General features: G+C 43.5%; 43 protein-coding genes and 1 riboswitch (2 of these 44 running past the window's edge). Of the genes, 9 read left to right on the top strand and 34 right to left on the bottom strand.

Going from position 1 to position 57,671, the window contains the following annotated elements; genetic code table 11:
* On the bottom strand, positions 1–2,974 hold the 5' portion of the coding sequence (locus tag NYE35_RS04160) for an S-layer homology domain-containing protein (protein ID WP_341120222.1). It extends 2,636 nt beyond the left edge of the window; only the first 2,974 of its 5,610 coding nucleotides appear in the window; the start codon lies at positions 2,972–2,974; the stop codon falls past the left edge of the window.
* A 164-nt stretch (positions 2,975–3,138) separates the two neighbouring features.
* Positions 3,139–3,339, bottom strand: a riboswitch (cobalamin riboswitch).
* Positions 3,340–3,681: 342 nt separating this feature from the next.
* Here NYE35_RS04160 and NYE35_RS04155 point away from each other — a divergent pair.
* Positions 3,682–5,403 carry a cellulase family glycosylhydrolase gene (locus NYE35_RS04155; protein WP_076272156.1) on the top strand — a complete coding sequence of 574 codons (1,722 nt, stop codon included), beginning with the start codon at positions 3,682–3,684 and terminating at the stop codon, positions 5,401–5,403.
* A 70-nt stretch (positions 5,404–5,473) separates the two neighbouring features.
* Here NYE35_RS04155 and NYE35_RS04150 read toward each other — a convergent pair whose 3' ends face one another.
* The 8 genes from NYE35_RS04150 to NYE35_RS04115 form a co-directional block, all read right to left on the bottom strand.
* Positions 5,474–5,767, bottom strand: a complete 294-nt coding sequence (locus NYE35_RS04150) for a hypothetical protein (RefSeq protein WP_038568774.1) — start codon at positions 5,765–5,767, stop codon at positions 5,474–5,476.
* A 19-nt stretch (positions 5,768–5,786) separates the two neighbouring features.
* Positions 5,787–6,368, bottom strand: a complete 582-nt coding sequence (locus NYE35_RS04145) for a hypothetical protein (protein WP_038568773.1) — start codon at positions 6,366–6,368, stop codon at positions 5,787–5,789.
* Between the two features lie 192 nt (positions 6,369–6,560).
* Positions 6,561–7,511 carry a carbamate kinase gene (gene arcC / locus NYE35_RS04140; protein ID WP_076105343.1) on the bottom strand — a complete coding sequence of 317 codons (951 nt, stop codon included), beginning with the start codon at positions 7,509–7,511 and terminating at the stop codon, positions 6,561–6,563.
* Positions 7,512–7,547: 36 nt separating this feature from the next.
* A complete protein-coding gene (locus tag NYE35_RS04135; RefSeq protein ID WP_076272155.1) occupies positions 7,548–8,813 on the bottom strand; it encodes a tetratricopeptide repeat protein in 1,266 nt (421 codons plus the stop codon).
* A gap of 33 nt (positions 8,814–8,846) precedes the next feature.
* Positions 8,847–10,388, bottom strand: coding sequence for a hypothetical protein (locus NYE35_RS04130; protein ID WP_036684876.1), 1,542 nt, complete (start codon positions 10,386–10,388; stop codon positions 8,847–8,849).
* A gap of 89 nt (positions 10,389–10,477) precedes the next feature.
* On the bottom strand, positions 10,478–11,908 hold the full coding sequence (locus tag NYE35_RS04125) for a YlbE family protein (RefSeq protein WP_094903001.1): 1,431 nt from the start codon (positions 11,906–11,908) through the stop codon (positions 10,478–10,480).
* Position 11,909: 1 nt separating this feature from the next.
* A complete protein-coding gene (fdrA, locus tag NYE35_RS04120; protein ID WP_094903003.1) occupies positions 11,910–13,454 on the bottom strand; it encodes an acyl-CoA synthetase FdrA in 1,545 nt (514 codons plus the stop codon).
* A 3-nt stretch (positions 13,455–13,457) separates the two neighbouring features.
* Positions 13,458–14,168, bottom strand: a complete 711-nt coding sequence (locus tag NYE35_RS04115; RefSeq protein WP_081393414.1) for a DUF2877 domain-containing protein — start codon at positions 14,166–14,168, stop codon at positions 13,458–13,460.
* Between the two features lie 541 nt (positions 14,169–14,709).
* Between NYE35_RS04115 and NYE35_RS04110 the strand changes: the two genes are divergently transcribed.
* Positions 14,710–16,407, top strand: coding sequence for a PucR family transcriptional regulator (locus NYE35_RS04110; RefSeq protein WP_094903007.1), 1,698 nt, complete (start codon positions 14,710–14,712; stop codon positions 16,405–16,407).
* Between the two features lie 58 nt (positions 16,408–16,465).
* On the opposite strand, the gene NYE35_RS04105 is transcribed toward NYE35_RS04110, so the two are convergent.
* From NYE35_RS04105 to NYE35_RS04045, 13 genes are all read right to left on the bottom strand, one after another.
* On the bottom strand, positions 16,466–17,122 hold the full coding sequence (locus NYE35_RS04105) for a M48 family metallopeptidase (RefSeq protein WP_038574107.1): 657 nt from the start codon (positions 17,120–17,122) through the stop codon (positions 16,466–16,468).
* An 80-nt stretch (positions 17,123–17,202) separates the two neighbouring features.
* Positions 17,203–18,576: a hypothetical protein gene (locus NYE35_RS04100; protein WP_076272151.1), complete on the bottom strand. Its 1,374-nt coding sequence runs from the start codon at positions 18,574–18,576 to the stop codon at positions 17,203–17,205.
* 164 nt (positions 18,577–18,740) lie between these two features.
* On the bottom strand, positions 18,741–20,648 hold the full coding sequence (locus NYE35_RS04095; RefSeq protein ID WP_076272150.1) for a flagellin N-terminal helical domain-containing protein: 1,908 nt from the start codon (positions 20,646–20,648) through the stop codon (positions 18,741–18,743).
* Between the two features lie 203 nt (positions 20,649–20,851).
* Complete coding sequence (gene bshB2 / locus NYE35_RS04090) at positions 20,852–21,505, bottom strand: bacillithiol biosynthesis deacetylase BshB2 (protein WP_038574105.1); 654 nt, start codon at positions 21,503–21,505, stop codon at positions 20,852–20,854.
* 23 nt (positions 21,506–21,528) lie between these two features.
* Positions 21,529–21,873, bottom strand: a complete 345-nt coding sequence (locus NYE35_RS04085; protein ID WP_036684865.1) for a YojF family protein — start codon at positions 21,871–21,873, stop codon at positions 21,529–21,531.
* 233 nt (positions 21,874–22,106) lie between these two features.
* Positions 22,107–23,987 carry a PAS domain S-box protein gene (locus tag NYE35_RS04080; protein WP_076098697.1) on the bottom strand — a complete coding sequence of 627 codons (1,881 nt, stop codon included), beginning with the start codon at positions 23,985–23,987 and terminating at the stop codon, positions 22,107–22,109.
* 112 nt (positions 23,988–24,099) lie between these two features.
* Positions 24,100–25,797 carry a hypothetical protein gene (locus NYE35_RS04075; RefSeq protein WP_094903011.1) on the bottom strand — a complete coding sequence of 566 codons (1,698 nt, stop codon included), beginning with the start codon at positions 25,795–25,797 and terminating at the stop codon, positions 24,100–24,102.
* Between the two features lie 54 nt (positions 25,798–25,851).
* Positions 25,852–26,703, bottom strand: coding sequence for a TolB family protein (locus NYE35_RS04070; RefSeq protein ID WP_254924621.1), 852 nt, complete (start codon positions 26,701–26,703; stop codon positions 25,852–25,854).
* Between the two features lie 143 nt (positions 26,704–26,846).
* Positions 26,847–28,427, bottom strand: coding sequence for a hydantoinase/oxoprolinase N-terminal domain-containing protein (locus tag NYE35_RS04065; RefSeq protein WP_217904445.1), 1,581 nt, complete (start codon positions 28,425–28,427; stop codon positions 26,847–26,849).
* Positions 28,427–29,539, bottom strand: a complete 1,113-nt coding sequence (locus NYE35_RS04060) for a DUF917 domain-containing protein (protein WP_076296205.1) — start codon at positions 29,537–29,539, stop codon at positions 28,427–28,429. Before NYE35_RS04060 ends, NYE35_RS04065 begins: the two co-directional genes overlap by 1 nt.
* A gap of 4 nt (positions 29,540–29,543) precedes the next feature.
* Positions 29,544–30,854, bottom strand: coding sequence for a cytosine permease (locus NYE35_RS04055; protein ID WP_042184919.1), 1,311 nt, complete (start codon positions 30,852–30,854; stop codon positions 29,544–29,546).
* 37 nt (positions 30,855–30,891) lie between these two features.
* Complete coding sequence (locus NYE35_RS04050; RefSeq protein WP_094903013.1) at positions 30,892–31,473, bottom strand: TetR/AcrR family transcriptional regulator; 582 nt, start codon at positions 31,471–31,473, stop codon at positions 30,892–30,894.
* A 193-nt stretch (positions 31,474–31,666) separates the two neighbouring features.
* The gene (locus NYE35_RS04045; RefSeq protein ID WP_076105333.1) at positions 31,667–32,116 is read right to left on the bottom strand and encodes a VOC family protein; all 450 of its coding nucleotides are present in this window, start codon (positions 32,114–32,116) and stop codon (positions 31,667–31,669) included.
* A 96-nt stretch (positions 32,117–32,212) separates the two neighbouring features.
* On the opposite strand from NYE35_RS04045, the gene NYE35_RS04040 reads away from it, so the two are divergent.
* Positions 32,213–33,151 (top strand): helix-turn-helix transcriptional regulator, encoded by a 939-nt coding sequence (locus NYE35_RS04040; protein WP_076105332.1) that lies wholly within the window; start codon positions 32,213–32,215, stop codon positions 33,149–33,151.
* A 2-nt stretch (positions 33,152–33,153) separates the two neighbouring features.
* On the opposite strand, the gene NYE35_RS04035 is transcribed toward NYE35_RS04040, so the two are convergent.
* Positions 33,154–33,828: a winged helix DNA-binding protein gene (locus NYE35_RS04035; RefSeq protein ID WP_254924622.1), complete on the bottom strand. Its 675-nt coding sequence runs from the start codon at positions 33,826–33,828 to the stop codon at positions 33,154–33,156.
* Positions 33,829–33,996: 168 nt separating this feature from the next.
* Between NYE35_RS04035 and NYE35_RS04030 the strand changes: the two genes are divergently transcribed.
* The gene (locus NYE35_RS04030; RefSeq protein WP_094903015.1) at positions 33,997–34,620 is read left to right on the top strand and encodes an NAD(P)H-dependent oxidoreductase; all 624 of its coding nucleotides are present in this window, start codon (positions 33,997–33,999) and stop codon (positions 34,618–34,620) included.
* A 96-nt stretch (positions 34,621–34,716) separates the two neighbouring features.
* On the opposite strand, the gene NYE35_RS04025 is transcribed toward NYE35_RS04030, so the two are convergent.
* Complete coding sequence (locus NYE35_RS04025) at positions 34,717–35,559, bottom strand: aldo/keto reductase (RefSeq protein WP_036684855.1); 843 nt, start codon at positions 35,557–35,559, stop codon at positions 34,717–34,719.
* Positions 35,560–35,782: 223 nt separating this feature from the next.
* Between NYE35_RS04025 and NYE35_RS04020 the strand changes: the two genes are divergently transcribed.
* Both NYE35_RS04020 and NYE35_RS04015 read left to right on the top strand, forming a co-directional pair.
* Positions 35,783–36,676: a DUF4003 family protein gene (locus tag NYE35_RS04020; RefSeq protein ID WP_341120216.1), complete on the top strand. Its 894-nt coding sequence runs from the start codon at positions 35,783–35,785 to the stop codon at positions 36,674–36,676.
* 21 nt (positions 36,677–36,697) lie between these two features.
* Positions 36,698–37,144 carry a GNAT family N-acetyltransferase gene (locus tag NYE35_RS04015; protein WP_076274722.1) on the top strand — a complete coding sequence of 149 codons (447 nt, stop codon included), beginning with the start codon at positions 36,698–36,700 and terminating at the stop codon, positions 37,142–37,144.
* A gap of 173 nt (positions 37,145–37,317) precedes the next feature.
* On the opposite strand, the gene NYE35_RS04010 is transcribed toward NYE35_RS04015, so the two are convergent.
* The 3 genes from NYE35_RS04010 to NYE35_RS04000 form a co-directional block, all read right to left on the bottom strand.
* Positions 37,318–37,755, bottom strand: coding sequence for a hypothetical protein (locus NYE35_RS04010; protein WP_341120213.1), 438 nt, complete (start codon positions 37,753–37,755; stop codon positions 37,318–37,320).
* Positions 37,756–38,464: 709 nt separating this feature from the next.
* Positions 38,465–41,110 (bottom strand): FtsX-like permease family protein, encoded by a 2,646-nt coding sequence (locus NYE35_RS04005; RefSeq protein WP_341120211.1) that lies wholly within the window; start codon positions 41,108–41,110, stop codon positions 38,465–38,467.
* 13 nt (positions 41,111–41,123) lie between these two features.
* The gene (locus tag NYE35_RS04000; protein WP_036684849.1) at positions 41,124–41,825 is read right to left on the bottom strand and encodes an ABC transporter ATP-binding protein; all 702 of its coding nucleotides are present in this window, start codon (positions 41,823–41,825) and stop codon (positions 41,124–41,126) included.
* A gap of 274 nt (positions 41,826–42,099) precedes the next feature.
* Between NYE35_RS04000 and NYE35_RS03995 the strand changes: the two genes are divergently transcribed.
* The gene (locus tag NYE35_RS03995) at positions 42,100–43,875 is read left to right on the top strand and encodes an ABC transporter ATP-binding protein (RefSeq protein ID WP_076098706.1); all 1,776 of its coding nucleotides are present in this window, start codon (positions 42,100–42,102) and stop codon (positions 43,873–43,875) included.
* The gene (locus tag NYE35_RS03990; protein ID WP_076098707.1) at positions 43,862–45,637 is read left to right on the top strand and encodes an ABC transporter ATP-binding protein; all 1,776 of its coding nucleotides are present in this window, start codon (positions 43,862–43,864) and stop codon (positions 45,635–45,637) included. The genes NYE35_RS03995 and NYE35_RS03990 overlap by 14 nt, the downstream gene beginning before the upstream one ends.
* 81 nt (positions 45,638–45,718) lie before the next feature.
* On the opposite strand, the gene NYE35_RS03985 is transcribed toward NYE35_RS03990, so the two are convergent.
* From NYE35_RS03985 to NYE35_RS03960, 6 genes are all read right to left on the bottom strand, one after another.
* A complete protein-coding gene (locus NYE35_RS03985; RefSeq protein ID WP_341120210.1) occupies positions 45,719–49,084 on the bottom strand; it encodes a HEAT repeat domain-containing protein in 3,366 nt (1,121 codons plus the stop codon).
* A gap of 174 nt (positions 49,085–49,258) precedes the next feature.
* Positions 49,259–50,011, bottom strand: a complete 753-nt coding sequence (gene yaaA / locus NYE35_RS03980) for a peroxide stress protein YaaA (RefSeq protein ID WP_076272138.1) — start codon at positions 50,009–50,011, stop codon at positions 49,259–49,261.
* Positions 50,012–50,107: 96 nt separating this feature from the next.
* Entirely contained in the window at positions 50,108–50,356 is a 249-nt protein-coding gene (locus NYE35_RS03975; protein WP_076272137.1) for a hypothetical protein, read from the bottom strand.
* 31 nt (positions 50,357–50,387) lie between these two features.
* The gene (locus NYE35_RS03970; RefSeq protein WP_341120208.1) at positions 50,388–51,944 is read right to left on the bottom strand and encodes a glycosyltransferase family 39 protein; all 1,557 of its coding nucleotides are present in this window, start codon (positions 51,942–51,944) and stop codon (positions 50,388–50,390) included.
* 293 nt (positions 51,945–52,237) lie between these two features.
* Entirely contained in the window at positions 52,238–53,107 is an 870-nt protein-coding gene (locus NYE35_RS03965) for an aminoglycoside phosphotransferase family protein (RefSeq protein ID WP_254924576.1), read from the bottom strand.
* 51 nt (positions 53,108–53,158) lie between these two features.
* A complete protein-coding gene (locus NYE35_RS03960; protein WP_254924577.1) occupies positions 53,159–54,046 on the bottom strand; it encodes a spermine/spermidine synthase domain-containing protein in 888 nt (295 codons plus the stop codon).
* A 495-nt stretch (positions 54,047–54,541) separates the two neighbouring features.
* On the opposite strand from NYE35_RS03960, the gene NYE35_RS03955 reads away from it, so the two are divergent.
* Positions 54,542–56,065: a flavocytochrome c gene (locus NYE35_RS03955; protein ID WP_094902186.1), complete on the top strand. Its 1,524-nt coding sequence runs from the start codon at positions 54,542–54,544 to the stop codon at positions 56,063–56,065.
* Between the two features lie 83 nt (positions 56,066–56,148).
* Here NYE35_RS03955 and gnpA read toward each other — a convergent pair whose 3' ends face one another.
* Positions 56,149–57,671, bottom strand: partial view of a 1,3-beta-galactosyl-N-acetylhexosamine phosphorylase gene (gene gnpA, locus NYE35_RS03950; RefSeq protein WP_094902188.1) — the 3' portion only. The gene runs 640 nt beyond the window's last position; the window shows 1,523 of its 2,163 coding nt (coding positions 641–2,163); the start codon falls outside the window, past its right edge; its stop codon occupies positions 56,149–56,151.

Raw genomic sequence — 57,671 nt, 5'->3', positions numbered from 1 at the left:
TAGCGTCATTTGGGATTTCAACTTTCGGGTTCTCCCCAGAAGGTAACGGAAGTTCTTTCGGACCCTCTGGTTGCCCAGGCCCCGGTTCTTCTGGTTGTTCCACTTTCACATCATTCATATCAAAGAGACGGTTGCTATGATTGATCAGACGATCATAAGACACAAGTGCATACGTACCTTGGTCCGTTGCCATATTGTCCACTTTGCCTGTGAGGATATGCTTAAATCCACCCTCAGGTGCAGCAAAGCTAAGTAATGCATCAATAAGCGAATTTCCACTTTTAACAAATCTAGCGTCCGTGTGCGGATCTACACCTACACCAGTTAAGGCTACAATTACCTGCGAGATACTCTCGCTGCTAGTGCTTCCCCAGCTTGTAAATCCGCCTTGATTGTTTTGGTTATCGGACAGCCATTGGATGGCCCGATCCACGGCAGCTTTTACATCATCACGGGATGCATAATAAGGTGCAAGAGCTTGCATCGCCATCGCAGTCATATCGACATCGGCTTTGGTTACGCCTAATGCCCAGCCACCTGCTTCTGCTGTACCTTTTTTAACCTCTTTATCTAAAATGTACTGAACTAGTTTTTCTCTTGTGGTCTGTTCTGTAACTGCATCAACTACAGGAATCTCATAGTTATGGCTATCTAGCGCAATCAGAGCAAAAATCGGACCATTATTGCCTTGCTTTTGGATATATTGATAATCAGCCAGTGCTTTTCTCAGATCATATCCCGCAACATTTGTGATATCTTTTCCGATAGAGGTAAGTCCTAATATTGCTCTGGAATTCTCTGTGCTTTTATTGGCGTCAAGTTTTCCATCCTCTTTAATGATCGATGCTATTTTTGTAGCTACATTATTGTAATAAAGATCGTAATAACCGTTAGGTACTGTATAGTTCGCCCGTGCCAGAGAAAGGATCGACCATTCTCCACTACCTGTACCAAACGACGGATTCTTTACAGTGTTTAGAATATAGGCAAGGCTTTTATTTAATTGTTGTTTGGCTACAACAGTAGTAGGTTGTTCTAATTGCACATCATTCATATCAAAGAGACGGCTGCTATGATTGATCAGACGATCATAAGACACAAGTGCATACGTACCTTGGTCCGTTGCCATATTGTCCACTTTGCCTGTGAGGATATGCTTAAATCCACCCTCAGGTGCAGCAAAGCTAAGTAATGCATCAATAAGCGAATTTCCACTTTTAACAAATCTAGCGTCCGTGTGCGGATCTACACCTACACCAGTTAAGGCTACAATTACCTGCGAGATACTCTCGCTGCTAGTGCTTCCCCAGCTTGTAAATCCGCCTTGATTGTTTTGGTTATCGGACAGCCATTGGATGGCCCGATCCACGGCAGTTTTTACATCATCACGGGATGCATAATAAGGTGCAAGAGCTTGCATCGCCATCGCAGTCATATCGACATCTGCTTTGGTTACGCCTAATGCCCAGCCACCAGCTTCTGCTGTACCTTTTTTAACCTCTTTATCTAAAATGTACTGAACTAGTTTTTCTCTTGTGGTCTGTTCTGTAATTCCTTCAACTACAGGGATCTCATAGTTATGGCTATCTAGCGCAATCAGAGCAAAAATCGGACCATTATTGCCTTGCTTTTGGATATATTGATAATCAGCGAGTGCTTTTCTCAGATCATATCCCGCAACATTTGTGATATCTTTTCCGATAGAGGTAAGCCCTAGAATCGCTCTGGAATTCTCTGTGCTTTTATTGGCGTCGAGTTTTCCATCCTCTTTAATGATCGATGCTATTTTCGTCGCTACATTGTTGTAATAAAGATCGTAATAACCGTTAGGTACTGTATAGTTCGCCCGTGCCAGAGAAAGGATCGACCATTCTCCACTACCTGTACCAAACGACGGATTCTTTACAGTGTTTAGAATATAGGCAAGGCTTTTATCTAACTGTTGTTTGACGGCAACTGTAGTTTCCAGTTTGTAAGTAACTTGATAAGTTACATTTGTTTTGTTTCCAGCTCCGTCAAGAGCCGTTACAGTAATTGCATTACTGCCTGAATTCAGAGAAGCTTTGTACTCCCCATTCGCAGGTGATAAAGTAACACCATTCAGCTTCACTTCTGGAATGATGTCACTATATACATTGTCTGTGACAGCTACTTTGAAGCTTATTTCTTTATTGGATACTTCCTGTTTATCTTGTATGCCACTTACTGTAATAACAGGGGGTTCTATGTCTAATGCATGGTTAAGCCCTACAAGTGCATGATCTACACTTATTTGAGAGCTTGCCATATTTTCGAGCACGGAATAGGCTTGATAAACTGCCGATTGTACTACTGGTCTGTCCAAAATAGTTTCTTTATTAGGGTCACTGTTAATCTCGGCGATTTCCGCAGTTAAAGCATCCTTATTGGCAAGTTGAACTGGGATTTCTCCCCAGCCACCAAGATCAGAACCATAGCCATAAGTGGTGAACTGAGTTCGAATGATATCACCGTCTTGAGGCTTATAATCGGTCATCCCAAACGGAGGAAACACATTATTTACTGCATACATCCAACCCGACATGGAAGTATAGTCAAACTGACTTAACCACTCTGGGTCTGCTTTAGTGCCGACTGTATTCCCATCAGCTGAAATCATATCTAAAATATATTGTGGAATATTGACTTCGCTTCTGCCACTATCTTTAACTTCTGATAAATAAAAACCACTATCTATATTTCCTAAATATCTATAATTCCCATCTCCTAGCGCACGTGTTATTAAAGATGCGCCATTATCGCCTTCATAAATCGGAACTTTAATAGGTTCCTTAATATACCCTTGGCCTACGGTGAATTTCTCTACGGCTACAGTTACGTACCCTTTAAGAGTAGAGCTTGCTCCATTTGCTTGAGCCGGGATAACACTTGTAGAGAATGTCGTGATAAATACAGCTACAATGAGTAACCACGCTAAAAACTTATTTTTCTTCATTTTTCCATAACCCTTCCCTTCATACCTATGATAAAAAAACAGAATAAACTTTCTTATAACCACAAAAAAACCACTCAACATAAACGTCAAGAGGTTAAGATAGTGAACCACAATACTAGCTGGCAAACACTATTCAAGCACCTCTCTATCGATCGTAGAGTTTGATGGTGTAACAGAAAAAGGCAGATATTCTGGCTCAAGTATCATCACCCTTACTGCCTTCCCAGTTTCCCAGTGGCATTTTGCAAGGACTCCTCTTTCACAGCGGCGGGACCGCGCGGGATTCACACCCGCTTTCCATTTAACCAATCTATGATTGTACTTCCGCAACATTCATAGTTGGCACCTATTTCTAATTTTAAATTTTCATGCTTCATCATATCTAATATATATGCTTTTGTCATGTTATATTTCTTTTTTGTATAACGGGCAGCTAGAGATAATCCTATTGAATAACCAATTTCTACGAGTAGGGATATTTAAATAATTTCTTTATCCAACTGTGGGGAAAATTAATTTAAATCACTAATTCTTATATGAATTTGCCACAAATTAGTAAGGTACTCGCTGAGTGAATTCTATGTTAGGGTATATTCAGAAAGCGTTTACAAAAATAACAGTGGAGGTGTTCGTGTTCATCTAACCACCAAGTACAGCGTCAAAGCCAGGTCCAAGCATCCTAAATTTATCTCACAAAGGAGAATTCAATGACTACGCGAATCCAGAAATCCTTCTTATCATTGACACTTGTCACCGCTCTTCTGCTCTCTCTGTTCTCATCCATGGCTGCAGCTGCAACTAAGGATGAGCAACAAGCTAAGGCAGCGCCAAAGAGTAAGATCCAATCCTATGTAGACGAAATGCAGCCCGGATGGAACCTCGGTAATACTTTAGATGCTACAGGTGAGGACGAAACCTCCTGGGGCAATCCTCGTGTGACCCAAGAACTTATTAAAAAGATCGCCGCTCAAGGCTATAAAAGTATTCGGATTCCTGTGACCTGGGATACTCACATGGGTGCGGCACCAGACTATACCCTAGAAAAAGCCTACCTCGACCGTGTGGAAGAAGTTGTCGGCTGGGCACTGGACGCCAAGCTTTATGTCATGATTAATGTCCATCATGATTCCTGGCTATGGGTAAGCCATATGGAAGAAAAACACGATGAAACGCTGGCGCGTTATAATGCAGCCTGGACTCAAATTGCCGATCGCTTTAAGGACAAATCAGATAAGCTGATGTTCGAGAGCATAAATGAGCCTCGGTTCACCGATGGTGGAAGCACAGACGAAGCAAAAATGGAGCAAATGCTTACTGAACTCAATAACTCCTTCTATCAGATCGTGCGGAAATCCGGTGGGAAAAACAACCTCCGCCCACTTGTATTGCCTTCATTAGAGTCTTCACCTACACAAACAAGAATGGATCATCTCTATAAGACGATTACGGCTCTAAACGATCCGAATATTATTGCGACCGTTCACTTCTATGGCTTCTGGCCTTTTAGTGTGAACATTGCCGGCTACACCACATTTGAAAAAGATACAAAAAACGATATCACTCAAACTTTTGATAACGTTTACAATACATTTGTAGCTAAAGGCATCCCTGTCATCGTCGGCGAATTTGGTTTATTAGGTTTCGATAAAGACACAGGTGTGATTGAACAGGGCGAGAAGCTTAAATTCTTCGAGTATCTGACTTATTATTTGAAAGAAAAGAAAATGACTTCCATGCTCTGGGATAACGGGCAGCATTTCAACCGTAAAACTTATAAGTGGTCTGATCCTGAACTCCACAATGTATTAATGTCTGGTCTGAAGGAGCGTTCCTCCAGCACCGAAAGCGATTTGGTCTACCTAAAAAAAGGTGCACAAATCAAAGATACCAAGGTTAAGCTAAACCTGAACGGCAATAAGCTAACCACCATTAGTGCCAACGGAAAATATCTGACCAAAGGTAAAGATTACACATTAAATGGTGAGGAGCTCATCCTCAAAGCCAGCCAACTCAAAAAGCTCACAGCTTCCCAAAAATACGGTGAAAATGCCGTGCTGACTCTGAAATTCAACAAGGGTGTTGCGTGGAGACTTAAGGTGATTGTGTATGACACAGCTAAATTAAGCGATGCAAAAGGCACGACTGAATCCTTTGCCATTCCGACCACCTTTAATGGTAACCAGCTTGCCACAATGGAAGCTGTATATACCGCTGGTGGCAATGCAGGTCCGCAGGACTGGACTCCATTTAAGGAATTCGGCAATACCTTCTCACCTTCTTATAACACTAAAGAAATCAAGCTGCTTCCCGCGTTCTTTAAAGATGTTAAAGACGGCGAGGTTATCCTAAAATTCCACTTCTGGAATGGGGATATCATCACCTACAAGATCACGAAGAGCGGAGCAAACGTTGTAGGAAAGTCCTCTTAAGCATCCGTCCTGTTAACAACACAAATAGGGGTGTCCCTACGCGGGAACACCCCTATTTGTATTGTACCCATCACATATTAACCTCGTCATACGAAATTATCATCAACCGATAAATTAAATAAACGCCAAGATAGGCTCCGGTAATAAGAAACATTGGATTTAAAAATATCGCATGGATCGAGGTCATAAATACAGCATGATCCCTTAATATTTCGTAAATCGCCAAAGCGGAAATATTTCCAAAGATAATCGCACTTAAGACCGAAGCAACATTGAATACCATACGCCACTTTATCGATTTACCTTGTAACATCAGCATGACAATGGGAACAATAATACTACCAAGTACGATTAGAAATTTCATCCAGTCACCTCGGTAAATTTTAATCGTCCAGTTCCACGCTTTCGATTTGTCCGTCTGCATTTACCGTCCACTCGATTTCAACGCCATTATTTAATCCGAGCTTGTCTTCATCTTCAATGACTATATGATCAGGAATCGTTAAGGTTTGCTCTTTACCGCCCTCCACTTGAACGGTAATCTGTTTATCCTTAACCGCAGTGATCCTTCCGTCATATTCAATCTGCTGCAAAACAATCTTTTGATTCTGATCTGTAATGGTAACCCGCTTGCCACCGTCGCTTAACAGTTCAACCTTTTTATGATAGCTATCTTTTAACGAAACATCCTTGATAACTCTCTGAATGCTCACTCCCTCTGGAAGTTCCCCAGTATTTGAACCGGGTGACGCAGATGTCATGGGTTGTTCTGTTGCGTTATTCGTAGGCGCAGGTGTAGTAGCTTCTGCAGAAGGTGCTGTGGTTTCTACTTGAGCCGTTGGAGTAGCCACTTGAGTCTCATCCGCTGCTTTAGTGCATCCACTTAACAATACCGTACATGCACAAATACAACAAAGAATTGTAGCCCTGGTAAAACGTTGTGTTGTTCCTTTATTCGATCTCATCTTTTACCCCCGCATTTTAATGTATTTTTTTCTCTATAGTGGACATAGTTTTACCTCTTATCTTCCTTTTATTCACCAGAATATGGCCATCTGAAAGCAACAGTTAGATAACAATTCATGAATATGTCAAAAAACCGCCCTGATTTAGATCAGTGGCGGTCTCCATGAAATGATGAGATAAATTAGATCTTATTAATTTACAATATGTGTGCCAGCCTGTTGGCTCATCGCAGCTTTCATATTTTCCGGATTAGTAATGATAACTCTACGTCCCTCTTTTTTCAAAAAGCTAAGACTTGCTTCAATTTTAGGCTGCATACTGCCAGCAGGAAAATGACCCTGCTCCGCATATACCAACATTTCTGCCGCTGTAACTTCTTCAAGAGCCTTCTGCTCAGGCGTACCGAAATTCACACATACCTGAGGAACTCCTGTTGTAATGATCAGCGATTCTGCGTCGATCTGTTCGGCCAGCAGACTTGTAGCAAAGTCTTTGTCAATGACCGCATCGATACCTTCGTAGGTATTATTTTCGGTTTTGATCACAGGAATCCCGCCTCCGCCAACAGCGATCACCACATAACCCGTCTCAATGAGTGATTTAATGACGTCCTTTTCAACGATATCAATCGGCTTAGGCGATGGAACAACACGGCGGTAACCACGACCTGAATCCTCAATGATGACCCAATCTGGCTTGGCACGCTTCATCTCCTCTGCTTGCTCAAGCGTGAAGAAGGATCCCACTGGTTTTGAGGGAGACTGAAAATTCGGATCATTTTTGCTAACCTCGACCTGAGTAATGACTGTGGCAACCTTTTTGTCTAATCTGCGATGAATGAATTCATTTGTTAAGGCCTGCTGAATTAAATAGCCTATGCCCCCTTGCGTGCCCGCCACGCAATTGACCAGCGGAGTAACATCCATTCCAGTGACTTCCGAAGCCACCTCGCTTCGTCTCAGCTCGAATCCAACCTGTGGACCGTTGCCGTGAGTAACCACCACATCGTTGCCTGCTTGCACCAGATCAGCGATATTGACAGCAATTTCACGTACTGCCTCAGATTGATCCTCTATAGAATCGCGGCCATTGTCTTTCACCAATGAATTACCGCCAATGGCTACAACTATAAATTTACTCATTCCATTCCTCCTGACGGATCAGTTGATCCTCATTTATTAGCGTTTAAGGGCCAGCTGAAATTGTTCCTTCGCGGAGTGAAAATCCGGATTGGCAGGATTATAGCTGATAGCAATATCTATTTCTTGAATGGCCATTTCATGATCACCAAGTAAACCAAGTGACTGTGCCTTATGATGATGATATAAAGGATTGCTCGGATCGTTAGCAATTGCGTTCTCAATCGCCTCAACTGCCTCTTGATGCCGGCCAAGTGATCTCAAGCTGTTCGCCTTATGGAACGAGAAATCATACCGTTCAGGCTGCTGTTCCAGAAGCTGATCCATAACTTTGACCGCTTCCTCATGCCTGCCCAACTCTCTTAAATAATTGGATTTATGATAGCGGAAGAAGCTTTCGCCAGGATCGCGTTCTATCGCTTTGTCATACTCTGCTAATGCTTGCTCGGATCGCTTCATCATTCGGTAGGCATTTGCGGTATAGAAATAGAAATCAAGGTCATCCGGATCAATAGTAAGTGCCTGTTGATAGGCTGCCAGAGCTTCGTCATATCTCCCGAGTTCCCCTAAGAAGTATCCTTTATAGTAATAGAAATCTGAATTATTACTGTCCACTTGCATTGCATGTTCCATAACCAAACTTGCTTTCCGGAAATCCTCTGCCCGAGCTAGCTCTTGAGCGCTTTGAATACTTGGATGAATCGTTAGCTTTTCTTTATTGAGAATACGGATGACCCTCTCCTGACCCAGCTCTTCTGCATGCTGCAACGATGATTTTCCGTCACGATCCGGCAAATGAACATCCGCTCCAGCATCCACCAACAACTGAATAATATCGGAGTATAAACGGCCACCATTCCCGAGAATTACTGCCTCCAGCAAGGCAGACCATCCCAGATTGTTCATATGGTTAACTGCAACACCTGCTTCCAAGCATTTCTGAACAGTTCTTAGATACCCCTTCTCGCTGGAGGGAAGCAGTGTAGTTCCCCCAAAACGATTTACACTGGTTGTATCCGCACCTGCGGCAAGAGTTAAAGACAGAATCTCATGAAATCCATTGGCACCGGCACACAGGTAGGGTGATAACATAGTGATATCTCTTGCATTCACATCACTGCCTGCTTCAATCAGCTTTTGAGCGAGAGGAATATGATTTTTTTGCGTTGCCGCCATCAGCGCAGTACGACCACTGGCATCCTTATGATGAACATCGGCACCACGAGCCAAAAGCTGTTCTACGGCAGCTAAATCCCCGCGATCCGCTGCTTGAATTAAATCTTCTGACAGAGTTTGATTAGTCATGGCTTAGCTCTCCTATTTCTTTTTATCAATTATTTATTCGGATTGCAGCTTGTTCGCTGGGTCACGAAGGTCTGAAAAATGCTTATAAACAAATAATCCTGCCACCATCAAGTAGGCGTATACGAACGGCATAAGTGAAGCTTGAGCAAATCCAACAGTCGGCGCGTGAATGATTCCAAATAAAGATAGACCAGACGCGATTACAGCAAAGACAGCAGCCCGCAGTGGTTTATTCAGGATAGAGAAAATAGTGATGGAGCCCCAAATCAAGCTGCTAAGCGGTGCACCATTTCCTAAATGCATCAGGCCGTTGTAATAAACCCCTTTGCTTAATAAGAGATCAATCCCCACCTTGGAAGCCGAAGTTTCAGCCGCATTAAAAATGTTGTTCGCAAGCGTTAAAGCCCAGTTGGCGATCCATGGGAACAAGGTGATAAAGATAACGGGCACTTCATTTTTAGGTGTCTCTCGAACCACCTGATTCGCCGTAACGACCCCGACATAGACCAGAATCGGAACAATCGCCACAACAGGTATGATAGACAACAGCAGTGCTCCTATGCCAAAGAGACAAATAATTAACATGGAGAAACCAGAAGCTATGGTATAACCAAGTCCAGCCCCAATAGATTTCCAGCCTGCATGACCAATATACACAGTTACTGGGAACGGATTACCTGTAAAAGCACCAATACTTGAAGCAACCCCATTCGTTAGCATAACGTTACGAGTGTTATAAGGGTCTCCGGCAGCATGTGCGCTCTCAATATTTTCAAGGTCAAAAATATAATTCGCCAGTCCCAATGGAATTGCAGAAGCCAGGTATGGCAAGGCATGCGGAATCCCTTGAATTAAGCTGGTAATATGCACCTCAGGTGGATTAAACCCAAGTGTTGAAAGAGCCGTTGTGATCGCTTCTGGATTCTGCAAGCCGAATATCCAAGCCAGCGCGGTTCCAGCAATCAGCAGCAGAAATCCTGTAGGAATTTTTTTGAATATCGGCGATTTGCCAAACCAGTTAATAAAGATGATCACAAGTACAACAAAAGCAACCACTGGTGTTTCGAAGGATTGTAGCATCGGGTTCATGGCCAGCAATAACAATCCAAGTCCAGATAAACAAGATAAAAGTACGGTTCTTGGAATAACCTTACGCAGCACATCTCCCAGAAATGAGCCGACAATAAGGATCAAGGCTTCGAACAGACACCATACGAGACCAATTTGCAGCGCAAATGATGCATCATTGGTTTCTCTAAATACGGGAATTAACACTAGAAAAGTTACCGTAAAAATCGATGGAGCACTAGGTCCTGAAGGTAATGCGGTTATATCCGTTCGGCCTGTTTTTTTGGCTAGCTGATATCCAAACCAGCCATAAGCAATACTTGCGATAAAAATCGCGAGTCCAAACGCAGGAACGACCCTGCCGTAAACCATACCTTCCGGAAATCCTACTACAAAAATTAACAGTGAAATCATCGTAAGCAGATTGGTTAAATTGTTAGCAAGCAGCCCGAAAAACGCGGCCCAATCTCCCTTTTTCCAGAACATCTTCATAAATACTTGATCCATAATAAATCTCCCCCTAGATCGTTAGCGCTTACATACCAATGGCTTATGAAGCCCTCAGACCCTTGAATAGGCCTGAAGGGCGGGTGGTTCTATGAATGCATGCTCTGGCTAAAAGCGAGAATGGCTTGCTCGAAACACTCGATTGGAGGATGAGTGATTCCGGCTCCAATCATTCCGATGCCCGGATCCTTATGGGCAATAGCCGTGTTGATCACTGGCATAATGCTGGTTTGACCCACTTTACGAATATCGATTCCAGTAGGAATTCCGCGGAAGTTCAACAAAGGAATCGTCACATTTGGATTCTCCGTCGTAGTGATTTCCTTCATTTTCACAGAATAGTTCATGGCATCATCTACGGTTCCCCCAACTAATGCTACAATCGCCGGCGCGGTTGCCATGGCGAAGCCACCTATACCATACGTTTCGGTAATCGCACTGTCTCCGATATCGAGTCCCGAGTCTTCCGGCTTATACCCTGCAAACATCGGTCCGACAACCTTTTGCGCAGGACCGGTAAACCAGGTATTGCCTGGCATTCCACTGACACGAATACCAAATTCCACGCCATTGCGGGCCATCGTTGTTACGATGGTGCTATGCTCGATGCCATGGGCAGCATCAAGTGCACATTTACAAAGAGCCATCCAGGTTGGTCCGGAGAAATAATCACTCATTGCCACAAAATCGAACACTTCGATTTTCTGCTCATTGGTATAATCCGTTCTCAGGATAAGCGGCGTTAATGCCTGAATCAAAAGAGTCGTTCCAGCGTTGTTGCGGTTATGGCATTCATCTCCCATATGAAGCGCCTGTGATAACATGAGCCGCAGATCAATGCCGTTCTCAGAGAACTTCATCGCCTCACGCAGCATCGGTCCAAGCACATCTCTCATCCAGATCAAACGGGCAACGACCGTTTCATCGTTTGCACCCATCCGCAAGATTTTCGACAGTTGCTCACTAAGGTTCGTATAAGCGATGTTGCCATACGTTTTATTCTCTACAATGTGCATAAACATAGAGGCTGAGGTTACTCCTGCCATGGAACCCACACAATTATGCTCGTGACAAGGGGAGAACGTAATCTCACCTGATGCCGCTAGTTCGGCAGCTTCATCGAGATCCTTCGCCAAGCCCTCAAAGACCAAAGCGCCGGTAACTGCACCTTTCATGGGACCACTCATCTTATCCCAAGTAATCGGAGGTCCTGCATGTAATATCGTAGTCTTAGTCATCCCTGGTACGACGTTGATCGCTTGGTCAAAACCAACCAATACCGGTTGTGAATTCACGATTCGCTCTACAGCCAGCTTGTTGGCAGCCTCAATCTTTGCAGCAATCCCCTCTTGCTCTAACGCATCCAGTGCGGCAATTAATTCGGGCTTACCTCCACCAGGTGGCTTCCATTCCAGATGGGTTACGTTGCCTTTTTGCTTCAGGATATCATCCTTGAACATTTCTAGGCCGACATTGATAACGTGAAGTTCACTCTTAAATAACTCATTAATTCTGCTCATGTTATACTCCCTTCTCTACAAAACCTCTGGCAAGAAGTCCTGCATTCGTATTACTGCTTGCATAGGTAACGCCCGCGGATACCAGCTTATCAAGCTGTTCTTGGACGGAAGGTGTATCCAGATCGGTTCCAAGTACATAGCCGACGATCTCCAAATGTCTGCCTTCTTGTTCCGCTGCTTGCTTAGCCTCAATAATTGCAGGCACCATAACACCTACTGGATCCTCATGTGATCCATAGCCTAATACAAAATCCATAATGATCACGCCCACCGCCGGGTCCTTCGCTTCCTGCTTGAATCTGGCAATCCGTGAAGAAGGATCAATCATCGGATGTGGTTTGCCGTTAGTGAACCCATCATCCCCAAAGTCAATAAACGTATGCGCTTGGCTGATATGGATATCACCCAGCTGATATTCTGGATCTTTTGGAATGTTGCTATAGACATCGTCGTATTTCTCCATCGCTAGATACATTGCTTCATCACATAAAGTACCGCCGCAGAATAACCCACGAATATACTTCTGTTCTGGCTTCAGCTTGACCTTAATCTCTTCAATCAGCGGAAGGTTTAGCGGATGCTTGTCAATTTGGCTCTCATCGATGCCGGATAGAATTACCGCCTTTAGCGCGGCTTCTTTGGTTGTTTTGGCAAAATGTCCACCTGCCTCCAGAACAGCTTCCTCCGTTCCTCCGATAAAGCAGACTACGACAGGCTTATGCATATTTTTGATTTCATTCAGCACTTTTTGTTCCACACTTTTGGCTGGTGGCTTGGAAATCAACACAATGACCTTAGTGGCTTCGTCTTCGTTAAGCGCTTTCATAGCATCAAGCATCATTACTCCGCCGACACGTTCACTTAGGTCTCTGCCGCCTGTGCCAATCAACTGTGAGATGCCTCCGCCAAAATCGTGAATCCGCACGCTGATTTCCTGACTTCCTGTGCCGGATGCACCCACGATGCCGATATTGCCTTTACGAACTTTATTGGCAAAACATAAGGCCATATTTCCAATGATCGCGGTTCCGCAATCCGGCCCCATCATCAGCAATCCACGTTCATGTGCTATTTTTTTCAATTCAATTTCATCTTCTACGCTTACGTTGTCACTGAACATCATGACATGGAGATTATTCTCCAGCGCTTTTCTTGCTTCTCTGGCTGCAAACGCTCCGTTGACTGAAATCACTGCAAGATTAGCTGCTGTCCTATTCTTCACTGCCGACTCAATTGTTGGATATTTAAGCTCTGTACCGCCAACTGCACTGTCTTTTTTAATAAACAGCTCTTCGATTGCTCCAAAGGCAACTTCAGCCAGCTCAGGGGATGCTGCTTTGATTACGATCATCAGGTCACTATTCTTAGCTTCCTCTAGCTCAGGGGTTATCAGCCCTACATTCGCTAATACCTCTTTATTCATTTGAGTAGCCATTGCGATAAAAGCTTGTTCGACACCCTCTATTTGATTCGCTTTGGTCGACAACGACATGAGCGAGACGGAATCAAAGTATGTGTTTCTTTTAATTACTATTTTAGTCGACATATCTTACCTCCAACGTTGTTCTAGATTAAGATCCAAACCGCTAATGATCCCCAAGGCAATATCTGTTCCGGAAGAAGAACCTATATCCAGCACTGCCGATAAGCCAAGAAGCATATTTTCCTTACTCTCATACATGAGCGAATGCAGCATCTGACCCATTGACTCTCTCACCTGACCCCAAGCCGCTTTTTTCAGAGCCATATAGCTTATTTCATTCGTTAATTCAGCTGCTTCGTTCACGACTTCCCTGCACCACGGCTGGTATTTACTAATAGGACTCTGAGGCAGATGGATCACAGCAAACAACCCAACTAAAAAATCATCTCCCGACGGAGTCAGACCTGGGCCTAATCCCATTAGTCGAATTGCATAATGAGCAGCATCTTCCATGCTGTCATTCGCCAAGGCATTCAGAAGACCTGAAGATCGCTCTTCCAGCAGCCGCATCGTTTCTCTCTCAAAGCAGCTAGAACCCGCAAACTGCTTCATACCGCCTGGTTTTCCATAGCTATTGATATAAGCTTTTGCCACAGCCAAATTATCTCTTAGCGTCTTTACTTCTTTTGGAAAAATAGATAGAGAGCTCTGCCAAACTGTCAGTTCCTTGATCGATATTGAAAGCTTAGTGCCAATATATAATTGATCATTCTCCGCAAAAACTTCTTCTCCCACAACCAGTCCAAGAACCGAAAAACTACTAACCTCTGTAATCAAAGTATTAGGCGCATTATCTACCCTACTACTCGCAATGGTATATAATTCATCAGTTGCCTTGCACCTTACATTTATCGTCCGCTCAAATATGCTGTGTATATTTCCGAAAAATCTTGATTCTCGAATCCGATGAAAGAACGCGCTATCACTGGATATCCCAGCTTTTAAATAAGAGGTACACTTGCTCTGAGAATACTCCGTTTGATCGCCCCCTTGAGAAGGAAGTAGATAATGGTTTGGTCACTTATTGTCAGGTTATCCTATATAGAAAGCGTTCTCATAAAAAAACCGTAACGGTTGATGATGAATGATAGAAGATGTTACACTCAGTTCATAAAATTCCAAGAATGATGAAGATTGAGCTGCTTTCTGTGTGAAAAAGGATATTTTTGTGAAATATATCACAGTTTAACGGATAAACGTTACCTGACACCCTTATTGTAGTCCTCCGTACACTGGGGGTCATCATACAAGAACACTAAAAACAACAAGTAATCACTATGCACATTGCACAATGGGTGAAGATGAGAGGTGTGAATTGATGTTAACGATAAAAGATATCTTACAAATCAAATCCATCGAAGGCATAAAGATCGTTGCGGGGCATTCTGGCCTAAACAATCAAATCTCTGTAGTTAATATCATCGAGAATCCGGACGTATTTGACTGGCTGACCTCGAACGAGCTGCTTTTATCCACCGGATATATCTTCAAAGACAGCACGGAGCTGCAGAACAAATTCATTCATGAGCTGGTGGAGAATAACTGTGCAGGACTCTGCATCAAAATGAAGCGATATTTCGAGGCTATCCCGCAGAACATGATCGAGCTTGCTGATAAGCATGGACTTCCGCTACTGGAGCTCCCTTTTGAATACACCTTGTCCAGAGTCATTGCGATCATTAACGAAAAGACCAACGCGGATTACGATGCAGTGAACCGACGCTCGCTCGACCTTCATAATGCGCTGTTCAAAATCGCGCTCGAAGGCGGCGGTATTGAGCAAATATCGGCGGAATTGTCCGACACGATCCATAACCCTGTTCTTATATTAGATAGAGACTGGAACCTACTCTGCTATACAGATCATAAGGATAACCCATCTCCACTTCAGGAATTCCTGCCACTGGTGAAGAACAGGCCTGTTTTTCCAACAGAGTTCACGGTAGCTTTCCCAAAGTATATTACTGAAATCAAAAAATCCATCAAACGCACCTACTATTCTCAGGGTCAGCCGTACAAGTGCTGCATTATGCCGGTTTCTGTGTCCAGTAACGCTTACGCGTATATCGTCGTTCTGCAAACGGTACGCAAGCTGGTTGAATTTGACTACACCGCACTAGAGCATGTATCCACGATGCTTGCACTGGACCGGATCAAAGCCAAGGAAATCGAAGAGGTAAAGCATAAAATTAGGCAGGACTTCTTCGACGACTTATTAGCTGGCAATATTACTTCAACAGAAACACTGCATTCCCTGTCTGCTATGCATGGGCTTAAAGTTAACTATGCGTATTACTGTACAGTTATCCATATTGAAGCTACACAGCTGGAAAACTACACGGACATGGTTTATAGAAAATATGAAATGGAGCATATGGTCAAAAAATGTGTCAATTTGATCTATGGCTTGTCCAGTAATGCAGGTGGAGAGCTAATCTGTTACTATCGCAATCAGCAAATCATCATCTTGATCGGCAAAAATGAAAATAAACCGCCAATTTCCGTAAGCGATACGAAAGCCTTTGCTCAAGAGGCGCTGCAGTTGCTGGCTCAGGAAATGACTAAAAATCATTTTCTCATCGGCATTGGCAGTCAGTATAAGACACTTGCTTCGCTCCATCGAAGCTTCTTCGAGGCCCAGGAAGCTATGCGGCTCATGCAGCGGTTTAATAAAGACAGCCGGAGCATTGCTCACTTCGAGGATTATTCTGTCTATCATTTTCTGGATTCCAACATTAAGCCTACGGAAATGGAGACATTCTTTAACAAAGTTCTGGGAGGCATTCATGAACATGACCAGACGATGAACACGAGATTCATGTCTACCTTGGAGTATTATTTTATGTACAATCAGAATGTAACCGAAGCCGCCAAAGCGATGTTTATTCACCGCAACACCTTTATTTACCGGATTGATAAAATCAAAGATTTGCTAAATATAGATCTGAAAAACTCTGATGAGTTATTCGAGATTCAACTGGCACTTAACCTCTATCGATTGCTGCAAAGGGGTTAAAATAACGAAGGGTATTCCCGGCAACCATTACTCTAGTTGCACTGGAATACCCTTTTTTTCATAACGTCATAGCCCGTCCATATCTTGCTAAATATTCTTCCTTCTCCTTATAATCCGGCATTAGGCTTCCAACCCGTCGCCAAAAGGAGCGATCATGGTTCATATGCAGCAAATGACATAACTCATGGATGATCACATAATCGATAACCTCCACGGGAGCCATGGCCAGACGATAGTTAAAGGTTAGTTTTTTATCGGAGCTGCAGCTTCCCCATTTGGTCCTGGACTCTACAATCTCGATACTCTTAGGTTTTACTCTAAGCTGCGTCTGGTACCTAGTGATCCGCTCTCCTATAAGCTTCTTGCAGCTAGAGAAATAGAACTTTTTCAGCTTTAACTGAAGTTGTTCTTCACTTAGCTCCGCTGTCTCTATAAGCTCATGCAGAGAATAATATTTGCCTAGATACAGGAACTTTCCTTCATCTTCGTACGCTCTGATCATCTTTGGCGTTTCACGAGCCGCTTCGAGACTTTGCAGCTTCTCCACAATCATTTTGCCATTACGCTCAACCACACTTTTAATCGTCTCTTCAGATGTTTTCTTAGGTACCTTGAGTGTTATGCGCCCTGACGAATCTATATGAATGGAGATTTTTTTCCCGTTTCCATATTGAACATTAAACTCGATCACCTGATTGTCGTAATCAATCTTCATACCCACCATCGTTTCTATAAGATTATTCGCAATAAAAAAGAAGAACGCACCTAGGCGTTCTCCTATTTTAACACGATTCCTCAATACACCGGATATCCCGCTACAAACATTGCCAAGTAAAGTATACTACCCACAACAGATATAACAGTAAGTGCAACATCCTTCGGCTTTTCATTAGTAAGCGCAACGGCTGCAAAAGCTAGCGGAAAGGCAACAAGCAAATAACGCGGGGCTGACAGCAGCCAGGTAGCTCCCACTACGAAAGCAAAATACACGATAAAATAAGCAGTATAGGATGGCCGTAGTTTTCTTGCTCCCATAAACATGATAATTAGTGCTGAGAATATAGCGATTAAATTGGGCAGCCACATGCCGAGAAAAGAACGGCTATCTCCACTTTTAAAGGTGCCCACCGCATATTCCATCTGATATCTTACGGTATCGAAAAAGAGATAGAACTTCTGTGACCAATGCTCCCTCTGGTAAATACTGAACTGAAAAGCATTTCCCGTAACATAGTAGTTGATGTAAAGATAAGCCAGCAAACCCATCGAAATGATAGCAAGACAACCAATGGCGGTGGTCAGCTTATGTATAAACGCTTTTTTATCTAGTAATTTATAATTCCCTATAAGTTCCCGTGCAAATTCAATCGCAACCGGTACAATCAACAGCACCCCTGGAGAACGCGTATACGCTGCGAGTGCACCGCATAAACATCCGATGAGCCATTCTTTTTTTCTCACAAAATATAAACACAACAGCGATAAGGCCAGAAATAGAGATTCGGTCATTGGGATGAAGAAAAAGAACGCAGCCGGAAATATAAAAATATACTTCACTACTCGCATAGCACTCTTTCGATGCATGTCTAGTGCGGCAAGCTCATAGGCGACCAAGGCAGCAACAAGCGAGCAAATATTAGAAACGATGAATCCAGCTACGAGATAATTCCCTACGAATACTTGAACTACTTTAATTAGATTTGGAAAAAAAGGAAAAAAAACAATATGGTATTTCGGATCTCCCTCCGTCACATACCAATTCTCCGCGATGCCCAAATAATGTGAAGCGTCGATCCCCGATATATGCCAGGTCTCAGCTATTTTGTTAAACAAACCACCGGAATAGCCATTCTGTATGATCAAAAATATATACCCGATAATCATAAGCAAGACCCTACTAGCCACTACCCAGCCGATAATATATAGCCAAGCCTGCTTTCTGTCCCGTGTTTTATTCTCCAAAGTTACTTCAGGCGCTGGATTTGTCAGAACAAAATCTGTCAAAACAGGTATAGTACGGAGTCCCAATAATATAAAAAGTACGAAACAGGCCACGGAAGCAAGGGTACCCATCATAGTCCAACTAGTGGTCGAGTTTACCCAGAAAATAGCCGTCACCATCATAATGAACATGAAGATGAAGGAAAGGATTTTGTCGTGCTTTTTCATTTGAACCTCCAGAGATAAATTCTTACAATAATCTAGTTAAAAAAGGAAAATATTACGCATAGAAATATAATAGTCTCTGGAAATTTTTTTGTAAATCATTTCTTAGATCATCATAGATTCTAAAAAAGCCTATGCACTGAAATGCATAGACTGTATGTATAGCACTATTTTAACAACTCTAACACGCCTTGAGGCTGTTGATTAGCTTGAGCCAACATGGCTTGTGATGCTTGAGATAAGACATTGTATTTGGTAAACTTCATCATTTCCTTTGCCATATCCGCATCTCTTATTCGTGATTCAGCTGCTGTTAAGTTCACTTCGTAATTGGTTAGGTTATTATGGATATGTTCTAATGCATTTTGATACGCGCCGTACATTGAACGCTTGGATGAAACGGTATTTATAGCTTTGTCTATTTTCGAAATCGCTAATTCGGCACCTTGTCTAGTTGAAAGATCTATATCCGCAATTCCCAGAGCAGTAGTTCTAGCATCTGTTAATTTAACAGCGAAGTTATTCCCAGAGTTTGCTCCCACCTGAAGATTTACTGTTTTGTAATCATATGTGGTACCAGGGTTTGATCCGTAAGATACATTGAAATTGGTTATCCCAGTTGTAGTTGAAAAAGTGTAACTTCCGTCATCATTACTAATAATGTTATTTAATCTATCCGTAGAGCCCCCACCATTTAGATTAACATTAGCCAATTCATTTCCCTGTGGATCAAAAATGGAAAGACGATAATTATTATCTACTATTCCTCCAACGATGTAATTCCCATCTTTCATTTCTGTAATGCTAGTAAGTTGACTGGAGTTGGAAGTTTCATTTGAGATATTCTTCTCCCATAATACGTTTCCACTACTGTCTAGTTTATAGATTAATCCACTAGTTTTAGTAGAGTCGTTATAAGAACCAACAATTATGGCCCCTCCATCACTGGTTGCGATGGCGCGGTAACCTTCATCATCCCCAGCAGCACCGACTCGTGTGTCCCATAACGGATTTAAGTTACTATCATATTTCACAACCCAGCTTGACTTATCGGTATAAGAACTGTTTAGTTTGAGACTTGATGAACCAATAGCCAAATAACCGCCGTCAGCAGTTTCAATAATAGAATTAAATTCTTCGCTTCCATAGCCAACAGGATTGGATTGTGAAGAACCCGCTATCGAGGTGGATTGTTGCACACCACTACTATTAAATTTAGCCATAAGGCCATCCCAATTTTGAATACCGGAACCCGTCCCTGCCACAATAAAGGAACCGTCACTAGTCTCAATTACTTCATTCCCCATAATGGAGTAGACGCCAGATACCCCTGTACTCCACTGCTCCTTCAAATTCCCATCCCATTTAATTATATTTATCCTTTGATCGGAAATTGCCCCTGCTGAGAAATCATTTCCTAATAAAATATAACCACCATCACTAGATTCCTTAATACTATACACATCCATATTAGGAATTGCTTGTGACCAAACCAGATTACCCATACTATCTAATTTGAAGGGATTATTACCGGGAATTCTTATTCCGACGTAACCTCCATCTGAAGTCTTAGATAAATCTCTGGCAGGTATGTTAGCTGTCCAGTTCGTACTTATATTGCCCTGTACTGGCGTAATATTCGTGTTTACTTCGAGGTCATTATTCAATAAATGAATTCCATTAAATTGAGTGTTATTAGCAATATCATTTATCCCAAGCTTTATCTGCTCAACTTCTTTTTGAATCAATGTTCGATCAAAATTTGTTAAGGTATCACTTGAAGCCTGTATTGCAAGCTCCCGTAGTCTTAGCAGATTAGGATCTTGTATAGTTCCAAGTCCACTCTCAGCAGTCTGAATTAGTGAAATACCATCCTGTGTATTCCTTGCTGCCTGAGACAATCCACGAATCTGTGCTCTCATTTTCTCAGAAATTGCCAATCCTGCAGCATCATCTGCCGCTATATTTATCCGAAGTCCAGAAGATAACCTCTCTTGTGAACTTGTAATAGATTTATTATTTTTATTTAATCTGTTCAAACTATTTAAAGACGTGATGTTGTGACCGATTCGCATTTAATCACCTTTCAATTGTTAGTATCTTCTATATCGGATAGTCCTTAGTAATTTTTTAGGTCAAATTACCCGTGTCTTAAGGCCTCGCCTTAAATTCCTACCGTCCCCCGCTGAAAAGTTGAATATTCACATACTAAAACGGCGATCTATCACCGGTTAAGCACCGACAACAGATCACCGCTAAAATTCTGACTAGATCATTATCATTCAAACGGATAAATCCAGAAATGCTCTGTTCCAAACCGAGCTTGGATCTCTTTATCATTTAAAGGTTTGCTGCCCAACAGCTCAGCAGCTTGGAATTGGGAACGATGCGCCTGAATGGACGCCATCTTGTGCTTGAGGAAATCTCTCACATCATTGATAACCTTTGGCTCCCCAATCTCTACAATATTATTAGCAAAAGCTATACAGTGAACAGGAGGTCTTTCTTCCTTCGGCAATCTTGCAACGGTTCGGATCACTGCAGCTCCAGTAGCATCGTGATCAGGATGAACGCTGTACCCTGGATAGAAAGTGATGATTAGCGAAGGTTTAAGCTCTTTCAAGAGCGCATCAATCTGCCCATCGAGCAAGACTTGATCTTCGAATTCTATCGTCTTGTCGTGAAAACCAAGCATTCTTAAATCCTGTATGCCAATAGCCTCGCAGGATTCCTCCAGCTCCTTCTTACGTATTTCCGGGAGGGTTACCCGATTCGCAAAGGGCGGGATGCCCATATTTCGGCCCATTTCTCCAAGCGTTAGGCATGCGTAGGTAACTTGGGTCCCATTTTGTATATGTTTGGCAAGGGTTCCTGATATACCGAAGGCCTCATCATCCGGATGTGGCAAAATAACAAGAATATGTTTTTCCACAGAACTCTTCATCTCCTCTTCCATTAGAACGGCTCTCGGCTTAATTGTAACGATACGATCAGTTTGCCTTGAGCATCATGTCCAGCCATAATCAATCTGCCTGTCTCACTCTCTTCATAGTGAGTTAGCCCTTCCGAATAAACCCAGCCCTGCGACATTTTTAAGCCGACCCGATAAGGACCGTTGCCGGAAATCGAACCATGGGAATATCGAATAATAGCATTGGTAATAAAAGTAGCGGCTGGATGCTTCGAACTATCTAAATGGGCAGCGTAGGCTCCCGTTGTCATCTCAAGATGGATATATAGATCCTGATCTTTAAGCAGGTCGATCCTATCTTGTACTTCCGATTGATTGATTAGCTGCAATGTTGCGCCTCCGTCTCTGACTGAATATATACATACAAAAAATAAGATCCATACCTTATAGAAGGACGGATCTGTTATATGATAAGCGGGTCCGTATTTCTTTTCAAAGTATAACGTGCAATGCTATGTAATTCAATGGATAGAGCGATCCCCTCCAAGTGTAACAGTAATGGACTGGCTTTTTACTGTTCACCTGAAGGGGATAATATCACTAAGAGGTTATGCAGTTTATATTAGATCACAAACTGATCTAACATCTTTACGATGACTTCACGCTTTACAGGCTTGCTGATATACTCGTCCATCCCGGCAGCTAGACAATTTTCGCGGTCACCCTTCAAAGCATTAGCCGTGACCGCGATGATGGGCGGACATTTCTCTTGATGCTCATCTCTTAACATCTTCATAGCCTCTATGCCGTTCATAATGGGCATGTGAAGATCCAATAAAATAAGATCAAAGGGTTCTTTCCGTGCTGCTTCAACCGCATCTATGCCGTTTGTTACGGCGATAACGCTGTGACCCATTTTTTCGAGTATTTTGGTCAGTACTAGCGCATTGATAGTGTTGTCTTCAGCAAGTAAAATTCTTGCTTCACGTGCGGTATGAAGCTTGTTAATGTTAGCCTCTTGGCGAGGGATTACCACTGATTTCTTGGGCTTGATTGTGAAGGTAACCGACGTACCGCTCTTGCCGTCACTCTCCGCATAGATCTCACCACCCATCATTTCGACAATTCTGCGGCTGATGGCAAGGCCAAGCCCCGTACCTTCATGTCTCCGCATCATAAAGCTATCCACCTGCTCAAACGGTTCAAAAATATCAGTAAGTCGATCAGGATCAATTCCAATGCCAGTATCGGTTACCGTAAAGGCAAGCAGGGAGGGATCTTCCTTTACAAGCCTAACTTTTACCGATATGCTGCCCGCCGGTGTGAATTTCACAGCATTGCCTAGCAGGTTCAAGAACACCTGCTTCAAGCGTTCCTCGTCACCGTAAATAAATTCCGGAACGTCATGATTTATGATGCTGGTGAGCTCCAGATTTTTTTGTTCAGCTTTTATTGCGATAACAGAAAAGCTGTCCTTGAGGCAAGTTCGCAGATCGAATGTATCCTCTTGCAGCTCGCTACGGCCTGCCTCAATTTTTGAAAGATCAAGGATATCATTGATTATATTGAGCAGGATTCCTCCGCTTTTGCGAATGATTTCTACATATTCACGTTGTTCTTCATTAAGCTCTGTTTCAAGCAGAATATCAGTCATGCCGATCACCCCGTTCATGGGAGTGCGAATTTCATGACTCATCATAGCCAGGAACTCACTTTTAGCTCTATTCGTGGACTCTGCGGCTTCCTTAGCTAGCGACAATTGCCTTTGCTCGGAAATGTCCTTGCATATAAGGTAAAATCCGATATTATGATTGTTCACATAAATGGGTGCAATACTGGTGAGCACTTCAACTACTTCGCTTTCCTTAGTGACAAGCTTATTGATATACTGCTCAACCGTATTATCGTAAAGGGCTCTTTCCAGAATGCGCTGGACATTCTCTTCTCCAATCAGACTTGCAAGCTTCATCCCGATCAACTCGGACTCGATGGCGTAGCCCGTTATCTTTTCAGCCATACTATTGGTGTTAATGATTCGACCATCAAGGTCAAAGGAAATGACGGCGTCATGGTTGTATTTTTTAAGCGACGTATACCGTTCAACAGACTCCTGAAGGCGTTGCTCGGATTCCTTTTGCTTTGTAATGTTAACGATTTGGCAAATGAAATATGCTGGCTGATTCGACTCGTCGCTGAATAAGTGGAGAGTAAGCTGTCCCCAAATATAATCTCCATTTTTTGTGATAAACTGCTTTTCCATCTGCAATCTTGTTTTCTCACCCAAGAGTGCCTTTAAATCATGAAGGTTGCCGAAATCTTCGGGGTGAGAAAGGTCTTCTAACCGCATACCCTCAAACTCTTCAGTGGAATAACCAAAAGTCTGTTCAAAGGCCGGGTTTACGGTCAGAATCAAACCATTTGGCGCTAAAAGGGCGATCCCAAAGGAGGCGTGATTAATCACCTGTTGGTTGAACTGTTCCTGGTTTAGATTTACGCGATGCATAGCGACCTCCATGGATGATGTGATTTTTGCGTGAAAAAATAGACCTTCTAATTAGAAGGTCCTATTTATAGCTTATAGTCTAATTTACCCACTTTGTTGTTAATTGAATCCGTTAATTTAACGGGATCGAATAGAACACTCTGGACCCCTTATTGTTCGTATACCAAATGATTTTGTCCCCACTAATAATAGGACTGCACTCTGATAAGGCAAAATACTTGATCGTTTGGATGTCGCTAGTAGCTTTTCCCGCTCCATCTATAAGAACATATTTCAGGTCAACCGGATGATTCTCTTTATCAAACTCCTGCCACAGCACCATCATTTTGTCGTCTGTGATTTTTACTAGTTTAGGGATGGACGCGATCAGGTTCGTGCCTACATATTTAGCCAAGGTGATGTGATTCACCGAAGTACTGCTCAGGTTGGACTTGGGCAACACACTAAGCATGACATCCCTTTGGTCCGTTTCTAAACCCACCATCTCATAAGATGTATACTCTTTGACTAGTGAATGATCTACCGAATTCATAGCGACTATATAGTTCGCCGAGGACAGCTCAAATCCGCCTATAGAAACACCCGTCGCGTTCGCTCCGATTTTGCCGGGAATATTAAATAAGTCTACTTCGTTATAACTGGCTCCGTCTCCTTTATTCAGAACAATCGAACGAGGATAAGCGTCACCATGATCGACTAGAACATGCGTAGCACCATCAAACAATACATATTGGTCAAAAGAGTGACTGACATGATTCTTCTGGAATCTTCCCAGATCATTGGTCACGGTCATGGATTTAGTATTTACGATAATGGTAAGCTGGGATTGATGATTTAATTTATCTTCTGTCGTGTATCTTGTACGTGAGGTGTGAAATACAAGCGTATCTCCAGCCTCAGCCATACTACCGGAGCCTGAATCAAACGGGCTAACGGTATAGCTCTCCCCACCCTTTATGGAGACACTGTCTACTCTATTGAAGCTTTTATCATAACGGACAATACGAATGACTTCTTTGCTATCATTCTCTTCGCGGTTCTCTTGGCCAAAAGCAATATAGTTATACTTCTCCCCACTATAGAAACCACCAAACACCGGAAGCTCAAAAGGAATGCTCTTATTGCCTGTTAGTTCGTACTTCTCATTGTACGTTTCAATCGTAAACTCTTTGTTCGCCTCAATGACACTTACAGTCCCATCCTTATTATTCACAAGATAAGAAGAGGCCGTACTTTTCCATCTAGGAAAATAAGAAGATTCCCCGTTACTCTCAACTACAGCCGCCGTCTTTACCCGGTAAGCATGATCTGGGATTGTGGAAAATAACGATATGCGATCAGACTGAACGTCAAATTCGATATCAAACGGGATTTTGCCCGCCAAATCTCTCAACTGAAAATAATTGTTATCATCAATATTGTACGCCGTAATAGACTGCAACTGTCCATTGACCAGCACCTTAGAGTTGGAAAGCGTAGCTGCATAATTTCTATTGCGGCTATAATAGTTACTCGTAGTTTTCTTTTCGGGCGTATAAGCTTGTCCAGTTATGATCTCAATCGCATTGTTCGCTTTATTCCAAGTGATATCAAACTGGCTGCTCGTTCCCGAGAAATACTCTGCCAAATCGCGTAGTCTGAAATAATTGTTATTCGATATGTTGAACCCATTCAGGTTCCGCTGTTCTCCATCAAAATATGTACTGCTCTCTGTTACCTTAGCCTTCACCGTATTGCCCGCAAAGGTTGTAGTGCCGAGCGCTGGTATAACCAGTAATACAATTAGCAAAACACTAAAAATCCTCTTCATCCAACTTTCCCCCATTTATATATAAATAACAATACTATAATTTTTATCGGTATTTTATTCGTATTCCTCCACCACATAACTTACAAACGCCAAGCGCTTACTATCCGGAGACCACGAATTCACGTTAATCGTACCTTGTCCTCCAAACAATTGTACTAGTGTGCGATAATCTCCTCCCGTGCTTGCCATCAATCGAATCTCAACATCCTTATTCGCAGGGTGATCGCCAGGATCTACATCTCCTTTGCGGTAACTCAAGTAGGCAATCGTCTGCCCATCTGGCGATACATGCGGGAACCAGTTATTACTCTCATCAAAAGTCATCTGTGTTTGCTCAGTGCCATCGGCATTCATTCGCCATATCTGCATCAGCCCTGTACGCACCGAGTTGAACCATATATTTCCCCCATCTGGTGAATATTCAGGCCCATCATCCAGCCCAGGCGAATCCGTCAGTTGTACCTCTACTCCCCCGTCTACTGGAATGGTATAAATATCATATTGACCATTGCGCTCTGCACAGTAAGCTAACTCAGCACCGTTTGGAGACCAACCATGTAAATAACTTGGAGCATTCGGTGTAACTAGAACCGGTTCGCCACCCTCCATGGGAAGAATATATATACGAGATTTACCATCTTCTTTCGTATGGTGACTAATTGCGATCTTAGTGTTGTCAAAAGACAGAACATGATCGTTATTACATTCCGCAGCAAACCCCGAGTCAATTTGAACAAGCTCACAGGTTGCGATGTCGAACGAATAGAGACAACCTCGACTATTATAAATAAGACGCTTACCATCGCTAGTCCAATTGGGTGCCTCGATTAAATAATCAAATGAGCGGAGGGCAGTACGCTCCTTAGTCTGTACATCTACGATTTCTAATGTGCTAATCACTTTCATTGTCCTCTCTCCCATCGTTAAAATATGTACATAACCCACTTCGACAGCTATTCTAAATCCCCTTTCTTTCTTGGTAATACAATTATAAAGACAAAAAGATCCGCCTCGAAGAGTTCACTCCTCAAGGCAGATCCATAATCATCTTATAAACGTCCAGCCGCTTTTACTTTTACCAGCAAGGCATTACCCGGCAAGTATGCAATCGGAATATCCTCAGACAATACGATCTGAACGGTATCGCGATCTGCACCGGCTAGAACAGCTTGCTCTATTGCATGGCTGCGGGCATCTTCCTTAGCTTCATCATAAGACATTTCGTCCAGGGAATAAATCCGCTCTGTCTCCCCGCTCACCTCACCTAACGCAGCGCCAATCGCATTTGCAGCATCATAGTGATCCGGTCTTACAATCCGTGATACACCTTCAAGCTTGTCTGCCACAAGAATACTTCCGCCACCGACCAAAATGACGTCAACAAGATCTGAGCTTGTCTTCATCCGATCAATCGCTTCCTCGATATCCCGCGTAATGATCTCATCTGCTCTCTTGCAGATCGATTCATCAAGTGCCTCAGTCTGCGCATCTTTCCACTCGTATCGATTAAGCTTCACCGCCACATCGGTTGCTGTGAGCGTATCACCACCAAAGATGAGGCCGCGCTTCAATAGCTCGTACCCCACGCTATCCGGACCCACTGTTACCTGATCCTGCGTTTCATCTAAGCGAACGATTGTACCGCCGCCGATCCCGATCGATAAGATATCCGGCATGCGGAAGTTCGTGCGAATCCCGCCAATCTCAACCGCAGCGGAGGATTGACGCGGGAAGCCTTGCATCAGGACGCCGATATCTGTCGTGGTGCCACCGATATCAACAACAAGTGCATCATTCAGACCTGACAAGTGTGCCGCACCCCGAATGGAATTCGTCGGACCGCAAGCAATCGTCAGAATCGGGTAACGAAGCGCATATTCACTGTACATCAGTGTTCCATCGTTCTGACAGATGTATAGGCTCGCGTCAATTCCATAAGTGTGAAGCGCCTCTTCGAAGCCCTTTACGACTCCAGCAATGACGTTAAGTAATGCGCCGTTCAGCAACGACGCGTTCTCACGCTCGAGCAATCCAATACTTCCAATCTCATGAGACAACGTCACAGGCATATCTGCGCCAAGTACTTGCTTCGCTAGTTCTTCGACACGTTTCTCCTGCGAGGTATTCACTGGGGAGAACACACCACAGATCGCAACCGCTTCGACTTCACCCTTCATTTTCAAAAAGCAGTCTAGAATCTCTTCTTCATCCATTTCAACAATCGTGCGGCCATCATATTCATATCCACCATGAACAACATAAGCATGTGGGCAAACCGTTGCCTTAAGTGTATCGTCCCAATCCGCAAGTGGAGGAACCGCAGTTGTTGCCGGTGCCCCGATTCGAATCAAGCCGACTTTCCCCAAGTGCTTGCGCTCTACAATAGCATTCGTACAGTGCGTAGTTCCGAGCATTGCATAACGAATCTGCACCGGATTCACACTACTCTCTGCTAACAAACGACGGATGGATTCAGTAATGCCTTCATTCACATCACTTGTGGTATGCACTTTTATCGTATGAATGGTGTTTAGCTTGGAGTCGAGCAAGGCTGCATCTGTATTTGTCCCGCCGACATCAATCCCAATGCGGTATATTTCTTCCATGTTGTCTACATTCGTATGAGACATTACTCTGCTCCCCCTTTCTCTGCTGCCAATTGTTCAATTGGAACATAAGGTGCATCATAGCCAAAATATTGTGGACCTACCGTCTCGAGGCCCTTTGGTGAACGCCATTTCGGATCACAAGGGAAACCAACCACACTAACCCGAGCACCGTATTTCAAATTCTCAGTCGTGATTGGCATACCGGTATCCTGATCAAGCACAGATATCAGGTCAGGAGTAATAGCAATTGAATGTCCATCTTCTGTGGCAAGAAGGAACTCATTCTGGAAGAACAAAGTCATCGTACGTCCCTTTTTAGCATCTGTACCTTCGAAGATCGCTTCACCGCGTGTAAATCCACCTTCTGTACGACGGCGAATGTCTACTGCCTTACCCTGGAACAACGCATATCCATTCAGCTGCTTCAGCAGCATTTCAATTGGATTCTGCTTCAATTCCTTGGACTCAAACAATGTTTTTCCGATTTCATACGCAAGCGTCAAGGTATGTGGAATTGCACTTTGCTTTACCTGCGCTCCAGTTACCGGATAATCACAAATCGAAGCTGATCCGCCCATTTGAATCGTAACCGCACGCGCCATCCGCTCTTCCCAAACACCGTCGATCGCATGCATAAGCACACCGTTGCCGCGTTCATCTGCCATCGTAATCGGACTGCAGTCAATACCGTCCAAGTAGAATGTCACCATTTGCGATTCTGGAAAAGCCCGTCCCATGGCATCCGCATCTACGATAGGAATATTGCGTTCCGCAGCCGTAATTACGGGAACCAGAGAGTTACCGCCACCGACCTCAATCGGCATAATGGCGCTCACCTTGCGGTCCAGCTCTTTCTCAATCATATCCAAAGGCTTGATCATTTGCTGAATCGAAGGAATCTTCTCATTCATAACCGTAGGTGCGCCAATCATGGATATAGGAACAACCAATGCATCGTCCTCCAGATCCTCAGGACTTACTAAACGAACAGGACCATATTTGCGAATAGCTTCCATCGCCATCAATTTACCAATATGCGGGTCACCGCCCCCGCCTGTTCCAAGAACGGCTGCACCAACAGCAATGTATTGCACCGCTTGTTCATTTAATTCTGTTAGTTTGTGATTTCTCATGTTGTTATCCCTTCTTTGTCATGATTTTGCCGACAATCCACTGCACGATAAAGGCGAACATAAACGCATCTAATGCCGGTACGCTCGTGATTTGGAACCATCCAAATCCATCTGGCGCTGCGGTTGTCATAAAAGCGAACAACGTAGCTGCAACCCACACCGCTAAGGAGCGAATCACCCAGTTCTTATTGCGATCCAGACCTTCAAAAGTGAATTTCTTTCGATCTACAAGCAAAAATTCGGACGTGTAGATCCCCCCGATTGGAGAGACAAACACCGTAATAATATTTAGGAAAGATAAAAACTTATCATAGATGCCAAATACGGCAAGCAACGTAGCAAAGATACCTGCCACAATAGTAATTAGCTTTTTCGGAACCTTTTGGAACACGACAGAGAACCCTAGCGAAGCAGAATATAAATTGTTCGTGTTTGTCGTCCATTGGGCAAGGGTTAAGACGATAATGGCTGGAAGCCCAAGTCCTAGCGCAATGAAAATATTCGTCAGATCATCTGTGTCCATAATTCGAGATAGGAAAATAGCTACAATCGTCATGAAGCTGTTACCCACAAAGAAGCCGATAAAGGCCGCGGTTATAGCATGCTTCGGTGTGCGCGCCCAACGAGCGATATCCGGTGAAAGCACCGTGCCGACAATAAAGATACCAATAACAAGCGAGATCGCTGTCCCCATCGGGATCGCTGCTCCGCTAATCGGTTCCCACACGGCTGAAGCTCCTTTGGTGTGGAACGCGGAATAAATAGCCACTCCGATAAACAAAATAAGCAATGGTACGGACCAGGTGCTTAGTCGTTCAATAGATTGATATCCCCAAATAGCTGTCGACATCATCAAAAGCCCACCTATGAATGAAAGCACCCCTAAGGACAGATGAATATCCCATAATTGACTAAAAGCAGTCTGCATATTCGAAGCGAAGAAGCCGACCTGCACCCCAAACCAACCGAGTGAGAAAATACCGAGGATAACCGCTACGACACGTGCACCCACATTTCCGAATAGAAACCGAGAGATCATCGATGTCGATAACCCTGTTTTCGCCCCTACATACGCACATAACGCTCCGATTACCCCTAGGATTAACGAACCGATTATTGTTGCTGTGAGTGAATCCGTCAGATTCATTCCATTGCCAAGCTGAGCACCCAAGAACATCGCTGATAGGTCAATTCCGATGGCGATCCAGACGAGCGACATAGATAGCCATTTTTTACGCAAATGCGCTGGAACCGGCTCTCTCTCAAAATCCCCCGAGCTAAGCTCGTTCCCCTTTACTTCACTTACTTCTGCCATTCTCCCCATCCCCTTGTTGTTATCTTCTTCTGTAGCGCTATGAGGACGCACCTTTCCAATACATTTCAAACGCATGGTTTAGCTTACGCTCATAAATTCCCTTAGAAGTGTAATAGAAATACTGCATGCTTAATCCATCCATCAAGTTGAGAAAAGCATCTGCGAGAAGCTGCACGGATTGATCGCGAATTATGCCCTCTTCCATTCCTTTCAAGATGAATTGTTCAATGATCTTCGTCAGCATCGCGTCGGACTCTAGAAATGCTTCCTCAATCGTTTCCTTTAAGAATGCCGGTGGGAATACCACATACCTCAGTACAATTTTGCTTGCTTCAGGGCTCTTCTGATAGAACTCATACTGTCTAGACAATATGCCTCGTAGACTTTCCTGCGCACTCAATACTTTCTGCTCTTCCGATAGCTCTTGAATATAAGTGTTATAGGACTGCATAGCCTCACGAAAGACCGTCATAAACAAATCTTCTTTATTCTCAAAAAAGGCATAGATCGCCGGAGTCTTCACGCCAACTTCCTTCGCAATTTCAGAGAGAGCCGTACCCTCGTAACCCTTCTCTCCGAATAGTCGCATCGCTACTTCTTTCAACTTGTTTTTGGTCAAGACATTCCACATCCCTTACTTACTTAATTAACGTTAATTAAAAAACACTATACATCTTTATGCATAATAATTCAATGTTTTTCATAAAAAAAATAGCCCTCAATACATACAAAAAAAGCCGACCAACATCAGGATAATCCCTGAATTATGATCAGCTGAACGGTGAGCTGGGTTTACTTTAGAAGCAAAGTTGTTAATGTAATCTTTCATCAAACATGAGTTGAATTTGAATACCAAAGGGATCCTCAATGATACCGTAGGCTTTACTAAACACATTGCTGGATAACGGAGAAATAATTTTCACGCGCTCGTCTGTGATTAAGCTTTTATAAAAACCTTCAATCCCCTCTAAATCAGCACTTTGAATACATAATGAAGTGTTATTGCCCACTGTATATTTCTCATTCGTATTCATTGTATCTTCTGCTATCATTATTTTTGTTTTTCCGATTAACAGGACAGAGTGAGTAATATAATCCTTATTTTCATCCGTAAGCTGTATGGAGCTGTCACGTTCTGCGAGTTGTTGATAGGTAACACGTAACAATTCCTCTGCATCAAAATGCTTTTTGTAAAATTCTATAGCTTCCTTGGCTCTTCCCTTCATCGATAAGAAAATAGCTACTTCTAGTGTTGTACTCATAGTGTAAGTCTCCTTCGTATATTTGATATGTGATCTTAAACTTATTATGATATATAAAGGTATCAAAACATGACACCTTAATAAGGAGCTTTTTATATGAAGAAATCAGAACGATTAAATGACATGATGAGATACTTAAACGGGCGAGAGTTTTTTAATCTAAGTAACCTTATGGAGAAATACAATATTTCAAAAAGCACAGCGCTACGTGATGTTACTTCATTAGAACAATTGGGTATGCCTATTTTCGCGGAACATGGAAGACACGGACGTTATGGTATTCTAAAAAACAGATTGTTATCCCCTATTATTTTCACGATAGATGAAGTCTATGCGCTGTATTTTGCCATGCTGACGTTAGAATCTTATCAATCTACACCCTTTCATCTAAGTGTTAACAAGCTAAACGAAAAGTTCGAGCACTGTCTATCGAGTACACAAATCAACCAGATTCACAAAATGAAAAAGGTCCTGCAATTCGAAATGTATCAGCATAAGCATGTCAGCCGTTTTTTAGATAAAATCCTAGCAAGTATTCTAAATGAGAGTGCCTGTAACATTGAATATACAAAAGAAAACCAAACAAAAAGCTACCCTGTTCAATTCTTTAGGATTTCCGCTAAGTTTGGTCAATGGTATGCCACTGGAATAGAGCTTACGATGAATACATATAGAGTTTTTAGATGTGATCGAATAACCTTCATTGAAGAAGAGGAAAGCAAAGCTCGTTATTCTATAGAAGAACTTCTTAGTCGTTCATTAAAAATCTATCAGTCTGCGAAAAGTATTGACTTTGAAGTTGAGATTGCGGAACAAGCAAAGGATATTTTTTATAAAGAACATTATCCTTCTATGGAAATAGAGGTTGGTCCGAAAACAGTCATTAAGGGATTCTACAATCCAGGTGAAGAGGATTTCTTGGCTAATTATTTTATGCGATATGGTCATGCTGTTACATCCGTGAAACCTGAAGCCTTAAAACAAATAATCAAAGATAAGTTAGAGCAACTCGTAAATCACTATCAAAAAATATAAAACTAATCAAAAGGGGTGAAAAACATAGCTTGGAGAACTGCCTTAGCCTTTTTGAGGTTGCGCGTATCCAGTAGGTTAAGCATGTCTACGATTTGACTCATTTCATCGTTTTCCACTGGCTCAAGAGATGCTCCGGTAGTTAATAGTTCTTTTTCAGCAACAGATTCCGAATGAACCCATGACGCTTGCAAAGTATCCTCGAAGGCTTGGATTATAAATAACAATTCATCTGTGTTATATCTCTGTAGAAACCGGGTTATCCCTTTATTCATCTGCTTATGTAGGGCTAAATGCAAATCGAATATTTCTTTCCCTAGAGGTGTTGTAAGAAAAAGCACTTCTTTTTTATTATCGGGGAGAAACTCCGTGCGAATAATTTCCTGTTGTACTAATTTTCTAGTGATTTTGGACACGCTGCCTTTTGGAATTCCGAATTGCTTCGAAATGGTAGTGCCATTCACCGGCTCAAGCTGTCCAATCGCATCTATTACATGCAGCATCATGACTGTGGAGTCTTGGAGGAAATCAATGATAAGGGGATTACTGCAGTTCTGAATCAACCATTCCTTCTCTTCGTCATCCTCCGATTGAAATTGCTTTTGTAATTGGGGAATCATCTCTATTAATTTTTTTATCAAAATATCCTTATTAGGTAAGTTCTCGAAAGAATGCGTCACTGTTAAGTCTCCTCGTAAATTCATCTTATGCTCATTTTAACAAGACACAGCTCATAAATAAAGTTTCCTAGAAATAATATTGACAACAAGGAAACTTAAAACGTATTATTGTTTCCATAGTTAATATTTAATTTCGAGGAAACAATAAATCATAAAGAAGGTGTTTATATGAATGTCTTAATTATTTTTGATCATCCCTACGGCGCATCAGCGTCCGAGAATATCCCCCATCAGCGAAGCTATTCCGCAGCCTTATTAGCCTCCGTTATGCGAGGTCTTACCACCAAAGGTCATACGATTGATCTTATCGACCTGCATGCCGATGGATTTGATCCAGTCATGTCACGCGAAGAACTCACTGCTTGGCGACAAAAGAAAACCACCGACCCGCAAGTCGCCAATTATCAGCAGCGTCTTATAGCAGCGGATCATATCGTCTTCATTTTTCCTATATGGTGGGAAGCCATGCCCGCTCTTACCAAAGGTTTTCTTGATAAGGTATTCGCAAAAGGCATTGTCTACGAAGAAACTAAACCTGGGCGGCCCTTCAAATGCTTGCTCCCGAATATTAAAGGAGTGTCCCTGCTGACCGTAATGAACACACCCGACTTCTTTTATCGCTGGATTTTTGGCAACCCCATCACCAAAATTCTATTCAGAGGCACCTTCCGCAAAATGGGAATACGGAAGAACCTCCGTTGGTATAATTATGCCGGGATGTCAGATCGCAGCTTAGAAGAGCGGGTGAAGCATCTTGATAAAACTGAACAACGGTTTGCACGACTGGACTAAACTAGACTAGATCAAATTACTCAAGCGCTGACTGATTCTGAGGCTAGCCTAATATAAAAAACCACGCCAATAACTGGCGTGGTTTAGTTAAATTCATTAAAATTCTTCATACGATGCGGGATCTTGATCAGCTATGCGACCTGTTGGCGAGGTTAATGCGGAAATAACGGTCATCTCAGCTTCCGATAATTGAAAATCAAAAATATTCAGATTATCGCGCTGATGCTCTAGAGAAGAAGCCTTTGGAATGGGAATAGCCCCAAGCTGTATATGCCAACGTAAGATAACTTGCGATATCGATTTATTATGAACCTTGCCTATTTCCGCTATTTTCTCATTTTCCAGTACGCTGCTAGCTCGTCCCAATGGACTCCACGATTCAATCACTACCCCATGCTCTTTGTTCCATGCACGTTGCTCTTCCTGATTAAAATGAGGATGCAGCTCAATCTGATTCATGCTCGGCGCTACGCCAGTTTCTTGTATCAAACGCTCGATATGCTCCGGCAAAAAGTTACATACACCGATGGAGCGGATCAAACCTTGTTTCCGTGCCTCGATCATCGCCTGCCAGGCTTCAACATATAAATTCACTCTAGGGTTAGGCCAGTGGATGAGATAGAAATCATAATAATCCAACCCGGCTCTGAATAAAGACTCCTGTATGGTGGCTAATGCTTCTTTATAAGAGTGATGGCGACCTGGCAGCTTGGAAGTAATGAGCAGTTCTTCCCTAGGCACAGAAGTTTGCCGAACAGCCTGGCCTACAGCACCTTCGTTCTCATAATTAAACGCAGTGTCGATCAGACGATAGCCAACATCAATCGCCTTAGTGATGTTTTGTGCTCCCTCAGTACCATTTAACGCGTAAGTACCAAAACCAATAGCAGGCACCTTCACTCCATCGTTCAATATGATTTCAGGTATTCTCTCAGTCATCGTCGCACTTCTCCTTTGTTGTCATTTAAGCCCCTGCCGATCCATCTTATAATTATTATAACATCTTCATAGTAAACTCAATCATTGGGTTACCTGAACAACCTCTAGCTTATTGGTAAGCCGCTTTCGTGGGCATCCGATTTATTTTTTATAGTAAAATGAATCTACAGCACTGGATTTTCGTAATGTTATGAAGTAAAAGTAGAGATAAGAGGTGTACCCAATGAAGGAGCAATATCCAGCTAGGCTTGAATTGTTCGCAGACAACGCTCAGAGGATCAAAAAAGCTTTTCCATGGCAAAATGCAATGGTTAATCGGTTAGCGGCACTATTGTATGCTGTAGAGGACAAAGTTGCAGATGACGAAGCCATTCGTGCTAGCTACGAGCTAATTAAGGAGAGTACCGGGATTTTCTCTCAATTTAGAGGGGCTTCGGTGATCAGCATTGCTGCCCTGCTTTCACTTTCTGACGAAAAGGAAACTCTGCTTGCAAACACATTTGCCGTGTATGATTTAATGAAGGAAGCCAAATTCAGAGCCTCTGATTATCTCGTCGTTGCTGCCTATCAAATCGCTGCTAATGCAACATCGGATCGATATCAGCGTACGGTAGAACGAGCAAAGCTATTTTATGATAGTATGAAGGCAAAACATCGTTTCCTTACCGGACAAGACGATTATATCTTCTCCGCTATGCTTGGTCTTTCCGATATCGATGTTGAGAGTGGCGTGGACCGCATGGAGCAGCTCTATGTAACACTTAAGCCCGAATTTATGTCAGGCAACAGTGTGCAAGCCCTGACCCAGGTATTGGTTCTTGGGGAAGAAGCCCCTCAAGCAGCGGACCGTGAGGACATCGTTACTGATGTCTCAGAGACTTACGAATTTTTGCGTACAAAAAAGGGCTTCGGTAACTGGTCTATTGGCAAGCAGGAATTACTGCTCTTGTCTTCTGCACTGGTAGCCTTCAGATCTGTGGAGGATGTACAAAACGGCGTATTAACTACGATGCTCTCCACCAACATTACCAATATTGTGATTGCTCAGCAGGCGGCTCTTGCCGGGGCAGCGGCTGCGTCAGCTGCGGCTGCAGCTGCAGCTTCTTCTTCGAATTAGATTGAATCGTGAGGGAAAGACATGGACTCCATAAAAAGCTTCACAACTAGAAATGAAGAATTGTTAAACCGTTTACTGAACATTTGGGAATCATCCGTGCGGCATACTCATCTTTTTCTAACCGAGCCGGATATTGATGCTTTGCGGCCGCTGGTCACGCAGGCGCTTGAGGGCATAAGCGATTTGTTTGCTTTTACTGATGATCAAGAGCAGGTGATTGGCTTCTTAGGGGTTCAGAATAATAAGATTGAAATGCTGTTCGTAGAACCTGCTGCAATGGGAAAAGGGGTTGGAAAAGCGCTCCTAGCTTATGTCATGCAGGAACTCGACGTACACCTCGTGGATGTGAATGAGCAAAATCCCCAAGCTTTAGGTTTCTATGAGCATATGGGATTTCAGGTTTTTGAGCGTTCAGCACTAGATGAACAAGGTAATCCTTTTCCTATCCTGCACATGTCGCTTAAGTAGCTTTTTCCTAAGAAGGAGACAGTTCGATGCATTTTAGTATCGTAAAAGACAACAGAGCAGCGATTCTCTCGTTTGAGAACGCTGCTCTGTTGTTTAGTTGTCTGCAGTTTAGGTTGGCGAAGCTAGGAGCGGATAGAAGGGAGTTAGGAGGAGTTAGAAGCAGATAGGAGGAGCTAGGCGAAGCAGCTTCGAGTATTCGGTTCAGCTGTATCTACTTCTGCATCTACTTCTGCATCTGCATCTGCATCTGCATCTGCATCTACTTCTACTTCTTCATCTACATTTACTTCTACTGCTACTGCTTCTGCTTCTGCTTCTGCTTCTGCTTCTGCTTCTGCTTCTACTTCTACTTCTACTTCTACTTCTACTTCTACTTCTACTTCTACTTCTACTTCTACTTCTACTTCTACTTCTACTTCTACTTCTACTTCTACTTCTACTTCTACTTCTACTTCTACTTCTACTTCTACTTCTACTTCTACTTCTACTTCTACTTCTACTTCTACTTCTACTTCTACTTCTACTTCTGCTTCTACTTCTACTTCTACCTTTACATCTACTTCTGCAACTACTTCTAAATCTACGCATATCCCCTCATGCACATCACCCAATCAAAGCTCTCTGTTGCTTGCGGACTCAGATGACGCTATTTGCTCATTTATCGCCCTTGAAGCACAGTTTCGACTCCAGTGTCGCTATTCTATAGAAAGAGCATCATTTCTGGCGTTTTTTATGCCAATAGCTGCTATGGAGTCCGATATCATTCCAAATGACGGATAATCCGTCGTTTAAGGTCACCTGGGTCCGATAGGGTCCGATAGGGTCCGATAGCGTCGGGCATAGATTCAGATAGCAAACAATATCGTCAGAAATCATCGGATGGCATCGATAGCGAACGATAGCGGCGGTTCCTAACCATCCCCAGTTACTTACGGACCCAGATGACACTATTTGCTCATTTGTCGCCTTTGAGGCATAGTTTCGGACTCCAGTGTCGCTATTACATAGAAAGAGCCGCATTTCTGACGTTTTTTATGCCAATAGCTGCTATGGAGTCCGATAACATCCCAAATGGCGGATAATCCGGCGTTTAAGGTCATCTAGGTCCGATAGCGTCGGGCATAGATTCAGATAGCAAACTATATCGTCAGAAATCGTCGGATGGCATCCGATAGCGAACGATAGCGTCGATTCCTAACCATCCCCTGTTCCTTACAGAGCCAGATGACTCTATTTGCTCATTTATAGCCTTTGAGGCATAGTTTCGGACTCCAGTGAAGCTATCCATAGAAAAAGCCGCAGCTATGGCGTTTTTAGATGCTATTCCACCGACTTCAAAGCCTCTATCATATGGATTCGTTTGAGCTTAATATGCATGAACGCCATGACAATACCGGAGAACAACAGTGTTAGGAGCGCCGCATAAATATAACTTGGCCACTTGATGATCGGAGCGAACATCGTCGCATCCAGCTCAGCCGTCTTCAGGACGAAGCTATGCAGCACTATGCCGAGACCCGATCCAGCCACAATACCGAGTAGGCTAAGCAGCATATTCTCGCGGTAAATATACATGGTTACTTCTTTGTCGTAGAAGCCCAGTACCTTAATGGTAGACAGCTCCCGGATCCGCTCGGACACATTGATATTGGTCAAATTGTAGAGGACGACAAAAGCCAATGCCGCCGCTGAAACAATGAGCACCAAGGTTACAACGTCCATACTCTTCATAGTCTCATCGAAGGCGGAGCCTACACTGCTGGAAAAGCTGATGGCAGCGACGCCCTCATTAGCCGTCAGCTTTTCACCAAATTTGTCTTCCCATGTTTTATCATGTGCGGTGTAGTTCAGCAGTTCTGTGTTAAATACTGGTTTTTCTCCGAACACAGAAGCATAATACGCCGGTGTCATATAAACATAGTGCATTACATAATTCTCTGTAATCGCCGCGACCTCAATCTCGAATGTTTCATTATCTTTGTCCACCACGGTCAATTTATCACCAGACTCCAGCCCATACAGCTTAGCCAGCTTCTCTGAGATAATAGCCCCATCATCCGTAAGCATCCGCCCTTCTCCACTTTTTCGATCCCGCAACTCCACGAAATCAGATAGAGAGTCAACGGAGGTAGGAACGAACAGATGAACCTCTTGATCATTTACACCACTAGCGTGTGCGGTCATCCGTTCTTGCGCCACACTCAGCGTCCCAGTTACTGCAGATTCACCAGTGATTAGTTGGTCGTAGGCTTTTAGCACATCGGCAGACACATCTTCATGCAGTGCCACAAGTGCATCATATTTCATAATCGTGCCGAACTGCGACCCGGCGATGCTGCCAATTGAATCCTTGAGACCAAATCCCGTCAGGATCAGCGCTGTACAGCCAGCCACACCGAATACAGTCATGAACATCCGCTGCTTATAGCGGAATAGATTCCGTGCGGTAACCTTTTGGACAAAGCTCAAACGCTTCCATATAAAAGTGACCCGCTCCAGTAAAATACGCTGGCCACTCTTTGGTGCCTTCGGACGCATCAATACGGAAGCATTGCTGCGTAATTCTACCCGTGAAGCAATCCACGCCGTCAACGTAGTACATATTAACGCTACGATAACGGATATGATCGAATACGAAAGATAGAAATTCTTCGTGATATCCGGCAAGTTATAGATTGCACTATACGCATCGTAGATAATACCCGGAAACAGGGTAAAACCAACCGCAAGACCCGCAATTGAAGCCGCCAGACTGGCAAGCGTACCATAGACCAGGAATTTGGCCATGATGTCGCGGTTAGCATAACCAAGTGCTTTCAGGGTCCCGATCTGCAGGCGATGCTCCTCAACCATCCGTGTCATGGTCGTCAAGCTGACCAGCGCAGCAATCAGGAAAAAGAACACAGGAAACGCACTCGCAATCGCCGACAACCGATCAGCGTTATCTTTATATTCGGCATATCCCGGATTAGCGCTTCGGTCAGTAACGTAGACCTTAAGTTGCTCCAGCTCTGCAAGCTTTTGCTCCCCTGCCGCCAATTCTTCCTTGGCAGAAGCAAGTCCGGCAGCAATTGCCTTCATGCTTGCAGCCTGTTCCTGCTGCACTTCCTCCGGCTGGCGCTGCAAATCCGCAAGCTGCTGCTCGGCGGCGGCCACCTTTGCGCGGCCACCAGAAAGCTCTTTCTCGCCTTCCGCCCGCAGCTCAGCAAGCCGTGCTTCCGGCACGCCGGACATCGCCTGCTCTACAGCATGGGTATGCTGTTCGATCAGATCTTCATACTCCGGCGAATAAGCCTTCACCCCAGTTGTATCCTTAAATGACAGATAGGCTTCCGTATACACCGGAAGCTTGAAATCTGACTCCGGGATCGCGGCGAACGCATCCGCCGTACCTTTGCCGATCCCACTGGTGCCACGGGTACTTTGCTCAATAAACTGTGGACTTCTAACAAAGCCAACTACGGTATACTCCAGTGTCTCGAAGCTGTTCGACAGCTCCGCATCCGTACCGTTTCCACTGAAAGATACCTTGTCACCCAACGCATATTCTTCCGTTAGCTTATCGTCCAGCACGATTTCACCGGAATGCTCCGGTAGATGGCCTTCAATAATACGGTATTGATTAAGTGGTTTATCCGTGTTGTAAGAATTGACTTTAAGTATTAAGGCATTATCACCCATGAATACATCTGCGCTATAGCTCGGCTGAATCTCATCGATCCCCTGTACATTTCTGAGTAACTCGATGTTGTCTTCAGTCAGGCCGTAGTTAGTCTGCACCTTCAGATCCATCAAGCGCTGCTCTTTGTAAAAGATTCCAGCTGTATTCAGCATATCTGGCCCTGTAGCCTTGATTCCGGCAAAAAAGCTGACGCCTAACATAATAATTGCAAAAATCGAAATAAACCGGGCTTTGGTATGCCCAATTTCACGAAAAATATCTTTCCACAATGCACGCTTTTTCATAGATGCCTTCTCCTTACCATTCAATATCGTCAACGGATACCGGCGAAGGATTGATCACCATCTTCCGTACCTTAGCGTTGTTAATCTCTATAACCCTGTCAGCCATCGGAGCGATCGCCAGATTATGTGTAATTACGATGACCGTTGTCCCGGTGTTACGACAAGTATCCTGCAGCAGCTTCAGCACCTGCTTGCCGGTGTTATAATCTAGCGCTCCTGTCGGCTCGTCGCAGAGCAGCAGCTTCGGCTGTTTAGCCAACGCTCTGGCGATAGCGACACGTTGTTGCTCACCACCGGACAACTGAGCCGGGAAATTATCTAACCGCGCGCCCAGACCCACATCCTCCAGCACCTTACGTGCATCTAGTGCACGCGGGGAAATCTGCGAAGCAAGCTCAACATTTTCCAGTGTGGTCAGATTAGGCACTAGATTATAGAACTGAAATACAAAACCTACGTCATTTCGGCGGTAGCCTGTCAGCTCCTTGGCACTAAACTTAGCGATATCAATGCCATCCACAATGACCTGACCTTCATCGGCGGAATCCATTCCACCCAGAATATTAAGCACTGTAGATTTACCCGCACCACTTGGGCCGACGATCACGGCAAATTCACCTTTTTTTATCTCAAAATCAATCCCGTCATTCGCGACAATTACATTCTCGCCCATCTTGTAACGCTTGTACTCCCCTTTTACAGCAACAAAACTCATTCCTCTTCCTCCTGTCCCTATCCGAACTAAGTCTAATTACTCTACATTGTCTCAGTTTATCATAATTAGAACGCTCAAGCCCGAATGGCAAACCCTCATTACACAAGGTGAAATTCACATCATTAATAAGTTCATTTTTTTGTAACAATAATGTAACAAGGAAATTTTACCGTAAACGATACTTAGTCATTTGATAATGTTATAATCACTTTGTTTTATTTACTCTTTTCAGGCAAGAGTGAAAGAACAAGAACAATCAGAAACAGGTGATCAGATGTTCGAACTGAAATGGCTATGGCAGAACCTAGAGGGAAACCGGACGCGATACATTCTGGCACTCTGCCTTTCGGTGGTGGGCTCAAGTCTTACAATCGTGAATCCGTACATCAGTCAGCGCATTGTCGATACGTTTATAGCCGGTGACAACGCCCTGCAGAATCTTACACAAGAACGGCAATTATTAATTATGCTCTGTCTGGGCATGATTGGATTTTCTCTACTGCGCACAGGTCTCGCATATTTCACGACCATGCAGTACGAGATATCCTCGCAAAATATGATGTACAATGTCCGCATTTATTTGTACAACAAAATTCAGGGACAGGACAGAAAATACTACGATCATAATCGTACCGGCGATCTCATGACCAAGATGACAGGCGATCTGGACATGGTCCGTCACTCTATGGCCTGGATTTTTAAGACGATCATTGAATCGCTAACGATCTTCCTTGCCGCCGTTATCTATTTTTTCACTATAGATGCGGAACTGACGCTGTGGATGCTTATCCTGTCACCGCCCATTTTTATCGTGGCTTACATATTCGCTAAACGCGTCCGTCCTATGTATATTGACCTGCGTGAACGGCTGTCCCAGCTTAACACGACTACACAGGAGAATATCTCAGGCAACCGTGTGGTCAAGGCTTTTGCCCGCGAGGAATTCGAGGTCGAAAAATTCACAGAGAAGAATGTCAACTATTCTACGGCGAACAAAAAGGCCGCCCTTGTATGGCTTGATTATTTTCCTTATCTGGAATCCTTCGCTCAGGGCTTCAACGTAATTCTTATGTTGGTTGGTGGTTTGTTCCTTATGAACGGCCGGATCACCTTCGGTGAGTTTATGGCCTTCTCTTCGCTTATTTGGGCTATATCGAACCCTATGCGCAACATCGGTATCATTATCAACGACATTCAGCGCTTTTTTGCGAGCTTGTCCAAAATCGTAGATATCTATTATGCCCGGCCAAATATTGTTAACGAGCATACTGTCACTGACAAACGCCGTTATGAAGGCCGTATTGAATTCGATCATGTCCGCTTTAAATATGATAGCGCTATCGTACTGGACGATATTAGCTTTACCGTTGAACCCGGTGAAACTGTAGCAATCATGGGCGCGACAGGATCAGGCAAAACAACAATCATCAACCTCATCCCTCGCTTCTACGATGTAGCTGAAGGGCGCGTACTAGTAGACGGTGTTGATGTTCGGCAGCTGGAGCTTGATGAACTTCGTGGAAATATCGGCATGGCGACCCAAGATGTACTTTTGTTCTCTGATACCATTGATGGAAACATCGCCTATGGCGATCCTGATCTTCCGGAAGAAGATGCAATGGGTTATGCAGAGCTCGCAGCCGCACACGACTTCATTACCAAAATGCCTGAAGGTTATGATACCGTTGTCGGGGAACGCGGAGTCGGACTGTCGGGAGGGCAAAAGCAGCGTATTGCCTTAGCGCGTGCTTTGGCGGTACACCGTCCTATCCTGATTCTCGATGATACGACCTCTGCGGTCGACCTTGAGACGGAGGAGCATATCCAAAAAAGTCTACGTGAACTGGACTATCCTTGTACGAAAATTATTATTGCGCAGCGTGTATCTACTACCTCGCAAGCGGACCGTATTCTCATTCTGGATGGCGGGAAGCTAGTTGAGGAAGGGACTCACACTGAACTGCTGGCGAAACGTGGTTACTATTACGAAGTGTTTAAACTGCAGAACGAGGGTATTGGAAGGCAGGTGACCGCAAGTGGCAAGGAATAAATTTGACGTCGATGAAAATCTTGAATCGCCGTTTAATATAAAACACTTCCGGCGTGCGATGGTATATATCAAACGAAAGAAAACGCCAATGATTGTTGCGTTCGTGCTCAGTGCACTTTCAGCAGCCATTTCACTGTCGGCTCCGCTGATCATGCAACATGTCATCGACGTGACCATTCCGGCAAAAGAGAAGCTTGCACTGCTGGGTTGGGCTGCACTGATGCTTGTGACCATCGTGGTCAGTGTTTATCTGGCTACGATACGCTCGCGCATCATGACGAGTGTTGGGCAGGATATTATTTTTGACATCCGAACGGATTTGTTTAAGCATCTGCAAGAATTGCCTTTCAAATATTATGACGACCGCCCACAGGGCAAGATCCTTATCCGGGTCGTAAACTACGTCAACGCCGTTTCAGATGTGCTGTCCAACGGGATTATCAACTTTATTCTAGAAATCGTGAATTTACTCTTTATCGCAGCCTTCATGTTCGCTGTCGATGTACGACTCTCATTTGTCATCCTTGCCGGACTGCCAGTCTTCCTTGGCATCATGCTGCTGATCAAAACCCGGCAACGCCGGGCATGGCAAGCAGTGTCCAACAAAAGCTCCAACCTAAATGCCTATCTGCAAGAGAGCATCAGCGGTATTGGTGTGACACAAATGTTCTCCCGGGAACAACGTAACGAAGGAATCTTCACACGTCTCGCGGGTAATTTCCGTAAAGAATGGATGAAGGCTCAACGTTACAACTTACTTATTCCGTTCTCCGTAGACAACTTATCTACGATCGTTACATCATTGATTTTCCTTGTAGGCCTACTAACACTGAGTCCTCAAGACATGACCCTCGGTGTCATTCTGGCGATGAGCAGCTACGCTGCCCGCTTCTGGCAGCCGATTCTGAATCTTTCGAACCTGTACAATAACTTCATCAACGCCGTTGCCTATCTTGAGCGTATCTTCGAAACGCTGGATGAACCGGTTACCGTCAGTGATATTCCGGATGCAAAAATACTGCCATCTGTACAGGGCCATGTCACCTTCGACGATGTAACTTTCGCCTATGACCCGGGGCTTAATATTCTGGAGAATATCTCCTTCAAGGTCAAAGCGGGAGAAAGCATCGCGCTGGTAGGACCCACAGGTGCGGGCAAAACAACCGTCGTCAATCTAATCTCACGCTTTTATAACATTTCCAGTGGTCAGATTCTGATCGACGGCCAGGATATCTCGCAGGTGACGTTAAAATCTCTTCGCAGCCAGATGGGGATTATGTTACAGGATAGCTTCATCTTCTCCGGTACCATTCTGGACAATATTCGGTACGGCCGACTGGATGCGACCGAAGAAGAAGTAATCGCCGCTGCAAAGGCCGTTTGCGCCGACGAATTCATCCGTGAATTCGATCAAGGCTACATGACAGAGGTCAATGAACGTGGCTCCAAGCTGTCTCAAGGACAGCGGCAGCTCATTTCGTTCGCAAGAACACTTTTAGCAGATCCGCGCATTCTCATCTTGGATGAAGCCACTTCTTCCATTGATGCGAAGACTGAGCGCTTATTGCAAAAAGGGCTGAATGAACTGCTTAAGGGACGCACCTCGTTCATTATCGCGCATCGCCTCTCCACCGTAAAAAACTGCGATCGTATTATGTACGTATCTAACAAAGGCATCGCGGAAAGCGGCTCACATGATGAGCTTATCGCACAGCGGGGCCTTTATTACCGCCTCTACACAGCACAGAAGATGGAAGCTTAATTGAAGAAATACCAAAAGAGCTCAGGCCGATTTGCAGCCTGAGCTTTTTTGGTGTTTTATATTTTCAAAAAATATCAAAAACTAATCTATCGCCGTCCAAATATTTAGCGCAAGTGAGCGAACCGCAAGGTTCGTGTGATTTCTGTACAACCGCAGACGCTCTGCAGGCTCTGGACTCCACAATAGAGCACTTCCGGCAACTTCAAGCAACGAAAGTCCAATATACTGAGATTCGTAACGGCTCTCAGACCCTAGAACATCTACAATTTCCAATAAAGTTTCCGGACTCCAGTATCCCGTGCTCTCTTCTAAATTATACGCGACCTGCTTATAAACATCGCTTAATAGCTGGGACTGATTTGAAATAGTGGTAACGATCCGATTCAGATAATTGGCGGATTCCTCCACGTTATTCCAGTCTATTGCTGCTATATACAATTTCATCACAGCTTGCTGTAAGGTCTCATCAGATGCCAGACAGTCAATCAGATCCGTATACAAAGGGATAAGGTGCATCCGGGTGATTTTTGGCAAAGCTATCAGCTGGTTGACTAATTTCAGTAGACGTTGCCGATGAGGCAAATCTCTTTTGGCAGTAGCGTTCCATTCATCACTTATCGCTGCACTAACCAGTCTCTGACATACACCAACTACTACCTCATTGATCTTACCATCGCGACAGGTTTCTACCAGCGTATTCATAGCAGTTTCCCATCTAGTGCTGTCTTCCAAATCCGTAATAGACTGAGCGGTGGCAGCTGCAACAATCCCTTCATTTCCATTTGTCCACCGCATCATAGAAATGAAAGCATATCTGCCAATATACGCATCCTGGTGCCTTGCAATTTCAAGGATTAATCCTAGATAACGTGGTCTAAAGTCTAGCGGAAGAGCATTAGGCTGTTGAGATAATAAACTTCCTGCGATGTCACTTTCTGATGAAGAAGCCATTGTACTTAACATGTCCCAAGCGCGTTCATCATCTAAAAGCTGTTTCGCAGCATGCCCTATGGCTATGATTACATCCTTGTGTGCATTGGGTTTCTCCAACTCGTTCATCAATAGCGGAAGACTGTCATCGCTTCTATAAGCGCCCAGTAAGCGGATGGCTTCTTTTCTGACAGTGATCTTCAGCTTATCCCGATTCAGCAGCTCTTTCAGCATGGTAACCAGTAACACCGGATTCACCCTGCGGATGCATCTGGGTATCGAGTACATGGCTACACGGGCCCGGTCCCCATCCAGATTCTCCAGCAGAACGGGAAGTGCCTTCTCTGGTTCTTCCATAAGTGAAAAGGCATGAAGTGCAGCTTCTACTACAGTTACTTCCTTATCCTGCATAAGCCCCAGTAACCTATCCGAACCGAGATCAGGCATGCTTGCCATGATCTTCATAACGCTTGCACGCTCCCAAAGATTACGTTTGGCATCGTATGCAATTTTTTCTAATAAGGCACTTAAAGCTTGTTGCTGACGTGGCAGCCATCTGTGGAATCCATCCGCAGCCGGCACAAGATAGATAGTTTTGCCTGATAGGAACTTGCCCTTAATGACAGCTCCTGAAATAAAAGGATCGAGCCATTCCTGACGCTTCGGATGCAGATGCTGGAACACTTCATGGATCGTAATATACGATTTATCTAAAGCTAATAATTCCTTAACTCTGGCATCACGCGTTGTATGAGGCGCAAGCCAGTATCTGGCCGCTTGTATGGCTGTAGAATCTGCTTTTGCCCTCGTTGCTTCCTTTAACAGATTCTGAAGTTTTATGATGCCGTAACCTCTTTTACCGAATGAGCTAGCTAGGCTTAACACCAGATTGTAGTCTTCTCTTTTGTTGGCCTGTACAGCTAATGTATAAATTTCGTCGAAGATAATCTCTTCTACTCCCCTGGGTAAATTCTTCTCCAATGATGGAAGGGAAAGCTGCCCATTCTGCTTGGCCAATTTCTGAATCGTCTTTAAAGAAAACTTAAACAGCTCACCATTAGGATGTAATGCGTTATGCCGGAGAATAGCAACCGCCAGTTGTTGAACGGAAAATTTTGTACCATATGAAGTATCTCTGGCCTCTATAACACTATCAACAAGCAAAGTAAGCTCTTGTACATGGGTATCCGTGAACACAGACGCAGGACTTTCCGATAGCTCTTTAAACACAGCGCCCCGGACAGGATCCTGATCATTTTTAATCCGGCCCAGGTACACCAAAGTTTCATTCATGCCCTGTCTCGACAGAACGGTACTTCTGATCAGCTGCATAAGCGCCGTGGCACGTTCGTCTGCACTGGATACCTGTGTTGCTTGTTCAAGTCCCGCTCTTGAATGAAGAATAGAACGGCAAGCTGTAAATCTGATTGTTCTCTCCCGGTCATCATTGATTTCACGAAGGCCAAGCATCCGGGTGGCTTCCTTGTCACGCAAGGCATGTGGTAATACATACAGTAATCTTTCCGGAAAAATGCGTTCATTGCGTTTATCTTCTTCATACACAGCATCGAAAATGACCTTGCGCTTAGAGGGTGCAATATTATGAAGCAGCTTTGCTATGTGCATAGGGTGATCTGCGAGTAGTTTCGCTATCTCAATCCATTGATCAATGGATAAATATTTTTTCCTTTTAAGAACAGCTTCAGGAACACCATAAGAAATCAGATCGCTCCGCGACTCCGTTCGTGTTAACAGCTGATATACCTTATTAGGATTTTGGCGTACAAGCGTGCCAAGCTGTTCTTTTAAAGCAGGATGTATGATGTCCATGGGTCCATGATTCAGCGCACACTCCAGCACCAAATCTGCCTTCAGATTGCATAGGATCTCCAGAGCTGATGAGAATCTCCACCAGACATAGCCTTTTTCCCTGAGTGGTGTGCTTTCCAGTGTTGTTGCAAAGTATTCCGCCACTACGTCAAGATGCCGGCTGGATAATTTCTTCCAGTCTTTTATGGCATACCCGATATCAGCTAGCCATTTACTTACCGTTGCCGAATAACAGGCCTGCAATATAATCGCGGCTTCCTCTGCTCCCCACCGGGCATACACTACAGGCAATAAGCGTTCCGCTAATTCCTGACGGTTAATCTGTGAAATACTGTGCAGCAGCTTGCGGCGGCAATCATGGGATAAATGGGGGAGCTCACGTTCAATATCAGCATCCGAAGCCACCCTTGCCAAAAGACCCGCAGCCGTATTTCTGATACTTGCCTTGGGATGCCGCAGTGCTGATAGAATAATAGCAGCATCTTGTGTTGCAATGGCGCCGATTAAGGCAAGTCGCGCTTCATAAACGCCATCCTCCAGCAAAGAGGCTAGTAATTGGGAGTACTGGACAGATCCGAGATGATCACGGCCTAAGATTGCTACTTTTTTGATTCTGTCGGAATAGCCTAGCGAATCCAATTCTTTAAGTAAGCTCTGTTTATCCAATGGATCTCTTTTGAAAATCATAAGTCCTCCTCGTTAACCTGTTCTTATTCCACCCGAACTTTATTCTCTATACCCTAATCTATCCCCTTTAAAAAAACTAGAATTCAGCATCTGGTTTCGTTGACCAAAAAATAAAGGTAACCCTGAAGTCGGTTATTCAACCTCCTTCAGGATTACCTTCATGTACTGCTTGCTCTAGTCATTCTTTTTCTGAATAAACACATACGTACTCTCATCCGACAGCTCATCAGCAAAGCTGAAATCAAATCCGTCGAAGCCTTTGATATCCTCCACACAGCTGATTTGCCGCTCAGCCATGAAGCGTACCATTTCACCTCTGGCCATCTTGACCAGGGTCGCTCTCTCTACTACCTTACCGCCGATCTCCTGCCCGAATACACAACTAACCATGCGAACATTCCCGCCAATGTAAGGGGAGATGCACTTGCTGTATTCCTTAGAGGCCAGATTCAGAATGATGTCAGTCTCCGACAATAGCTGATCTGCCAGCTTCCTGTTCCAGAACTCGTAGATAGACTTGAAACCAGGTCCGCTAAGCTTAGCCTGCATCTCCAGCCTGTACGGAACAACGCCGTCAAATGGCCGGACGATTCCATAGAATCCGGACAATATCCGTAAATGCTGCTGAAGATATTCCAGCTCCTCCATTTGAAGTACCCCGGGTGCCATGTACTGGTACTGGATACCCTCATAAGAAAAAATAGCCGGTGTAAGATTCCGTGTTACATCCATATCCCGAATCCGTTCAACATTCAGCGTGGCGATGGCATCATTGCATTTCCATAACGATTTGGCTTCTTCATAATTCAACTTTTGTAATAAGGCCAGAAGAGTCTGCGACTCGCTTATGAATTGCGGCATCTGGCGGCAATCCAAGAAATCCGTATCCATCTTCATCTTCTTGGCAGGCGATATAATGATTCTCATGGTGCTCCCTTTTCTTACCCCCGCGGGGAATTTAAATGTAACCTTATCCTATCACACTTAATCTTCGTAGGCTTGGGGCAAGTTCATGAAATTTGTTCACTGCCACCCACCTTGTGCGCCACCGCCATCTGTACCTGGGTTGCCGTTTCTCCTTGTCCCACCATTCATGCCGGGAGATCCGCCCCCATCTTTCCCCCGCCCGCCGGTGAAGCCCTGTCCCCCGTTCGCTCTTGACCCGGAGTCAGTACTCGTTATCTTCTGTGCAGTAATAGCATCGCAGGAGACGAGCACCATGGAACAACTTAGCACTGCTATGAGCAAAGCGAAATATCGCTTGATCCGCATCTTTGAATCCCCTCTTTCCGAGCGAACATAGTTAACGTGGAAAATATCTTTTTAACATATAATCGTATACGTCCTTAAAACCCATGTAGGATAATACGATCAGCAGCGGATACACCGGGTAAATATACCGGGACTTGATCTCCCATAAAAGATAGAATCCGATAAAGCCCAGCACCACAAGAATCAAAGAGGTCTCTTCAAATCTTTTGGCTCTTATTCCACCAATTAAGCGAACGAGTATAAATACATACATCAGAAAATTCAGGACATACAGCAGCCACAACATTCCGCTTCTATAATTGGAGTCTGCCTTAAACAAATCCGTAGCAGCATTAGTGTAGCTATAACGGTCCATGACAAAGCCCATTCTTCCCCCGTTACTGGATGATCCGTCGTTTCCGAGCCCATATCGTTCCATCTGGTAGGTTCCTTCCGTCCAGGTCCAAACGATTTTTTTATAATACATCTTCACTAAGTCACTTAGGCCCGCCTCGGAGAGTTTATTACGGATTTCTTCTTTAAATAACTCCGTACTTTCTGCCTTATTATAATTTGCATCCTGCTGATAGATTGCGTAGCTCTCCCGGTTGTCCCAGAACCCAAACGTCTCCAGATTGATCCCCATATTCAGCCACATGTAGACAGGTGCGGAATTTTCGTTCATCGGTTCATCTGCAACATTCGTCGACTGCAGCACAGCATTTTGCGTCCAGCCGGGAACATTAAACAATATGGCCGTGATAAACAAAGCGCTAAAAACCTTTTTCACCCCGATAGAACGTATGTTAAATAAAAGACCCGCCACCACGGTAATCAGAAAAATAACACCGATACTGCGGAAATAGTTGCCTATTGCCAGTAAGAGAGCTGCGAAGAAAATATCCTTAATGGACCTTCTTTTGATAAATCTTATGGCAAAATATAAAGCACTTGTCAGAAAAGCGGTAGCGATCACATCGTTATAGATAAAATTACTCATAAACAATGAAGGGATATAGGTTGCGGCAAACACGAGGATGCCATAATCCTTATCCTTGGACTTATAATTGAGCTCTTTATACAGCATGTAAATCATTAATGAGGTTAAGAGTGAAAACAGAATATTGAATATTTTGATTACCAGATAATTATCCGGAAAGATCAACAACAACGTCTTTAAATATAAAACAATCGAAAAATTAAACGGGAACATATGCAGATAGCCGCTCGTGTCAAACGACGAATAATCATTCCTGTACAGCATGTCGAGTGCCAATGAAAGCACTGTCTGCGAATCATCCGTCGGCAAGCGTGGAAACAGAAAGATAATCACCATCTGGATTGCAAAAGAAAATAGCAGTGTGGCTGGAATGACTATTTTCCAACTGTACTTATTAAGCTTCAGGCACATTTTATACAAAATAACGCTTAATGCCAGCACCCCTGCGATCACTAGAATAAAAAGACCCAGCTGTTGCCTCTCCAAAATTGGCGTGTCCCCATACACGAAATAATTATATTTCGCCCTAATAAAAAAGGAGGATGCGATAAAAAGACCGATAAAGAATGCAAGTATGAGATACAATGTTTTTTGAATTCCTCTTATCATGGAAAACCTCCTTTACGCAATCGAAAGCCCTTTACAATCCGCTGCCCCGATTCATAAAAAGCATTATAAACACCCAAACTGAAAATCCAATGAAAATCGGATGTTTGGGAATTCGCAAGGAAGAGATTTAGAAAGAGAGGTACGCAAATAGACCGCCCACTCACAAAGGTATGCGGTCTATCTGTCGTGTCCTATTTGCTGAAGCCTACCGCCCTTAAAAGCGGCTATTGCCTTGGGAATCGGGTTACATTATATACCCAATCTCCCAGAAAATCCATCCATCCTTGCGTACATCAGAAGAATTTACTATCCATCTTTTTTAAAAACCGATTATCAGCGATTAAACTTTTCACTCTCTTCGTTGTATTAGGCCCTTTCGGTGTGCTACCTCTTCTATTCAGCAAAACCCACCGTAGACATGCCCAAGCTTCAAAGATCTCAAGTTCTTCCTGATCCATATCATTTTCCAATAGATAAGCAGTTCGGAACACATCAGCATAACGCACGGAGATATATATTTTCAGCAGAATAAGTGACCAAGCAAAATCATATCTAGAGTCTCCCAACTGGCCGTTCGTCCAATCGATTATGGTATATCGCTCTTTATCCTCCACTATATTTCCGATATGAAAATCCCCATGAATGATACAGTCTTGCTTCATTGGAGTTTGCTCAACAAGAGTATTCAACACATTATAAATATCAGATTGTTCTTTGGCTTCAGGGAAAAAGTAGCCGATGAAATTGTATTTTGGCAGTTGTATATTTCCAATCTCTTCAACGCGAATTTTATGTATTTTTGCTAATAGGCTTGCGAGTTCCTTCATTTTCCTGGTATTCATTTTATGAATAGGGGTTCCGTCAAAACTTGTTAACAACACCTTATCTCCATCCAAATTGATTCCCCAGCCCACTGGTTTAGAGACGGCTACTCCTCGTTCGGATAGAACATCCAATAAACGATATTGAAACTGGACATCCGGTCTGGATTCCTTATTCCATGTTTTCAGTACATAGCTCTCTTGATCAGAATTAATCCTTATGACCTCAGCTTCAAATCCTTGATCCATTGTATGCGCAGTTAAGCTTTCTTCCTGATTTAATAAGTCGTTTATGATTTCGTTGTGCTCTAGCCAATTTATGAGAGATATAGGAGTTTTCAAAAATGGTTCTTCCTTTCGGAGTCAGCTACAACAGATTTACGCAACCCAAAACTACAAATAACATAAAATAGATTGTTCTATCCAGTACATAAATACAGTATCCGGGCTTTCCTTTTCAAACTTTTTCATTTTTAAATACATATCCATTCCATCAGAAACATCATGCCATAAATCCGTAAATGCAAAATCATATTTCTCCTTAGACATATGTTGTTCTGCATATTCGAAAGCATCTGCTTGGATAAGCCTGATCTTGTGAGCATTACTGAATTGTGGCAGTACATATTTATTAAATAGATCAATGACATCTTGATTTTTTTCAACAACCGTTATGCTTTCAACATTATCTTTTTCAGAAACCATATAAGCATAATAGCCAAGCCCAAGCCCAAACGTAAGAACATTCCCAAACGCTTTATCTACAGCTTCTTTCATTGTTTCTATTTCATTTGGCGTGATGGTCATCCAGATTCTATCATTCTCCAAGACGGCCGGGAACATGAATTCATTTTGAAAAAAACCAACTTGAGGAATTTGTCTTCCCTCTTCTGTCCGGATGATATCATTGCAAACAAAACCTTCAAAAGGTTTATATTTTTCATATTTTAATTCACTATTATTAATCTTTATAGTTGGTATCTTGATATTTTTATAATATGGATTGTCATAATATTCATTTGCCTCAAGCTTATGAAGCATATTGCTAAAATATTGGTTGAACAATTCCTTATCATCAACATTATCAACCGTATCCATCCCAAAAGCAGCAGCCAGCATTAAACCAAAAGCGTATTCATAAGATACACCACAGTTTACGATTTCTTCAATTTCTTCTTTGTTAATAAAGTCGGGGGTATTATTCAAATAGCGGCTTAGTAAAGCAAACACTTTATAGTTATCTTCTTTTACTTTTTCTTTTATTACATTATTAAATTCCATATTCTCACCTATTAATTAGAATTTGTTTCTATGTCTCATGTTAGTCTTTCCGGATTGACTAGTAGGCAATACTCTCATTTTACCATTTAAAAATCCAGAAGAACAAAAACTGCTTTACTAATCCGTGACAGTTACCACTTCTACAGTGAGAAAATCTTACGTCAAAACCTTCTAATTGCAAGGTCTATGATCCATTTTTCGCCTAATCTACTCAATATTTCGTTACCCTATGTTAGAATAGACGACTTGTATAATTTGTGAAAACTTTCACTAATAGTTATGATTGATGGTATACTTAATAAGAAGATGAACTAAAGAGAATAACGATGGAAACTGTGGACGTAACCGTAGAAGATTTGAAGTTAGGAGAATAACAGCGACGCGCGCGCTTCTCCACTTCCAACTCCCTCTGATACTTCCTTTCTTTTTTGTCGGGTTCTTTTGGTACATCTTAAGTACATCTTAATAGAGAAATATAAAAGTGGAGGGTTAACAATGAAAAAGAAAGCAGCTGGTGCTCTGAGTCTCGTCCTCTCTGTCATGCTCGTTACCGCAGGTTGCGGTAATGGAAACGACAAGGTGAACGAGAGCAAGAGTAATAACAACGAGAAAAAAGAAGTTGAAGCCGTCTCCGGGGCATCTGAAGCAAGCTACACACCATTCGATCAATTAAAAGATAAATATGATATCATCATTGTCGGTGCGGGTGGTGCGGGAATGTCCGCGGCGCTTGAGGCCAAAGAGAAAGGCATGAACCCTGTTATTTTGGAAAAAATGCCGGTTGCCGGCGGGAACACAACCAAATCCTCTTCGGGAATGAACGCTTCTGAAACGAAATTCCAAAAAGAACAAAACATTGAAGACAGCAATGATTTATTTTATGAAGAGTCATTAAAAGGTGGCCATGACACTAACGACAAAGAAATGCTTCGTTTCTTCGTTGATAATTCCGCGAGTGCGATCGATTGGCTGGATTCCATCGGAATCCGCTTGAACAATATCACCATTACAGGCGGCATGAACGAAAAACGTACACACCGTCCTGAAGATGGCTCTGCTGTGGGTCAATACCTTGTCAAAGGTTTAGTGAAAAACGTACAAGAGAAAGAAATCCCACTTTTTGTGAATGCTGATGTCAAAGAAATCACTGAAAAAGATGGCAAAGTAAATGGCGTCAAAGTCCTTTTTAACCAAACAGAGGAAAAAACAATTACGGCAGATGCTGTCGTTGTAACCACTGGCGGGTTCGGTGCCAATATGGATTTAATCTCCGAAGTAAGACCTGACTTGAAAGGCTACGTTACTACTAACCAAATCGGCAGTACCGGAGACGGCATCAAGATGATTGAGAAACTCGGCGGCACAACCGTCGATATGGATCAAATCCAAGTTCACCCAACTGTGCAGCAAGAAAAATCCTACCTCATCGGCGAAGCTGTTCGTGGGGAAGGCGCTATCCTTGTTTCCAGTGAAGGAACACGGTTCACCAACGAATTAGATACCCGTGATAAAGTAACAGCTTCCATCAATACACTACCTGAAAAAGCAGCTACGCTGGTCTTTGATTCCGGTGTTAAATCCCGTGTGAAGGCTATTGAACAATATGACAAAATGGGTTTCGTGATTCAGGCGGATTCCATCGAAGCTTTGGCCAAAGAAATCGGTGTTCCAGAGGATAAGCTGGCAACAACGCTTGATACTTGGAACAGCGCCGTTAAGAATAAAAAGGATGCCGAATTTGGCAGAACTACAGGAATGGACAATGACCTGTCCACTGGTCCTTTCTACGCTATTAAAATTGCTCCTGGGATTCACTACACCATGGGTGGCGTGAAGATCAATACGAACACAGAAGTTCTGAATAAAGATGGTGAAGCTATTCCTGGTCTGTTTGCGGCAGGTGAAGTTACAGGCGGCTTACACGGACAAAACCGGATCGGCGGCAACTCTGTTGCAGAAATCATTATTTTCGGCCGTCAAGCTGGGATCAAATCTGCTGAATTCATAAAGGCAAAATAAGTAGATACTAGATACTATAGGCCTCACAGCAAAAAGCTCAAGCATCGGCAAGTTAGCCGCTGGCTTGAGCTTTTTTAATGTAATTAATCGCCAATAGTTCGGATAATAGTATCAAACGGATCTAATTCCAACGTTTGTTGTCCATATTCCGTATCAATCGTAGTTTTTTGAAGCTGGTCGCTATTGTTAATCACCACGAGTATTTTGCTTTGTGGATAATACGCACACTCTGTATATAAATTATCCGTAATATACTTTGTGTCCTTTAACTCATTCCCAGCATAACGAATCACATTTAACAGCAATCTTGTATTTTCAAAGCTTAAGGTGAAAGAAGGCAGGTAGATCCCCTTTCCTTTACCAAAGGCATGGGCAGACAATGTTATCATCCCACTCTTTTCACACAATACCGCTGCCGAGCCATCCGTAAGATAAATGTTATTTTTAGGTGTTATGCTGGCTCCTTCAGGCACTAAATCTTGCTCATCTCTAGCCTCAAATGTCCATCTTCCATGAGCTACCTTGGAGCCTGTATCCTCATCCAGACCAAGCACATGGGCCATTCTGAAAAAGCTGTCATAACCTTCAAGCGCCGAAGGCTGATTGACACCTATAAAAGTACCGCCCTCATAAACCCACGCAGTCAGTAAGTCCACGCACTTATGATCACTCCAGTATTCTCCGCCACTCCATGCTGAACCTGCCGAGCCGGCATTAATCACTACATCACAATCTTGTAATACTCCCTGACGGATATCTTCAAAATCAATGAACTGGACTTCAATCGGCAATCCGGACAAAGCCTCATTGATATGAATCAGATCATGGATATACGTTTCATGGAAATGCCCGGATAAAGTCCACGATCTCAATTTACCCCAAGCGTGTAAAATGGCTACCTTCGTCTTAATGTGATACGGTTTGCCTTTATGATGCAGCTCTTTAATTTCTCTGAATTCATCCGCGATCTTTTCGATATAATCACAAAAATCCGGATAAGGCTCTACAAGATGCAAATATCCGCCCAGTCCAATCCGATCTATAGGCTCTCTGAGCAAGGCGCGCCGGATATTAATCCAATACTTTTTGGCATCGAGCGTAGGGTTACCTCCCTCCATAAACGTAGGAAGCCCTCCCAATCCAACCGGAAATAAATAGGGATGCAGCCGAATCTCATGGGTATCTACTTTTACACCAGAACAAAGCCTTGCCTCATACCCTGAGAACACACATTTAATCATCCCGTCAAAACCAAACTCCTCAAAACGGTCATTGTAAGGCTCCATGCCAACCCAACTGTCATCATAGAAGACATACGCCAGCTTATCGTGCTTATGCACAATATCAATTAATTGCTTACCAAATTCGATGACAAAATCATTGATAAATGCCATATAGTCCAGCTTCCGCTGCTGCGCCGGGATATGACTGACCCGATATTTCCCACCATTCACAAAATCCTCGGCCGTGAGCGAATACCCATATTTCTTGGCAAACAGATCAAGCGCTCTTGAGCTTACCGTAAAATCATATGAACCCCAGTCCGAGAACAAATGGCGATTGCGCTCATCACTGCCCCAGATCCAGGCGAAATTATAAAAGAGGG

The organism is Paenibacillus sp. FSL L8-0494 (assembly GCF_038003695.1).
GTDB classification, from domain to species: Bacteria; Bacillota; Bacilli; order Paenibacillales; family Paenibacillaceae; genus Paenibacillus_AQ; species Paenibacillus_AQ odorifer.
This window is presented reverse-complemented; position numbering and strand designations above follow the sequence as displayed.

Excerpts from the sequence above, each read along its gene's own strand:
- NYE35_RS04155 (WP_076272156.1), top strand. The coding sequence starts at position 3,682 with ATGACTACGCGAATCCAGAAATCCTTCTTATCATTGACACTTGTCACC.
- NYE35_RS04150 (WP_038568774.1), bottom strand. The coding sequence starts at position 5,767 with ATGAAATTTCTAATCGTACTTGGTAGTATTATTGTTCCCATTGTCATG.
- NYE35_RS04145 (WP_038568773.1), bottom strand. The coding sequence starts at position 6,368 with ATGAGATCGAATAAAGGAACAACACAACGTTTTACCAGGGCTACAATT.
- arcC (WP_076105343.1), bottom strand. The coding sequence starts at position 7,511 with ATGAGTAAATTTATAGTTGTAGCCATTGGCGGTAATTCATTGGTGAAA.
- NYE35_RS04135 (WP_076272155.1), bottom strand. The coding sequence starts at position 8,813 with ATGACTAATCAAACTCTGTCAGAAGATTTAATTCAAGCAGCGGATCGC.
- NYE35_RS04130 (WP_036684876.1), bottom strand. The coding sequence starts at position 10,388 with ATGGATCAAGTATTTATGAAGATGTTCTGGAAAAAGGGAGATTGGGCC.
- NYE35_RS04125 (WP_094903001.1), bottom strand. The coding sequence starts at position 11,908 with ATGAGCAGAATTAATGAGTTATTTAAGAGTGAACTTCACGTTATCAAT.
- fdrA (WP_094903003.1), bottom strand. The coding sequence starts at position 13,454 with ATGTCGACTAAAATAGTAATTAAAAGAAACACATACTTTGATTCCGTC.
- NYE35_RS04110 (WP_094903007.1), top strand. The coding sequence starts at position 14,710 with ATGTTAACGATAAAAGATATCTTACAAATCAAATCCATCGAAGGCATA.
- NYE35_RS04105 (WP_038574107.1), bottom strand. The coding sequence starts at position 17,122 with ATGAAGATTGATTACGACAATCAGGTGATCGAGTTTAATGTTCAATAT.
- NYE35_RS04100 (WP_076272151.1), bottom strand. The coding sequence starts at position 18,576 with ATGAAAAAGCACGACAAAATCCTTTCCTTCATCTTCATGTTCATTATG.
- NYE35_RS04095 (WP_076272150.1), bottom strand. The coding sequence starts at position 20,648 with ATGCGAATCGGTCACAACATCACGTCTTTAAATAGTTTGAACAGATTA.
- NYE35_RS04080 (WP_076098697.1), bottom strand. The coding sequence starts at position 23,987 with ATGCATCGCGTAAATCTAAACCAGGAACAGTTCAACCAACAGGTGATT.
- NYE35_RS04075 (WP_094903011.1), bottom strand. The coding sequence starts at position 25,797 with ATGAAGAGGATTTTTAGTGTTTTGCTAATTGTATTACTGGTTATACCA.
- NYE35_RS04070 (WP_254924621.1), bottom strand. The coding sequence starts at position 26,703 with ATGAAAGTGATTAGCACATTAGAAATCGTAGATGTACAGACTAAGGAG.
- NYE35_RS04065 (WP_217904445.1), bottom strand. The coding sequence starts at position 28,427 with ATGTCTCATACGAATGTAGACAACATGGAAGAAATATACCGCATTGGG.
- NYE35_RS04060 (WP_076296205.1), bottom strand. The coding sequence starts at position 29,539 with ATGAGAAATCACAAACTAACAGAATTAAATGAACAAGCGGTGCAATAC.
- NYE35_RS04055 (WP_042184919.1), bottom strand. The coding sequence starts at position 30,854 with ATGGCAGAAGTAAGTGAAGTAAAGGGGAACGAGCTTAGCTCGGGGGAT.
- NYE35_RS04045 (WP_076105333.1), bottom strand. The coding sequence starts at position 32,116 with ATGAGTACAACACTAGAAGTAGCTATTTTCTTATCGATGAAGGGAAGA.
- NYE35_RS04040 (WP_076105332.1), top strand. The coding sequence starts at position 32,213 with ATGAAGAAATCAGAACGATTAAATGACATGATGAGATACTTAAACGGG.
- NYE35_RS04030 (WP_094903015.1), top strand. The coding sequence starts at position 33,997 with ATGAATGTCTTAATTATTTTTGATCATCCCTACGGCGCATCAGCGTCC.
- NYE35_RS04025 (WP_036684855.1), bottom strand. The coding sequence starts at position 35,559 with ATGACTGAGAGAATACCTGAAATCATATTGAACGATGGAGTGAAGGTG.
- NYE35_RS04020 (WP_341120216.1), top strand. The coding sequence starts at position 35,783 with ATGAAGGAGCAATATCCAGCTAGGCTTGAATTGTTCGCAGACAACGCT.
- NYE35_RS04015 (WP_076274722.1), top strand. The coding sequence starts at position 36,698 with ATGGACTCCATAAAAAGCTTCACAACTAGAAATGAAGAATTGTTAAAC.
- NYE35_RS04005 (WP_341120211.1), bottom strand. The coding sequence starts at position 41,110 with ATGAAAAAGCGTGCATTGTGGAAAGATATTTTTCGTGAAATTGGGCAT.
- NYE35_RS04000 (WP_036684849.1), bottom strand. The coding sequence starts at position 41,825 with ATGAGTTTTGTTGCTGTAAAAGGGGAGTACAAGCGTTACAAGATGGGC.
- NYE35_RS03995 (WP_076098706.1), top strand. The coding sequence starts at position 42,100 with ATGTTCGAACTGAAATGGCTATGGCAGAACCTAGAGGGAAACCGGACG.
- NYE35_RS03985 (WP_341120210.1), bottom strand. The coding sequence starts at position 49,084 with ATGATTTTCAAAAGAGATCCATTGGATAAACAGAGCTTACTTAAAGAA.
- yaaA (WP_076272138.1), bottom strand. The coding sequence starts at position 50,011 with ATGAGAATCATTATATCGCCTGCCAAGAAGATGAAGATGGATACGGAT.
- NYE35_RS03975 (WP_076272137.1), bottom strand. The coding sequence starts at position 50,356 with ATGCGGATCAAGCGATATTTCGCTTTGCTCATAGCAGTGCTAAGTTGT.
- NYE35_RS03970 (WP_341120208.1), bottom strand. The coding sequence starts at position 51,944 with ATGATAAGAGGAATTCAAAAAACATTGTATCTCATACTTGCATTCTTT.
- NYE35_RS03960 (WP_254924577.1), bottom strand. The coding sequence starts at position 54,046 with ATGGAATTTAATAATGTAATAAAAGAAAAAGTAAAAGAAGATAACTAT.
- NYE35_RS03955 (WP_094902186.1), top strand. The coding sequence starts at position 54,542 with ATGAAAAAGAAAGCAGCTGGTGCTCTGAGTCTCGTCCTCTCTGTCATG.